At 35.6% G+C, this 57671-nt stretch carries 60 protein-coding genes (1 of these 60 only partly in view); 25 read left to right on the top strand and 35 right to left on the bottom strand.

All coding sequences use genetic code 11. The features are described from left to right. Positions 1 to 221: 221 nt before the first annotated feature. From DSM03_RS07465 to DSM03_RS07415, 11 genes are all read right to left on the bottom strand, one after another. Entirely contained in the window at positions 222 to 2657 is a 2436-nt protein-coding gene (locus DSM03_RS07465; RefSeq protein ID WP_128761053.1) for a DUF4114 domain-containing protein, read from the bottom strand. Between the two features lie 99 nt (positions 2658 to 2756). After that, positions 2757 to 3470, bottom strand: a complete 714-nt coding sequence (locus DSM03_RS07460) for a LytR/AlgR family response regulator transcription factor (protein WP_128761054.1) — start codon at positions 3468 to 3470, stop codon at positions 2757 to 2759. 7 nt (positions 3471 to 3477) lie between these two features. Next, the gene (locus DSM03_RS07455; RefSeq protein WP_128761055.1) at positions 3478 to 3795 is read right to left on the bottom strand and encodes an Hpt domain-containing protein; all 318 of its coding nucleotides are present in this window, start codon (positions 3793 to 3795) and stop codon (positions 3478 to 3480) included. Continuing rightward, complete coding sequence (locus tag DSM03_RS07450; protein ID WP_128761056.1) at positions 3788 to 4852, bottom strand: ATP-binding protein; 1065 nt, start codon at positions 4850 to 4852, stop codon at positions 3788 to 3790. Before DSM03_RS07450 ends, DSM03_RS07455 begins: the two co-directional genes overlap by 8 nt. Beyond that, the gene (locus tag DSM03_RS07445) at positions 4853 to 5986 is read right to left on the bottom strand and encodes an FIST signal transduction protein (protein ID WP_128761057.1); all 1134 of its coding nucleotides are present in this window, start codon (positions 5984 to 5986) and stop codon (positions 4853 to 4855) included. Beyond that, a complete protein-coding gene (locus DSM03_RS07440; protein WP_128761058.1) occupies positions 5967 to 8351 on the bottom strand; it encodes a PAS domain-containing sensor histidine kinase in 2385 nt (794 codons plus the stop codon). The genes DSM03_RS07445 and DSM03_RS07440 overlap by 20 nt, the downstream gene beginning before the upstream one ends. Then, the gene (locus DSM03_RS07435) at positions 8323 to 8889 is read right to left on the bottom strand and encodes a heme NO-binding domain-containing protein (protein WP_128761059.1); all 567 of its coding nucleotides are present in this window, start codon (positions 8887 to 8889) and stop codon (positions 8323 to 8325) included. The genes DSM03_RS07440 and DSM03_RS07435 overlap by 29 nt, the downstream gene beginning before the upstream one ends. Further along, a complete protein-coding gene (locus DSM03_RS07430; protein WP_128761060.1) occupies positions 8889 to 9305 on the bottom strand; it encodes a response regulator in 417 nt (138 codons plus the stop codon). Before DSM03_RS07430 ends, DSM03_RS07435 begins: the two co-directional genes overlap by 1 nt. Positions 9306 to 9450: 145 nt before the next feature. Beyond that, a complete protein-coding gene (locus DSM03_RS07425) occupies positions 9451 to 10821 on the bottom strand; it encodes an alanine/glycine:cation symporter family protein (RefSeq protein ID WP_128761061.1) in 1371 nt (456 codons plus the stop codon). 75 nt (positions 10822 to 10896) lie between these two features. Beyond that, the gene (locus DSM03_RS07420; RefSeq protein WP_128761062.1) at positions 10897 to 11850 is read right to left on the bottom strand and encodes a phosphoribosylaminoimidazolesuccinocarboxamide synthase; all 954 of its coding nucleotides are present in this window, start codon (positions 11848 to 11850) and stop codon (positions 10897 to 10899) included. Between the two features lie 14 nt (positions 11851 to 11864). Beyond that, positions 11865 to 12818, bottom strand: a complete 954-nt coding sequence (locus DSM03_RS07415; protein ID WP_128761063.1) for a PhoH family protein — start codon at positions 12816 to 12818, stop codon at positions 11865 to 11867. Between the two features lie 109 nt (positions 12819 to 12927). On the opposite strand from DSM03_RS07415, the gene DSM03_RS07410 reads away from it, so the two are divergent. From DSM03_RS07410 to miaA, 10 genes are all read left to right on the top strand, one after another. Next, positions 12928 to 13758 (top strand): SAM hydrolase/SAM-dependent halogenase family protein, encoded by an 831-nt coding sequence (locus DSM03_RS07410; protein WP_128761064.1) that lies wholly within the window; start codon positions 12928 to 12930, stop codon positions 13756 to 13758. Between the two features lie 17 nt (positions 13759 to 13775). Further along, positions 13776 to 14072, top strand: a complete 297-nt coding sequence (locus DSM03_RS07405) for a putative quinol monooxygenase (RefSeq protein WP_128761065.1) — start codon at positions 13776 to 13778, stop codon at positions 14070 to 14072. A 93-nt stretch (positions 14073 to 14165) separates the two neighbouring features. Further along, positions 14166 to 15053, top strand: coding sequence for a 3-hydroxybutyryl-CoA dehydrogenase (locus DSM03_RS07400; RefSeq protein ID WP_128761066.1), 888 nt, complete (start codon positions 14166 to 14168; stop codon positions 15051 to 15053). 105 nt (positions 15054 to 15158) lie between these two features. Beyond that, positions 15159 to 15524: a hypothetical protein gene (locus tag DSM03_RS07395; RefSeq protein ID WP_128761067.1), complete on the top strand. Its 366-nt coding sequence runs from the start codon at positions 15159 to 15161 to the stop codon at positions 15522 to 15524. Between the two features lie 38 nt (positions 15525 to 15562). Then, positions 15563 to 16795 carry a DUF1015 domain-containing protein gene (locus tag DSM03_RS07390; RefSeq protein ID WP_128761068.1) on the top strand — a complete coding sequence of 411 codons (1233 nt, stop codon included), beginning with the start codon at positions 15563 to 15565 and terminating at the stop codon, positions 16793 to 16795. 136 nt (positions 16796 to 16931) lie between these two features. Beyond that, positions 16932 to 17594, top strand: a complete 663-nt coding sequence (locus DSM03_RS07385) for a YggS family pyridoxal phosphate-dependent enzyme (RefSeq protein ID WP_128761069.1) — start codon at positions 16932 to 16934, stop codon at positions 17592 to 17594. A 31-nt stretch (positions 17595 to 17625) separates the two neighbouring features. Then, the gene (locus DSM03_RS07380; RefSeq protein ID WP_262707733.1) at positions 17626 to 19017 is read left to right on the top strand and encodes an exonuclease domain-containing protein; all 1392 of its coding nucleotides are present in this window, start codon (positions 17626 to 17628) and stop codon (positions 19015 to 19017) included. A 3-nt stretch (positions 19018 to 19020) separates the two neighbouring features. After that, positions 19021 to 19386, top strand: a complete 366-nt coding sequence (locus DSM03_RS07375; protein ID WP_128761071.1) for a hypothetical protein — start codon at positions 19021 to 19023, stop codon at positions 19384 to 19386. Beyond that, positions 19383 to 20228, top strand: coding sequence for an ion transporter (locus tag DSM03_RS07370; RefSeq protein WP_128761072.1), 846 nt, complete (start codon positions 19383 to 19385; stop codon positions 20226 to 20228). The genes DSM03_RS07375 and DSM03_RS07370 overlap by 4 nt, the downstream gene beginning before the upstream one ends. Further along, on the top strand, positions 20221 to 21129 hold the full coding sequence (gene miaA, locus DSM03_RS07365; RefSeq protein ID WP_128761073.1) for a tRNA (adenosine(37)-N6)-dimethylallyltransferase MiaA: 909 nt from the start codon (positions 20221 to 20223) through the stop codon (positions 21127 to 21129). Before DSM03_RS07370 ends, miaA begins: the two co-directional genes overlap by 8 nt. 23 nt (positions 21130 to 21152) lie before the next feature. Here the strand turns inward: miaA and DSM03_RS07360 are convergent, their stop codons facing one another. From DSM03_RS07360 to DSM03_RS07300, 13 genes are all read right to left on the bottom strand, one after another. After that, entirely contained in the window at positions 21153 to 21872 is a 720-nt protein-coding gene (locus DSM03_RS07360; RefSeq protein ID WP_128761074.1) for a response regulator transcription factor, read from the bottom strand. Positions 21873 to 21877: 5 nt separating this feature from the next. Beyond that, positions 21878 to 23449, bottom strand: a complete 1572-nt coding sequence (locus DSM03_RS07355) for a sensor histidine kinase (RefSeq protein WP_128761075.1) — start codon at positions 23447 to 23449, stop codon at positions 21878 to 21880. Between the two features lie 65 nt (positions 23450 to 23514). Beyond that, positions 23515 to 24108: a dephospho-CoA kinase gene (gene coaE, locus DSM03_RS07350; RefSeq protein ID WP_128761076.1), complete on the bottom strand. Its 594-nt coding sequence runs from the start codon at positions 24106 to 24108 to the stop codon at positions 23515 to 23517. Beyond that, positions 24105 to 25049, bottom strand: coding sequence for a CdaR family protein (locus DSM03_RS07345; protein ID WP_128761077.1), 945 nt, complete (start codon positions 25047 to 25049; stop codon positions 24105 to 24107). The genes coaE and DSM03_RS07345 overlap by 4 nt, the downstream gene beginning before the upstream one ends. Positions 25050 to 25072: 23 nt before the next feature. Next, on the bottom strand, positions 25073 to 26071 hold the full coding sequence (locus tag DSM03_RS07340) for a glycosyltransferase family 2 protein (RefSeq protein ID WP_201740418.1): 999 nt from the start codon (positions 26069 to 26071) through the stop codon (positions 25073 to 25075). A 164-nt stretch (positions 26072 to 26235) separates the two neighbouring features. After that, on the bottom strand, positions 26236 to 27060 hold the full coding sequence (locus DSM03_RS07335; RefSeq protein ID WP_128761078.1) for an enoyl-ACP reductase FabI: 825 nt from the start codon (positions 27058 to 27060) through the stop codon (positions 26236 to 26238). A gap of 39 nt (positions 27061 to 27099) precedes the next feature. Next, positions 27100 to 28752: a DNA repair protein RecN gene (gene recN, locus DSM03_RS07330; RefSeq protein ID WP_128761079.1), complete on the bottom strand. Its 1653-nt coding sequence runs from the start codon at positions 28750 to 28752 to the stop codon at positions 27100 to 27102. Between the two features lie 259 nt (positions 28753 to 29011). After that, a complete protein-coding gene (gene porD, locus DSM03_RS07325; RefSeq protein WP_128761080.1) occupies positions 29012 to 29896 on the bottom strand; it encodes a type IX secretion system protein PorD in 885 nt (294 codons plus the stop codon). Next, complete coding sequence (gene coaBC / locus DSM03_RS07320; protein ID WP_128761081.1) at positions 29889 to 31100, bottom strand: bifunctional phosphopantothenoylcysteine decarboxylase/phosphopantothenate--cysteine ligase CoaBC; 1212 nt, start codon at positions 31098 to 31100, stop codon at positions 29889 to 29891. The genes porD and coaBC overlap by 8 nt, the downstream gene beginning before the upstream one ends. A 2-nt stretch (positions 31101 to 31102) precedes the next feature. Then, positions 31103 to 31426 (bottom strand): DNA-directed RNA polymerase subunit omega, encoded by a 324-nt coding sequence (locus tag DSM03_RS07315; protein WP_009780002.1) that lies wholly within the window; start codon positions 31424 to 31426, stop codon positions 31103 to 31105. Positions 31427 to 31445: 19 nt separating this feature from the next. Next, a complete protein-coding gene (locus DSM03_RS07310; RefSeq protein WP_236638814.1) occupies positions 31446 to 32237 on the bottom strand; it encodes an outer membrane protein assembly factor BamD in 792 nt (263 codons plus the stop codon). 51 nt (positions 32238 to 32288) lie between these two features. Further along, on the bottom strand, positions 32289 to 33170 hold the full coding sequence (gene dapA, locus DSM03_RS07305) for a 4-hydroxy-tetrahydrodipicolinate synthase (protein ID WP_128761083.1): 882 nt from the start codon (positions 33168 to 33170) through the stop codon (positions 32289 to 32291). Between the two features lies 1 nt (position 33171). Then, positions 33172 to 33690, bottom strand: coding sequence for a DUF6913 domain-containing protein (locus tag DSM03_RS07300; RefSeq protein WP_128761084.1), 519 nt, complete (start codon positions 33688 to 33690; stop codon positions 33172 to 33174). 65 nt (positions 33691 to 33755) lie between these two features. Here DSM03_RS07300 and DSM03_RS07295 point away from each other — a divergent pair, with 65 nt between their 5' ends. Then, positions 33756 to 34505 (top strand): 5'-nucleotidase C-terminal domain-containing protein, encoded by a 750-nt coding sequence (locus DSM03_RS07295; protein ID WP_128761085.1) that lies wholly within the window; start codon positions 33756 to 33758, stop codon positions 34503 to 34505. Between the two features lie 2 nt (positions 34506 to 34507). Beyond that, positions 34508 to 35416, top strand: coding sequence for a metallophosphatase (locus tag DSM03_RS07290; RefSeq protein ID WP_128761086.1), 909 nt, complete (start codon positions 34508 to 34510; stop codon positions 35414 to 35416). Here DSM03_RS07290 and DSM03_RS07285 read toward each other — a convergent pair. From DSM03_RS07285 to DSM03_RS07260, 6 genes are all read right to left on the bottom strand, one after another. Continuing rightward, positions 35413 to 35865 (bottom strand): hypothetical protein, encoded by a 453-nt coding sequence (locus DSM03_RS07285; RefSeq protein ID WP_128761087.1) that lies wholly within the window; start codon positions 35863 to 35865, stop codon positions 35413 to 35415. The two genes, DSM03_RS07290 and DSM03_RS07285, sit on opposite strands and share 4 nt — an antisense overlap. 383 nt (positions 35866 to 36248) lie before the next feature. After that, positions 36249 to 36686: a hypothetical protein gene (locus DSM03_RS07280; protein ID WP_128761088.1), complete on the bottom strand. Its 438-nt coding sequence runs from the start codon at positions 36684 to 36686 to the stop codon at positions 36249 to 36251. Positions 36687 to 37130: 444 nt separating this feature from the next. After that, positions 37131 to 39122 (bottom strand): NAD-dependent DNA ligase LigA, encoded by a 1992-nt coding sequence (gene ligA / locus DSM03_RS07275; RefSeq protein ID WP_128763083.1) that lies wholly within the window; start codon positions 39120 to 39122, stop codon positions 37131 to 37133. Positions 39123 to 39171: 49 nt separating this feature from the next. Continuing rightward, a complete protein-coding gene (locus tag DSM03_RS07270) occupies positions 39172 to 39762 on the bottom strand; it encodes an LOG family protein (protein ID WP_128761090.1) in 591 nt (196 codons plus the stop codon). Then, positions 39759 to 40610 (bottom strand): peptide chain release factor N(5)-glutamine methyltransferase, encoded by an 852-nt coding sequence (prmC, locus tag DSM03_RS07265; RefSeq protein ID WP_128761091.1) that lies wholly within the window; start codon positions 40608 to 40610, stop codon positions 39759 to 39761. Before prmC ends, DSM03_RS07270 begins: the two co-directional genes overlap by 4 nt. After that, positions 40611 to 41093: a GNAT family N-acetyltransferase gene (locus DSM03_RS07260; protein WP_128761092.1), complete on the bottom strand. Its 483-nt coding sequence runs from the start codon at positions 41091 to 41093 to the stop codon at positions 40611 to 40613. Between the two features lie 35 nt (positions 41094 to 41128). On the opposite strand from DSM03_RS07260, the gene ribD reads away from it, so the two are divergent. From ribD to DSM03_RS07240, 4 genes are read left to right on the top strand one after another with little or no spacing between them, the layout of a single operon-like run. Further along, the gene (gene ribD / locus DSM03_RS07255) at positions 41129 to 42181 is read left to right on the top strand and encodes a bifunctional diaminohydroxyphosphoribosylaminopyrimidine deaminase/5-amino-6-(5-phosphoribosylamino)uracil reductase RibD (protein ID WP_262707729.1); all 1053 of its coding nucleotides are present in this window, start codon (positions 41129 to 41131) and stop codon (positions 42179 to 42181) included. After that, on the top strand, positions 42174 to 42788 hold the full coding sequence (locus tag DSM03_RS07250; protein WP_128761094.1) for an HAD family hydrolase: 615 nt from the start codon (positions 42174 to 42176) through the stop codon (positions 42786 to 42788). Before ribD ends, DSM03_RS07250 begins: the two co-directional genes overlap by 8 nt. Further along, on the top strand, positions 42785 to 43654 hold the full coding sequence (locus DSM03_RS07245; protein WP_128761095.1) for an EamA family transporter: 870 nt from the start codon (positions 42785 to 42787) through the stop codon (positions 43652 to 43654). The genes DSM03_RS07250 and DSM03_RS07245 overlap by 4 nt, the downstream gene beginning before the upstream one ends. Before the next feature lie 10 nt (positions 43655 to 43664). Beyond that, entirely contained in the window at positions 43665 to 44276 is a 612-nt protein-coding gene (locus tag DSM03_RS07240; protein ID WP_128761096.1) for an IMPACT family protein, read from the top strand. Between the two features lie 3 nt (positions 44277 to 44279). Here the strand turns inward: DSM03_RS07240 and DSM03_RS07235 are convergent, their stop codons facing one another. Next, positions 44280 to 44675 carry an acyl-CoA thioesterase gene (locus tag DSM03_RS07235; RefSeq protein ID WP_128761097.1) on the bottom strand — a complete coding sequence of 132 codons (396 nt, stop codon included), beginning with the start codon at positions 44673 to 44675 and terminating at the stop codon, positions 44280 to 44282. Between the two features lie 201 nt (positions 44676 to 44876). Here DSM03_RS07235 and dnaA point away from each other — a divergent pair, with 201 nt between their 5' ends. From dnaA to DSM03_RS07220, 3 genes are all read left to right on the top strand, one after another. Next, positions 44877 to 46307 (top strand): chromosomal replication initiator protein DnaA, encoded by a 1431-nt coding sequence (dnaA, locus tag DSM03_RS07230; protein ID WP_128761098.1) that lies wholly within the window; start codon positions 44877 to 44879, stop codon positions 46305 to 46307. Positions 46308 to 46382: 75 nt separating this feature from the next. After that, entirely contained in the window at positions 46383 to 46841 is a 459-nt protein-coding gene (locus DSM03_RS07225; protein WP_128761099.1) for a low molecular weight protein-tyrosine-phosphatase, read from the top strand. A 9-nt stretch (positions 46842 to 46850) separates the two neighbouring features. Further along, on the top strand, positions 46851 to 47570 hold the full coding sequence (locus DSM03_RS07220) for an SAM-dependent methyltransferase (protein WP_128761100.1): 720 nt from the start codon (positions 46851 to 46853) through the stop codon (positions 47568 to 47570). Positions 47571 to 47623: 53 nt separating this feature from the next. Here the strand turns inward: DSM03_RS07220 and DSM03_RS07215 are convergent, their stop codons facing one another. From DSM03_RS07215 to dapF, 4 genes are all read right to left on the bottom strand, one after another. After that, on the bottom strand, positions 47624 to 48283 hold the full coding sequence (locus DSM03_RS07215) for a peptidoglycan-binding protein LysM (protein WP_128761101.1): 660 nt from the start codon (positions 48281 to 48283) through the stop codon (positions 47624 to 47626). 232 nt (positions 48284 to 48515) lie between these two features. Beyond that, complete coding sequence (gene mltG / locus DSM03_RS07210; protein WP_128761102.1) at positions 48516 to 49559, bottom strand: endolytic transglycosylase MltG; 1044 nt, start codon at positions 49557 to 49559, stop codon at positions 48516 to 48518. Next, entirely contained in the window at positions 49549 to 50091 is a 543-nt protein-coding gene (locus tag DSM03_RS07205; RefSeq protein ID WP_128761103.1) for a GNAT family N-acetyltransferase, read from the bottom strand. Before DSM03_RS07205 ends, mltG begins: the two co-directional genes overlap by 11 nt. Further along, entirely contained in the window at positions 50079 to 50858 is a 780-nt protein-coding gene (gene dapF, locus DSM03_RS07200) for a diaminopimelate epimerase (RefSeq protein WP_128761104.1), read from the bottom strand. Before dapF ends, DSM03_RS07205 begins: the two co-directional genes overlap by 13 nt. 135 nt (positions 50859 to 50993) lie before the next feature. Here dapF and DSM03_RS07195 point away from each other — a divergent pair, with 135 nt between their 5' ends. From DSM03_RS07195 to DSM03_RS07170, 6 genes are all read left to right on the top strand, one after another. Further along, the gene (locus tag DSM03_RS07195) at positions 50994 to 52391 is read left to right on the top strand and encodes a Do family serine endopeptidase (RefSeq protein ID WP_128761105.1); all 1398 of its coding nucleotides are present in this window, start codon (positions 50994 to 50996) and stop codon (positions 52389 to 52391) included. A gap of 121 nt (positions 52392 to 52512) precedes the next feature. Further along, positions 52513 to 53961 (top strand): glyceraldehyde-3-phosphate dehydrogenase, encoded by a 1449-nt coding sequence (locus DSM03_RS07190; RefSeq protein WP_128761106.1) that lies wholly within the window; start codon positions 52513 to 52515, stop codon positions 53959 to 53961. A 180-nt stretch (positions 53962 to 54141) separates the two neighbouring features. Continuing rightward, complete coding sequence (locus tag DSM03_RS07185) at positions 54142 to 54750, top strand: coiled-coil domain-containing protein (RefSeq protein WP_128761107.1); 609 nt, start codon at positions 54142 to 54144, stop codon at positions 54748 to 54750. A 77-nt stretch (positions 54751 to 54827) separates the two neighbouring features. Further along, positions 54828 to 55505, top strand: a complete 678-nt coding sequence (trmD, locus tag DSM03_RS07180) for a tRNA (guanosine(37)-N1)-methyltransferase TrmD (protein ID WP_128761108.1) — start codon at positions 54828 to 54830, stop codon at positions 55503 to 55505. A 135-nt stretch (positions 55506 to 55640) separates the two neighbouring features. Next, positions 55641 to 55991, top strand: a complete 351-nt coding sequence (gene rplS / locus DSM03_RS07175; protein ID WP_128761109.1) for a 50S ribosomal protein L19 — start codon at positions 55641 to 55643, stop codon at positions 55989 to 55991. A gap of 619 nt (positions 55992 to 56610) precedes the next feature. Next, on the top strand, positions 56611 to 57671 hold the 5' end (the start) of the coding sequence (locus DSM03_RS07170) for an NADP-dependent isocitrate dehydrogenase (protein WP_128761110.1). The gene runs 1165 nt beyond the window's last position; only the first 1061 of its 2226 coding nucleotides appear in the window; it begins with the start codon at positions 56611 to 56613; the stop codon falls past the right edge of the window.

Below are 57671 nucleotides of genomic sequence, written 5' to 3'. Positions count from 1 at the left end.
AATGATTTGAAGAACATGTTTGTTCACTCGACAATCGAGATTAGCATAGTTTTGGGTTTGTGTAAAAAAAGAATCATAAAAGCCATATTAAATTAAAGTTCAACTATTTGAAAAAAAAAACTGTTAAGCAAAGAAATTTACTGTTTTTTTTATTTGATATATAAAAAAAGACAGCGCTCTGCCAAGCGCTGCCTTCTAACTAACAAAAAACAAACAACTAACTAATTTATCAAAAGCTTCCCCTTATACGTATTTCCTGAATCTGTGGTAACCATATAATTGTAATATCCCGAAGCTAAACCATCACGCTCTACACGAAAACGATCGCTTCTTCCTGAAGTCTTTTCTTTTTTCTCAGCTACTTTACGACCGTTCATATCAACCAGGGTCAGAACCACCTCTGAGGTGTTCTCCGGCACTTTGATTATCGTATAATCTGTAAATGGATTGGGATAACTCACAGCGGTTGCTATTTCAGACTGCTGAATAATCTCTTCTACTCTCAAGGTTTTATTAGTACTGAAGGCCAATTCTGAAGCTTCAACCTTCATTTTCTCAAACGAAACATAATCTCCGTGAATTGAAAATACAACACTACGTATCGCAGTAACGGGTTGAGAATTTCCGGAAGCATCTTTAAACTCTTCAAAAGGGATCGCATAAAATTTCTTATTGCTATTTGCAGGAATTGTATACCGCAAACGGTTTTCCCAGTTTTCTAAATCTGCCGGAACCAGAATCACTTCTACCGGTGTATTGCTTTGAATATTAAACTCAACAGCAGATAGGTCACTCACATTCAATGCAAGTGCGCCGGCGAGGATATGTCTAAAAATATTCAGTGTACCTTTTACTCCAGCTTCTAAAACCACGCCACGTTCAACAGGATAATTATCCTCAGAAGTTTGAATCTGTGGTGTTTTGATTTTAAAATCGGTAATCGAAACTTCATTAGCATTATAATCTATTCCCCACGGGCCATCAGCTAAATATAAGGCATCGTATGTGTTAGTCTCCGTATCATAAAGGGAAACACCTGCATCAAATAAATAGCCCGTTTCTAAAACCAATTGCTCTTCTAAAATACCACTCAAAGTGATGTTTTCTGAAGTTATTGAAAGACCATCTAATTCTGTTTTGTGGTATTCTGTATTTGCAACTATATTGCGTTTGCCGATTTTGTTCATGATATTGAGATATAGAGCTCCTCGGTCATAATAGCCGCTTTTCACAAAAACTGACGGAAGATTAACAGGCTCTGTATTCTTTTGGAGTTGGTTATCGTGATTTAGTGTTTCCAGAATATGATTGATTAAGGTACTCACCTGCCCTACTGATTTCCCCCAGATTTGAAAATTAAGATAATCACCGGTTGGATACTGATCTATATTCCAATAACTGAATAGTGTTTGAGATGACGCTTTTTGATTAACCGAAAAACTTACAGCATATTCTAAATCTCTGTTTACACGTTTGATCTTTGCTAAAATGAACTCGTGACCCGCAAGGCGGAAGGTTCGCACATCTTCAAGCGACGAACCGTTTAACCGATCACAAATTGTTTTAGAATGATCGTAAACGCGACCTTCAGTTTCTAATAGCAACCCTGCAGCAACACGGTCTGAACCGCTGTAATAATCCACTGCAAAAACCTCTGCTGCGTTTGTAATTCCCATTAAATCTTCAGGACTTGAAACCGAAGCGCTTTCTGTGCCAAACATTGCCGTTTCAGGGAAATAACTTCCCAAACTAGTCTTTCCATTTTTTTGTGAAGTTGCTTTAGAGCTGAATTTAGATTGAAAAGCTCTCTTATTCAGTTTTACCGGATTTTTGCTGCGTTGTAAATTCCGCTTTGCGATAAGACTTGCTAAATCTCCATTACTCTCCAGACCGCCATCGTAAGCAGAATTTACTTTTGTAGCAGAATCTACATCTGCATAATTTTTAGTTTCTAAAGCACTATACGGGTTCGCAGTCACATAAAAAAGTGCATCGTTAAAATCGTTATCACAAGAACCATAATCTCTTCTGATATCTTCAAAACCTAAAATTATACGTTGATTTTGAGGATCATTGAGTAGCACATTGTGATATTTTAAATCAGCAGCTGCTTCAGGATTAAAAGAATGATTTGAAAATAATTGCCACAATCCCCACGTCACTTCAGACTTCCAGGCATCTGCAAGCAACACCCAGCCAATGCCGGTACCTGCTTTAAAAGAACCCAATTTTACCTTATTACCAGCCTCAAGACTACCACCAGACCATTTTGCAGAAACATTGGGAAAAACAATTGTGATCTCGTGCTGATAAGGTTTGCGATTTAAAGGCTTATCAATATCATACGTATAAAACCCCAAGACATTCTTGTACCCTGCACCTTCAGCTACAAAGGTCACATATACCTCAGCATCGTCGTGCAAAATAATATCAGTATCATAACCGCTCGAAATATAATGCGGATTGTAAACCGGTACAGGAAACGACTCGGGTAACGAATTTGCAATTAACTGTAAAGTTTCTGTAGTAACCACATCGTTCTCTTTCTCCAGATAAAGTGGAGTTCCGTCTGCTGTATAATCACCTAGATAGTTAAAATTCTGCGCAAGGCTAACAGCTGTAATTAATAAAAAACTGATCCGTAGCAACTGACTCATAATCTCAAATTTGACTTCAAAATTAGAAGAGATTTACCCGGATTTATTTATTAATCGTTCGTTGGTAAAAAGGTGTAGCTGAATGGTAAGAAAGAAGCTTTAAAGCAAATTAAGTCTTTTCATTAAAATCGGTCTGTTAGAGCGACTTATGGGTATAACATCTTTTGCTATCAACACACTGTTGTCTTCTATATCGATAATCTTATGGAAATTAATCACATAAGACCGGTGAATTTTTAAGAATTTACTTTCCGGTAGTTTGTCTTCTATCTTTTTTAGAGTAGAATGTACCGTATAATTTTTACCTTCCGTTTTAATAAGAATGTAGTCGCCTTTTGCTTCTATGATTAAAATACTATCAAAGTTAATTTTGATCAACCTACGGTCGATATTCACATAGAGGTCATTTCCTTCAGCATCACTAGTTTTAGCAGTTGGTTCAGCCGTTTTAGCCGTTATCGGCTTAAATTGTTCTGCTTTTTGAACTGCTTTAAGAAAACGCGGTAACCCGACCGGTTTTACTAAATAATCTACAATACAATCATACTCAAAAGCTTCAATTGCAAAATTGCGGTCTGAAGTTGTTAAAACAATTTTTGGTGGATTCTTTAATGTCTGAATAAAATCAAAACCTGTAAAATCTGGCATGTGTATATCCAGAAAAATGAGATCTACTGTATTCTGATTTAAATATTTTATGGCAGCTATAGCATTTGAAAATTCTTCTAAGACCTCTAATTCATCAGCTTTTACACAATGGTTGCGAATTATGGCGCGTGCTAAAGCCTCATCATCAATAATAATACAATTCATAAGTAGGTTACAATTTTGCTACAAAATCAAGCATATTTTGAAGTGTTTCTTCAAATTGCCCGGCCAGTTCAGGGTTACCAGCTCGTAGTTCATTCTCATAGTTTATGGCAAGCTCGTAGCTATTTGCCATGTTCAAGATACTTATTTTATGTTTTAATTTATGAACATCTTCTGCAGATTTAAGAAAATACTTTGCATTCAGGTTTTTGCGATAAACTTCAACCTCAACAGGTAGTTCTTCTTTTATGATGGTTATCATTTCTTTCTGAAATTCAACCTGATCACCAGCTATCTCTCTTATTTTATTAAGATTAGGATTATCCATCACTATATTTTGGAATTGTAAAATAGAATGTGGTTCCTTCGCCGGTTTGAGATTCAAGCCAGATTTTTCCACCATAAAATTTGATGATTTTAGAGACTATAGACAGTCCTATTCCCTTCGATTTTGAAGCATCTTCCAGCGTTTGAAATACCTGAAAAATCTTATCATGATACTGTTTTTCTATCCCCTTACCATTATCTTTAATACTGAACTTAAAATAATCTACTTCATCTTCAAATCCTATTGCAATATGCCCCAGCTCCTTGTCATTATACTGAATAGCATTTTGTATTAAATTTTGAAATAACTGCTGAAATCTAAAAGAGTTACCCTCAACAAGTGGTAGTTCTTTTTGAATTTCTACTTCAAAATTTTCAGGGATGTGCATCGTAGCTAAAAGATTTTTGACCAGAATATCCAGATCTACGGTGTAACTGTCACCATCAGCTTTATCTACGGCAGAATACTCCAGAATTCCTTCAATAAGACTATGCATATGCTCTACGTGCTCTAAAATTAAATTGAGATTTTGCGAAGCATCTTCATCAATATTTCCGTCTTCTAGAATAAAATTAGTTAACGCATTGATATTGTTTAAAGGAGATTTTAAATCGTGTGAAACAACGTGAGCATAATCATTAAGCTCCTTATTCTGTTTTTCTAATTTTTCTAATAAGGCCTGACGCTGTTGATTAGAGTTGATAATTTCTCTAGTTTGACTTTCTATAACTCGCGCAAGCTCTAGCCCGTCTAGCTTTTTATTTTCGTTAATTTTAGGAAGTTCTTCTGCATTTCCGTATTTCTGAAGTTTAGCGATAGTCTGGGTGAGACTGTCTATGATCTCACGTTGCTGTGTACTTTCTTTCTTTAAATTCTTATTAGCCTCGACTAACTCGTCAGAACTTAAAGACATTGCCCGTTGCACCATTAACAACTGCTCTTCATAATTAGCATATGAACTACTCACTGCATTCAAAAAGACCGAAAACTTCTCATCTATTACGATACCTTCTTCCTGAAGGTGCTTGCGTATTTGTCTTTTTAAAAGTGGGTTCATTTACTCGCTTATTAAGGTCAATGTCATAGTCTGATTATGCAGTTCGCAGCTGCGCTCATTGGCAAAAGGTGACAACTCACCATAACTATAAAAGCCGGTAATTGCTGCCTGACTACCCACGATTTCTATAACTTCTTCTACTTCTTCTTCAGACCGTTGATCCATTACTAGTTTTCTACCCACACAACTCACTAAAATGGCAAGTTGGGCTGCACTTTCTCGCTTTGCAACTGCGGCTTTTGCCGCTTCAAGCGCACCATCTACAATACCGTCTACTGTAGCCATCATCAGTTTAACCCGCGAACCTTCGGGAACATCCCCTGCTAAAATCATCGCATTGTCGGTCTCATCAATATTTAAAATAGTGCGTACAACCGGATGTTCTTTTTCCGCAGAATGCACACTCAAGGGATAAAACAGAGCAGCTTGCGGTAACTCTGCTGCTTTATCTCCAAGATAAGTTTTGTATAAGTCTAAAGCCGGTTTATCATCTAACTCATAAAGAATGTTACCTGTAGATTTTGTAATTGTACGCTCCGGACCAAAAGCAAACCAACCGCCGTAGTTAGAAAAACTAATTTCAAGCGATTCTCCATACAATGCTATGGCAATCACCTCTCCCGCTTTTGCTTTAGAGTTATACCCGCACAAGGTTTTTTCAAACCGTGCATCATCACCACAAAGTCCGCCGGTGACGGCAACCTCATCAGGCAATACAGACTCCAGACCTTTTATGAGATCACTGCCATTTATATAACTACCCTCTGCAATTACAAAAAGGTGTTTGAGATTTGCTTTATCTATTTTTTGAGCAAGAATATTACCTGTTTCTATACTGTTTTTCTCGTGATTCAAAATATTTTCAGAAACTATTTTAAATGTAGAATTCTCAAACTCTATAGCCGTATAAGCGAGCCCGCCATCACTTACCTGATCGCCCAAAATTTCTCCTGATGTAGATGCATAAACTAGATGCCCATTAGGAAACAGATGCCGCATTGTGCTAAAAATATAATCTTCTTCCAGCAAGTGTCTGTTTGCAAAAATGAGAACAAGAGGTGCATCAAGTTTTACCTCTTCGTTGAGATGTTTCCATATTCTGGCTTCATTGAGACTACCTTGTCTGATCTTCATTATGCTCTTTTTTAAGACTGAAATAAAATGTACTACCCGATCCCGGAGTACTTTCTAACCAGGTATCGCCTTCATACAGATTCACGATTTTCTTTACGATTGATAGTCCGATACCGGTAGATTCTTTATGATCTGTAAGTGACTGAAAAATATTGAATATTTTATGATGATATGCCTTCTCTATCCCAATCCCATTATCTTCTACTGCAAAAACATGACATTCTTTTTCTTCGGTATAATGTATTTTGACGTAGCCTTTTTCTTTATCGCAATAGCGAATAGCATTACCTATTAAATTCTGTAAAACTTGTTGCAAACGGGTTTTATCTACTTGAATAACCGGCAGCTCGTTTGCGGTAATAAGTTCTATATGTTCTGGTATAAAAATAAGATCTTTAATATCGCTTAAAACCTCATTAACGTCTGTAGCCTCATCGTGTATGCTTTCAAGCTGAATACTACTGTAATTGAGAATGCCAGAAATTAAACTTTCCATCTTCTCTAAGGTCGTTTCTAAAATGCTGAAATTTTCAAGACTTTGTTCATCAAGTGTTTCTGCATTATCTTCTTTGATCCAGCTAGCTAATGCATTGATACTTCTCAATGGACTTTTTAAATCATGAGATACTACGTGTGCATATTCTTGCAATTCTATATTACTCTTTTCTAAAGTTTTGAGTAGTTTTTCCTTTTGAGCTTCTAGATTTTTCAATTCTGTAATATCAAGGTGAATCCCTATACTTCCAACTAACTTTCCATTGATATCAAAATTGGGAGCACCACTTATGAGCCAGTTTCTTTTTTCTCCATTTTTGCGATATACCTCAACTTCATAAGAATCAGAAACACCTTGTTTTCTAGATTTGAATTTATCTAGAATTATTTTTTTACTCTTAGGGGGCATAAATAATTCTGCAGCTTTTTGTCCAACCAGTTCAGTTTCTGAATATCCGCTCAGATCACAAAAACTTTGATTTACCATTAGAATATGATCTTCTGTATCTACTTCTAGTAAACCCAGATTCATATTAGCTATGATGTTGCTATACTTCTCTTTTTGTTGCTGCAGGTTATTTTTATAACGTCTTTTAAGTGTTACATCGGTATAACTCCAAAGGTGCCCTGTGTAGTTGCCGTTAGAATAAATAGGAATAAAATCACGTTCAAACACTCTTCCGTCAACAAGCTCTAGTTCTTCTGCTGTGACAATTTCTCTCTTATCCAGTATTTCTGAAATTCGTTTTATAAATTCTTCAGGTTTTTTAAAGAGGATTTTACTTTGTTCTGCAGCTGCATCACAATCTGCTCCAACCATATCTCCAGGTGAAGCCGGAATGCCAAATATGTCGCAAAACATAGGATTTGTAAGCACTACTTTCCGGTTTTCATCTTCTAATAAAACACCGCTTTGTAGTTTTAAAATTAAAGCCGAAAGTCTGTTTTCTGACTCAACCAACTTTTCTTTTGCTAACAGTTCATTAGTTACATCTTCAATAGTGATCACCTCCTGTTGATGCATTACAGAATCACTCTGTCGAATAGCACTTACATTAATTTTTGTACTGATGATCTGACCGCTATTTGTTATGTATTTTTGGGTAGTTACAAATGAATCTAACTTACCATTATGTAAGGCTTCTCGTTGAGATTCATAATCAGATTCTTCAGCAGCAATAGTAATAGACTTTAGATTTTTACCTAGAATTTCTGATTCAGGATACCCCAGAATTCGTGTAAAACTATCATTACATTTTTCTATGAGACCATTTGTAGTAAGTGCAATTCCTAATGGTGAACTATTAACGATAAACTCAAGTTGTCGTTTTTGCTCTTCAATAATCTTTGCCTTTTTTTCTTCAGAAGTAATGTCTCTTACAATGCCTTGTGCTGCAACAGCAACGTTATTTTCGTCAAGAATGGTGCTTGCATTTATGTGAACCAAGCGGGTTTCTCCACTTTTTGTAATAATATTTACTTTAAAATTGGTCATGCTACCGGTCTTAAGTAAACTTATAAATGCCTCAGAAACATGTTCTTGCTCGCCTTTAGCGACCATTTTAGGTAAAAAAACTAACTCTTTACTAGAATCATAGCCCATTAAAGAAACTGCGGCATCGTTCATTTTGAGAACGTGCCCCTCTAGATCAATAACAACATAAGCATCAGCAAGATTCTCAAATAAGCCTTCTAACTCAGAATTTTTCTGATAAATTAAAGATTGAAGTCGCTCGTTAAATTTTTTTAATTTGTTTGATAACGTGTAAAGTTCAGAAGATTTTTCTTCAAGAATAGATTCTGCGATTTTACGGGCTTTACGCTCTCTTTCAATAATTCTTTTATATAGATCCGGATTCGCTGTTTTCATCTGTATTGACTATAAAAAATCGTACATAAGTCCCATCTTCTTTTATCTTTTCAAAATCTATTTTAAAATTCTTATTAAAATAATTGAACGACTCGTGCATCAATCCTAATCCAAAACTATACATCGCTCTGCTAGAAAGATAATCTAAAATTAATGTATTTTCTGACCTTTTTACAATTTTAAAAATAGGAAGCTGCGCATCAGGGTAAATTTTACGCACTTCAACGTGTATATGATTCTCTATAGAAGCAATCAATTCTATAGGATCTGAGTAGGTATTTAATAGCCCCGGGTAGCTACGCTGAATAACCTTAAAAAAATGCAATGCATAGGTATACAATAAATCATCTACAGATAACTGGGTGCGCTCACTTAAATGCGTAAGCAGCTGTACCATTTCTGAAAATTTATAAGTGCCTACAGCGGTATATGCTCCGCCGGACTCTAACTCAGAAGCAGTGATGATATCGTCTACCATCTCTAATCCAAACTTCTCTTCTACTAACTCCAAAAACTCTGTAAATACAATTCCCTTCATTAAAAATGAATTAACTCATTAAGACTCCAATACTCCAACAAACCATTTATTTTATCTACGTAATCTTCATATTTTAAAGGTTTTAATATGTATCCTGCAATACCTATCTCATAGCACTGCTTTACATCATTATGATTACTAGAAGTTGTTAGAATTACTGTAGGAATATATTTTAGTACAGGATCGTTTTTTAAAATTTTTAAAAACTCTATCCCGTTAATCTTAGGCATATTGAGATCCAGAAGAATGATGTCTGGCAATTTGCTTTTGTCACGCAATACTTCTAAGGCTTCTTCACCATTCTTAGCTTCGTTCAGATGGTGTTTCAATTGATTTTTAGAAAGCACACGTTTGAGTTTCATAACCTCAATACGGTCATCTTCAATCAGCAAAATAGATAATACTCGTTTGCGCATTTTATAGGGTTTTTACTCGATAGTCGAGATTTAAGCTGGGTTTGTATACAAATTTCAATAAAATGGAATTTAATACTTTCAAAAGACGTTGAAAATGGCACTAAGTGTAGACGAGTTGCAATTAAGTGTAGACAAATGGTTTTTACTAACTTTTAATCATCTTAAAATACACTCTTGCCTTTGTCATTACTTTAGAAGCGAGAATAAGGGTTGCAAGCATTGTAGGGATTGCCATAAGTGCAAAAAAAGTGTCAATAAGATTGATCATTAAGCTTAGAGAAGTAGTTGCTCCGATTAGAATACTGCTTATATAAAAGTAATTGTAGAGGTGTTTGTAGCGTGTTCCTACTAAAAACGATAAACACTTTGTACCATAGTATGAATACGAAAATAAAGAGCTAATGCTGAATACCGCAATACAAATCAATAATACATAAGAACCAAAGCCCGGCATTGCATCTGAGAAAGCTTTTGCGGTAAGACTTACACCATTTGCGTTACTGCTTTGCCAAACTCCGGTAACCAGAATGCTCAAAGCCGTTAGCGTACATACAATGATAGTATCTATAAATGGGCCCAACATTGCTACTAATCCTTCTCGAATAGGTTCTTCGGTTTTTGCTGCACCGTGTGCCATAGGCGCCGTACCTATTCCAGCTTCGTTGGAGAAAGCTCCTCTACGAATACCTAAAATAATTAAAGCTCCTAAAATGCCCCCCAGCATTGGATCACCGGTATAATTATTTGCTGCAAAAGCATCGGTAAAAATTAGTTTGAAATATCTGGGCACTTCAGAAGCATTGATAAACAAAATAACAAGTACTGCTAAAAAATACAGTACAACCATCCCCGGTACAATCTTAGATGCCGTTTTACTGATTCGATTGAGGCCACCGAGAATTACAATTCCTGTTATCACAGCGAGCACAATACCTATGGTTAAATCTGTAGAAAAACCTTTTGGAATTCCATTAGGAATTAGCAAAATATCATTTATAGCTTGCGTGAGTTGATTTACATTAAAAACCGGTAAAGCTCCAACAAGACCGGCAATACTAAAAAAAGCAGCGAGAGGTTTCCACGCTTTTCCAAGACCTTCTGTAATAAAATACATAGGGCCACCTTGTATTGCACCAGAATCATCTTTACCCCTATACAAAATAGCAAGCGTACAGGTAAAAAATTTAGTACTCATCCCTACGATAGCACTCACCCACATCCAGAAAACTGCACCGGGACCTCCCACAGCGATAGCTACTGCAACACCAGCAATGTTACCCATACCCACAGTAGACGATAAGGCAGTCATTAATGCCTGAAAATGACTGATTTCGCCCGGATCATCAGGATTATCATATTTACCTCGAAGCACGTCTATAGCGTGACCAAAATATTTAAAAGGAAGAAATCGAGAATAAACCAAAAGATACAAGCCGCCACCAATAAGCAATATTAAAAGTGGTAACCCCCAAACAAATGAAGCAGCTTCTGCAATCCAATGATTTAATTGTTCCATATATTAAAAATAAAAAACCGAAAAGATAACTAGTTAACTTTTCGGTTAAGTGAAATTTTGAATCAATCCTGAAACTTATTTTTTTAGATAATTTAGAACATTATCTTCTATTCGTTTATCAATTGCATCAAGATCTGCTTTTACAAACTGCTCGCCGGTGATGTTCTCAAATAACTCAATGTAGCGTTCAGAAACCGTCTCGATATATTCATCTGTCATTTCTGGTAGTTGCTGTCCTTCTAATCCTTGAAATCCATTGCTTATCAACCACTGCCGCACAAACTCTTTAGAAAGTTGCTTCTGTGCTTCACCTTTTTGTTGACGTTCTTCATACCCATCTGCATAAAAATAGCGAGAAGAATCTGGCGTATGAATCTCATCGATCAATACGATCTTACCATCTGCAGTTTTTCCAAATTCATATTTAGTATCCACTAAAATGAGTCCGCGCTCAGCAGCAATTTCAGTTCCGCGCCGAAATAATTTATAGGTGTAATCTTCTAAAATAGCATAATCTTCAGCAGAAACGATTCCTTTTTTTAGAATATCTTCTTTAGAAATATCCTCATCATGGTCTCCCATTTCAGCTTTTGTTGCCGGTGTGATGATAGGTGTAGGAAATTCATCATTTTCCTGCATTCCCTCAGGCATAGCGACACCACAAAGTATACGCTTACCGGATTTATATTCCCGGGCAGCATGCCCACTCATATAACCTCTAATAACCATTTCAACTTTAAAAGGTTCGCATTTTTTACCCACCGCAACATTAGGATCTGGAGTAGCTTCAAGCCAGTTAGGTACCAGATCTTCGGTATCACGCATCATTTTTGTCGCAATCTGATTTAAGATTTGACCCTTATAAGGGATTCCTTTGGGCATCACAACATCAAACGCGCTCAGGCGATCTGTTGCGATCATCACCAGTAAATCATTCTGAAGACTATAAACTTCACGTACTTTGCCTTTGTATACATCTGTCTGCCCCGGAAAGTCGTAGTTTGTATCTGTGATGGTTTTATTTGACATTTATATTCTAATATTTAATCTCTGTTTTCTATCGCTTTATAGGCAGCGATAACTTCTTTAACCAGTTTATGACGTATAACATCTTTATCATCAAGATAAATCATACCCACACCTTTTACATCTTTTAGCACCAGAAGTGCTTCTTTAAGCCCACTTATCACACGACGAGGCAAATCTATCTGCCCGGGATCTCCGGTTATCAGGAATTTTGCGTGTTTCCCCATACGGGTTAAAAACATCTTCATCTGGGCGTGAGTAGTATTCTGCGCTTCATCAAGAATCACAAAGGCATTATCTAAGGTACGACCGCGCATAAAAGCCATAGGTGCAATTTGTATCACTCCCTTTTCTATAAAACTTTCTAGCTTTTCATGTGGAATCATATCACGCAATGCATCGTACAATGGCTGCATGTAAGGATCTAACTTTTCTTTTAAATCTCCCGGTAAAAAACCTAGGTTCTCCCCTGCTTCTACTGCCGGTCTGGTAAGAATAATACGTTTAACTTGTTTTTCTTTTAAAGCCTTAACCGCTAGTGCAACACCAGTATAGGTTTTACCCGTACCCGCAGGCCCAATAGCAAAGACCATATCATTTTTACGAGCAAGATCTACCATCTTACGCTGGTTTGCCGTTTGAGCTTTAATAAGCTTACCACCCACTCCATGCACTAAGATTTCCCCACTTTCGGGAGAAGTCTCATAATCTGCTCTGCTTTCGCTTGTTAAAACACGCTCAATTGTATTCTCATCAAGCTTATTATACTTTGCAAAATGCTCAAGCAGCATCGTGATGCGTTTATCAAACTCTTCCAAAAGATCCTCATCCCCGTAGGCTTTTATATGATTGCCCCGGGCAACCAATTTTAACTTGGGAAAGTACTTCTTAAGAAGTTCAATATTACTATTGTTTTGACCAAAGAATTCCCTTGGCGTGATCTCTGAAAGTTCGATGATAAGTTCGTTCAAAAGCGGAAGAATTTTATAAAAAAACTAGTTAATTATCTTTAGTTTTGTGCTTAACAAATGTAACTAAATTTACGAACTATCTCCCTTAAAAATATCAACAAAACCGCCTATGCCCATTATAACATTAACCACTGATTTCGGCTTAAAAGACCATTTTGCCGGTGCGGTTAAAGGCGCTATTTACAGCGAAATGGCTGATGCCAAAATTGTTGATATCTCGCACAATGTGTCTCCTTTTCACATAACCGAAGCCGCATATATAATACAGAATGCCTACCGTAATTTCCCCAAAGGAACCATACATGTTATTGGTATAGACTCTGAACAAAATGCTGAAAATAAACACATTGCAGTTAAAGTTGAAGGGCATTATTTTGTTTGTGCCAACAATGGGATTATGTCTATGATCACACGCACTATTGTTCCTGAAGAGCTTGTTGAGATCAATATTCACGACCGGATTAAAACCAATTTTACAGAACTTGATGTTTTTGTACAGGTTGCTTGTCATATCGCTCGTGGCGGGACTTTAGGAGTTATTGGCAAACCTATTAAAGAAATCAAGGCGATTACGGGAATTATGCCAGTTATTAACAGCGATCAAAAGCAAATTATAGGTAACGTAATCTATGTTGATAACTACGGAAATGTGATCACAAACATCACACGGCGTCTGTTTGATGATGTGGGAAAAGGCCGCAATTTTATCATACAGGCAAGACGTGCACATTTTAAAAAAATTCATGAGCGGTATAGCGATGCGATCAATTTTGATATTGAAAAAGCAAAGCGGGAAGAAGACGGTAAAAAAATAGCCCTTTTCAACTCCTCAAATTATCTGGAACTTGCTATTTATAAAAGTAACCCTAGTACAGTAGGTAGCGCCTCTACCCTTTTTGGTCTAGATTATCGCGATTCCGTAAGTATTACTTTTGAATAAACACAAAGCTTTGATTTATGATTGTACGCCTGGTTAAAATGGAATTTAAACTTGAAGATATAACTCATTTTTTAGCTCTTTTTGATCAGGTAAAAGAACAAATTCGGGATTTTGAGGGCTGTGAATTTTTAGAATTATTACATGGCGAAAAAGATACTGGAATTTTCTTCACGCACAGTTATTGGAAAGATACTCAAGCTTTAGAAAGCTATCGAAATAGTACCTTATTTAAGACCACCTGGGCGAAGACCAAAGTCCTTTTTAACGAAAAACCCGAAGCTTGGATCGTTGAAAAATTCGTAACTTTACATTAACCCTCTTTCTTTTTTCAAGAGAAAATTCAATTAAAACATTATAAAATACAGAATATTGTAAATTCTATTCAATATTCTTTTATAACTTCTTTTATGAAAAATATAGCTGTAATAGGTGCAGGAACAATGGGGAATGGTATTGCACATACCTTCGCTCAAAACGGATTCAATGTCAATCTTATAGACATAAGTGATGCTTCTTTGAAAAATGGGATTGCAACAATCACAAAAAACTTAGATCGCCAAGTAGCAAAAGAAGTCCTTACTGAAACCCAGAAAAATAACACACTTCTTAATATTAAGTTATTAACCGATTTAAAAGAAGGCGTTTCTCAAGCCAATCTTGTTGTTGAAGCCGCAAGTGAAAACCATAAAATTAAACTTGATATTTTCAAAAATCTTGAAGAGTTCTGCAAGCCTAATACTATATTAGCAAGTAATACTTCTTCTATTTCCATTACACAAATTGCTTCAGCTACAAAACGCGCAGACAAAGTTATTGGGATGCATTTTATGAATCCGGTGCCGGTTATGAAATTGGTTGAGATTATTAGCGGGTATAGCACATCAAAAGCAACTTTAAAAACCATCACAAAACTTGCTGAACAATTAGGAAAAACTCCTGTTCCGGTAAATGATTACCCTGGGTTTGTTGCTAACCGTATTCTGATGCCTATGATCAATGAAGCTGTTGAAACTTTATACAATGGTGTTGCCGGCGTTGCTGAGATAGACACCGTTATGAAACTAGGTATGGCACACCCAATGGGACCGTTGCAGCTTGCAGATTTTATTGGCCTTGACGTGTGCCTCGCAATTCTAGAAGTGATGTATGAAGGTTTTAAAAATCCTAAATATGCGCCTTGCCCTTTGCTTGTTAATATGGTACGCGCAGGTAAAATGGGTGTGAAATCTGGAGAAGGTTTTTACAATTATAGCGAAAGCAGAAAAGCAGAAACTGTCGCGGCTCAATTTGCTTAAACTGTGGTAAAATCTAAAGTTTCATTTTTCAGTTTATTTTGCTTTTTAGTAGTTATTTATCTGATAGCAATTTGTGTCTTAGTCTTAACTGAACAGTTTCAAAAATTGAGTATTTTCAGTTTGTGTGGAATGATAGGTTTATGTTTATTTTGCTTGATTTTTCTACTTACAGAGTTTAGAAAACGCGCAGATATATTGATTTTAAGCAGTGATCACTTAGAAAAATTCAGTTTTTTAGGTGTTGGATACGCGCAGCGATTCGATATTAATGAATTTGATGGATTTACCAAAATGTGGTATTATTCAAAATCCTATCTGCATTTAATTATAGACGGAAAACGCGTAGCTTGTTGTTGTAACTTTCATACGCGCAATTATGATACTGTGAAAATGGCTTTGGAGGACAAATTGGTCTTTCTTGGGGAAGAGAATTACAGTATTTCAAATGAGCTTAGCTATATCCTAAAATAATTCTCACATTTGAATTCAGTTGGAAAAATAAAGAGTTAATGCCCAAAATAATTCCCTTTAAAGCCATACGTCCTACTAGAGATAAAGTAAGTCTTATCGCGTCGCGCTCGTATGATACTTATACTAAGTCTGAACGTAAAGCACGGTTAGAAAATAACCCGTATTCGTTTTTACACATTGTGAATCCCGGTTATAAATACCATAAAGTTATCAGTGGTGAAGAGCGGTTCAACCTGGTACGCAACCGTTATCTGGAATTTAAAGAGGAAGGCATTTTTATTGAAGAACATCAACCATCATTTTACGTTTATAAAATCATAAACCGTGATGCTGAAGAATTTATAGGTATTATAGGTGCAGCGAGTGTTGCTGATTATCAAAACAACAACATCAAACGTCATGAAAATACAATAAAACAACGTGAAGAGGTTTTTAAAGAATATTTAAAAGCTACCGGATTTAATGCAGAACCGGTTTTACTCACACATCCTGACTCTGATGAATTGAGCGAGATTTGCAACCTAATAATGCACCAGCGCTCTGAATATGAGTTTACCACAACCTATCGTGACACGCACTATTTGTGGCCGGTGTGTGATTCAAAAGTGGTTGAAAGAATTCAACATTTATTCGCCAAAATGCCTGAGCTATACATTGCCGATGGGCATCACCGCTCCAGTTCATCTGCACTGCTTGCCGATGATTTAAATCAACAAAATATCGAAAGCTCTGCTCATAATTATTTTATGAGTTACATCATACCAGAATCTCATTTGCGCATTCATGCCTTCAGCAGAATGATCACAGACCTTTACGGTATGGACAGCGACGAATTTTTAATCAAATTAGATTCGATATTTAAAATTGAAAATCGCGGTGAAGAGTTTATTCAGCCTGCTGCTTTGCATAATTTTAGCATGTATCTCGCTGGTAATTTTTATATTCTTGAATTACGCAAACACCATCAGAACTTCAACAATGCTTTAGAAAGTTTAGATGCTCAAATTCTTTATGAATTGGTTTTAAAACCCTTGCTCAAAATTGAAGATCCCCGAGAGGATAAACGTCTCGCCTACGGGAAGGGTAAAAACGATATGTTGAGCGTAAAAGAAAAAGTAGATCAGCAAAAGTTTGCGGTTGCCTTTAGCTTGTTTCCGGCGAAATCACAGCAAATCAAAGACATATCTGATGAAGGCTTAACGATGCCACCAAAGTCGACATTCATTCAGCCTAAATTGCGCAGTGGTGTTACCATTTATGAGTTTCTCTAAATTATTGTAGCCCATTACAAATACTTAACTTTACAAAAAAGTGATACCCAATAACCAAGCATAAAGTTGCTAAGTTATAATTGGTGTTCATAATTATAAAGCACGATCATTTTTCGATTATTGATTAATACTATTTATGTCTGAAATAACTCAAAATATAAGTCAGTTTAAAGCATCTCTCTCTGAGAAGGTAACACTTGTAGCTGTCTCAAAAACAAAACCTAACGAGGATATTGAAGAAGCTTATGCTGCTGGTCAACGCGTTTTTGGCGAAAACAAAATTCAGGAAATGACCGATAAATGGGAGGCCCTTCCTAAAGACATTCAGTGGCATATGATAGGTCATGTACAAACAAATAAGGTCAAGTATATGGCTCCGTATGTAAGTTTAATACACAGTGCAGACCGCTTAAAGCTTTTTAAAGAAATCAATAAAGAGGCTAAAAAAAATGATCGAATTATAGATGTACTGCTTCAGGTTAAAATTGCTGAAGAGGATAGTAAATTTGGTATGTCTCCAGAAAACGCTAAAGAGTTTTTAGAACATAATACTGCGAATAATTATCCTAATGTTCGCGTAGTAGGCTTGATGGGGATGGCTTCATTTGTAGATGATGAGACACAAATTAGCCGCGAGTTTTCTCAACTTGAAAAAATTTACAATACCTTTAAAGATACGTATGGTTTTAAAGTGCTTTCTATGGGGATGAGCGGTGATTATCCTATTGCTTTGAAACACGGTAGCACAATGGTTCGCGTGGGAAGTGCTATTTTTGGTGCTCGTAATTACGACAATTAGACGCTCACTAAACCAATCTATAGAATATAAGATTTTAAAACATTTTATGTACGCAATACTCGATCTAGAAACTACAGGAGGAAAATACAATGATGAGGGAGTTACCGAGGTTGCTATCTACAAATACGACGGACATCAAATTGTAGATCAATTTATAAGTCTTGTTAATCCCGAGCGTCCCATACAAGCTTTTGTGGTAGGTCTTACCGGTATAAATAACGAGATGTTGCGCAATGCGCCTAAGTTTTATGAGGTTGCTAAACGTATTATTGAGATCACAACAGACTGCATTATTGTTGCTCATAACGCCCAGTTTGATTATCGTATTTTACAATTAGAATTTGACAGACTTGGTTATGATTATCAGCGTAAAAGTCTGTGTACCGTAGAACTTGCTCAGGAGTTACTTCCCGGTCAAAACAGCTACAGTCTGGGTAAGTTAGTAAGAAACTTAGGAATCCCTATTACAGACCGGCACAGAGCCAATGGTGATGCTTTAGCCACAGTAAAACTCTTTAAATTATTGTTGACCAAAGACACAAAAAAAAGCATCATACAAGAGTCTATAAAACTCAATCCCAAAAAACAAATAGATACTAAACTACGTGATCTCATTACCGAAACACCTAGTGTCACGGGAGTCTACTATATGCATAATGCTAACGGAAGCGTTATTTATATTGGCAAAAGCCGAAATATAAAAAAAAGGCTCAATCAGCATTTTACAAGCGATAATAGAAAATCAAAACAAATACAAAAAGAAGTTGAAGCGGTAAGCTATGACGAGACCGGAAGCGAACTCGTTGCACTTCTTAAAGAGAATGAAGAAATAAAAAAAATCAGGCCTAAACACAACCGGGCGTTGAGACGGGTTAAGTTTAAAGCTCAGCTGGTGAGTTTTATTGATGACAAGGGGTATTTAAACCTAAGGGTAGAAAAAGCAGACAGCACTAAGTCCAGCATCATTACTTTTGCAACAATTCCTTCAGGAAAAGCTTATTTGGCTAGAATGCTTGAAGAGTATAATTTGTGTCAAAGTAAAACCGGTTTACATCAGACTGAGGGCAATTGTTTTAACTACACCATAAAAACCTGTGACGGAGCTTGTATTGGAGAGGAAATACCTGAGACTTATAATAAACGTGTTGAAGCTTTCATTAAAAAACATACGTTTGAAAATAAGAACTTCATTATCATAGATCGCGGTCCAACTAAAGAACAACGCAGTGCTATTTTAATTGAAGAAGGAATTTTTAAAGGTTTTGGTTATTATAACCTGAATCATCAGTTGAATAATTTGGATATTTTAGAACGCATCATTACACCAATGGAAGATAATCGCGATGCCAGGCATATTATTCAAAGCTACCTGCGCTCTCGTAAAGTGATCAAAATAATGGAGCTAACCGAATTAGAAAACTAAACTATGATCAAAAAGCTACTTATTATTCTCTTGCTTGCTTTCTGTTGCAATTGTTCTGTGCAAGACAATGAGCACGATGATCTAACAGATACAAAACAAATACGGCTCATTTGTCAATCTTCAACTTCAGCTGAAGAAAATAAACCATTGTATGTGCTGCTTATTGACAGTAAATTCTATAAAATAGATAATTTTCTAGAGACTATTCCTCCTTCAGAACTATCAAAAATTTCAGTTTTAAAGGGGCAAAAAGCTTTAGCTAAACACGGTTCTAAAGCTTCAAAAGGAGTTATTGAACTTGAATTCAAACCAGCATTCAAAAAACAACTCTTGGCTAAAAATCTTGAAGAATTAACATTAACTCTTTGACACAACCACAAAAACATACTTGGAAAACAAAACTTCATGAAATAATTTATGAAGCAGATACTCCCGCCGGAAAAGCTTTTGATGTTGTTCTACTTATTTTAATTTTTCTGAGCGTAGTATTAGTCATGCTTGAAAGTGTTTCATCTTTTCAAGCTGAATACGGTAAGTATTTTTATATAGGAGAATGGTTTATAACCATTTTCTTCACTATAGAATATATTTTGAGAGTAATTTCAATCAGAAAACCTACGGCATATATTTTTAGCTTTTATGGCTTAATTGATTTCATATCTACCATTCCGTTGTATCTATCTTTTTTTATTGTGGGTACAAATGCGCTACTAACTATAAGAGCTTTAAGGCTTTTGCGCGTTTTCAGGATTTTAAAAGTGACTCGGTATATTGGTGAGGGAAACAAACTGGCAAAAGCTTTAAAAGATAGCAGACCAAAAATTTTGGTTTTCTTATTTGCCGTAATGATTCTGTCGGTCATCGCTGGTACTTTGATGTACATTGTAGAAGGCCCAGAACACGGGTTTAAAAGTATTCCGGTAAGTATTTACTGGTGCATTGTTACGTTAACCACTGTAGGTTTTGGTGATATCGCACCAGTTACAGCATTAGGTCAGTTTATAGCCACCGTGATCATGATAATGGGTTACGGAATTATCGCAGTACCCACAGGTATTGTAAGTGCAGAAATGGCTAAAGGTAATAAACCACAACCTGATCCTCAAAAACTACATTTAAATACACAGGTTTGCCACAATTGCGGTTCTAAAAAGCACCAGGATTCTGCAAAATATTGTCACCAATGCGGATACAGTCTTCATTATGAATAAAACTTTAATCGCTGTTGTAGGCCCCACAGCTATAGGTAAAACAGTTCTGGGGATAAAACTTGCCAAGCAGTTTAATACCGAAATCATTTCTGCAGATTCCAGGCAGTTTTTTAAAGAAATGAAAATAGGAACTGCTGTGCCAAACAATGAAGAGTTGGCAGCTGCCAAACATCATTTTATTCAGCATATATCTATCGAAAAAGAGTATAATGTAGGACTTTTTGAAAAAGAAGCTATTTCAAAACTCGACGACCTTTTTAAGGTTCACGATGTTGTTATTATGGTAGGTGGCTCTGGGCTATATGTAGATGCAGTGCTTAACGGATTAGATCGTTTTCCAGATGTGAATTCTCAAATACGTGAAGACTTAATTCTACAGGTAGAAAACAATGGTATTGAAAGTTTACAGAACCTCTTAAAAGACCTTGATCCTATTCACTATAATAAAATAGATCTGGATAATAAACAACGTTTAATTAGAGCTCTGGAAATCTGTATAGGTACCGGAAATCCTTATTCTTCCTATTTAGCAAAAAATACGGTAAAGAGAAATTTTAATTTTATAAAAATAGGCCTTACTGCAGAACGGCAACTTATTTATGACCGAATTAATTTGCGTGTAGACCTCATGATGCAAAACGGGCTTTTGGAGGAAGTACGCTACTTACAACATAAAAAGCATCTCAATGCATTACAAACGGTAGGCTACCGGGAACTATTTAGTTATTTTGATGGCGTTTATGACTTAAAAACTGCTATTGAAGAAATTAAGAAAAATACCAGACGCTTTGCAAAACGCCAATTGACCTGGTATCGTAAAGATGAGTCAATTATCTGGTTTGATCATGAGATTCCTTCCCAAGAAATTATAACAACGATAAAAGAAAGAGTGTCTTTTTAAAAAAGACACTCTTATCTATACCACTATTTTTTTTCTTCTTCACTCTTAACTACAAGGCGGAAACCTTCACCGTGAATATTGAGTATTTCTACTGTATCATCACGCTTTAAATATTTACGTAATTTTGCGATATAGACATCCATACTACGAGATGTAAAGTAGTTATCGTCTCTCCATATCTTTGTAAGAGCCAATTCGCGAGGCATTAAATCATTTTCATGCAAAGCTAACAGACGTAATAATTCGTTTTCTTTAGGAGAAAGTTTGTTAGGCTCTTCGTCTTTATATGTTAAGAAACGTAGCTTAGAATTTAAGAAGAAGTTACCTATATTGAATTCAAACTGCTTGCTGTCTGCAACAGAATCTGTAGCCTTACGCATCATAATTGCTTTGATCTTCATAAGCAATACTTCACTATCAAAAGGCTTGTTCAGGTAATCATCTGCCCCTACTTTGTATCCTTTCAATACATCTTCTTTCATCGCTTTAGCGGTTAAGAAAATAATAGGCACATCTTCGTTTTTCTCGCGTATTTCTTTAGCCAATGTAAAACCATCTTTATAAGGCATCATCACATCTAAGATACACAGATCAAAGTCGTCTTTTTTAAATTTCTCAAAGCCTTCCATACCATTTTTGGCGTGGGTAACGTCATAGTCGTTCATTGAAAGGTAATCTTTAAGAACCGTTCCGAAATTTGGATCGTCCTCTACGAGTAAGATTTTTTTGTTTTCTGTTTCCATTATGTTTAAGATATTAGTGGTAATTTAATTATGAACGTGCTGCCTTTGCCCTTCTCACTTTGTACCCAGATCTCACCTGCGTGATCTTCTACCATACGCTTTGCATAAGCTAAGCCAAGGCCATGTCCTTTTACGTTATGTATATCGCCGGTATGCTCGCGATAAAATTTATCAAATATTTTTTTCTGAACTTGTTTAGTCATTCCATCACCTTGGTCTTTAATTTTTACCAATATGAAATTCTTTAGGTTTTCTGTATAGATATCAATCTTAGGTTCATCTGTAGAATACTTTACCGCATTGTCTAGAATATTAACCAATACATTTGTAAAATGTGACTCATTGGCTAAAACCGAACTCTTTACTGCTCCAAAATGTGTATTTACATACCCTTGCTTATCTTCTACAATAAGCTCTATATGAGAGATTGCATCTTCAATGATATCGTGAAGTTTTAGACGTTCTTTACGGATATCAAGTTCATTCTTTTCAAGTTTAGAAATACGTAATACATTTTCAACCTGAGCATGCATACGCTTATTTTCTTCCCGGATCATCCCCATATAACGTTTTAGCGCTTCGGGGTTACCATTTATTTTTGGATTTTTAATCGCATCTAAAGCTAAGTTTATAGTCGCTATAGGGGTCTTAAACTCGTGCGTCATATTATTTATAAAATCAGTCTTTATTTCTGAAATCTGACGCTGTTTAACCAACTGCTGTAAAGCACTACTGTAAGCAATAACAATGATCAGGGTAAACAAAATACTCAACCCTCCCATTCCTATCACTGAAGAAACAACAAACTTCTTCTCACCCGGAAAATTAGCTACTAACTCATAATCATTGTTCCCCTCGTTATCAGTAAATAGAGGAACACTGAAGTTCTGATCTGGAGACTGTAAGTCAAAATCTTCTGAACGAACGTTAGTAACCAAATTGTTACTATATATAGCATACTCAAAATTGGTATCCATATCACGCTCTGCTAACTCCATAGTTAGTAAACGCTCCAACTCCTCTTCTTCAACACGCTTATGAATAGGTATTTTACGTGTTATATACATTACAGCCTGCTCAATATTATAGCGCTCTATCTCGCTTAAATCAGACATTCTTGTCAAAACTTTAGTACGGTCTACTTCAGAATTGTCAATATCATTTTTATCTATTATTTGAGTGTATTGTCGCTGTAAGTATCTTTTAAATTTTATACTGTCAACTTCATAATCTAGAATTGGTGCACTTAACTTATAGTCTTGCTCTACAATACTGTTTCTAAAAATGAAAGACTCATTAGTCAATGAATCATCTTGTTTGTAAATCAAATCATAGAGGCTAACATCATCAGGAACTCCAAGACTGTCTCGCATACGCAAAACAGGATTATACCAGTCATTTACCTCTTTCATTTGAATATCACGAGAAACTTCTTTTAAGACCTGTTTAGCATTAAATGCAAACTGACCGCGTTTCGCCTCAATACTATTTGATATCCAATAGCCCTGAACAAAAATGATGCCTATGAGAGATAGGCTCATCAGCACGACAAGGAGTACAAATAGATTTTTATTCATAGCCCAAATGTATGATTTTAACATTTAGCGCTTTGGTGGTTTAACCAAATGTTAACAAGAATGAACTATGTATTTACGCGGTCTCGCAAGATTTGATGATGAATATTTTTAGCCTGTAGTTTGCTACTATCCAATTCAATGTTCTCGATTATAAAGTCTGCTAACGGAATCTTTTTTGCATCATCCCATTGCTTATTCATCCGGTTTTCTATGTCTTCAACCGTAGAATCGTCACGTTCTAAAACACGATAAATTCGCATTTTTTTTGGTGCCGTAATGAGAATCGTATAATCTAGTCCAGAAGCTGTATCGTTCTCAAAAAGTATTGCAGCTTCCTTTAAAACATATGGAGCATCTTGTTGAGCACACCAGTTTTTAAAATGTTTACCTACTGCCGGATGAACAATTTGATTGAGTTTTTCTAATAAATCTTTATCCTTAAAAACTTTATCTGCGACATATTTACGATCAAGTTCACCTTCTTTATAAGAAGCTTTTCCCAGAAGTCTTATAACTTGCTTTCGCAACGCTTCTGTATTCATCAATGCTTTAGCTTCAGTATCTGCATAGTAAACCGGGATACCAAATTCTGAAGAAAAATACTTCGCGATTGTAGTTTTACCACTTCCTATTCCTCCGGTTATACCTACTATGATCATTTTACTAATAAATATTGTACAGTGCTTTCGCTTAAACGAATGTCACGCACATACTCCGGAGCTTCCAGAACCTGAGGCGTTAAAGATGTAGAAAGACTGTCTATTTCGTTAAAATCAACAACCACTTTAAAATCTGAAGATTTTACTTGCTCGTAGTTACTCAGATTCACATTAAATATCACATTAACCCGCTTTGGAAATACCTTAGCTGTAACATTAGATGGCACATTAATAAGTTGAAGCGGGACTGACACGTTGCCTTCGGTAAACTTATCAACAGCTAAAGTATAAGCGACTCGACCGGGAGCCAAATTCACTAAAGGAATATCTTTTCCAAAAGTAAGATTGATACTATCTGCTTTAGAATTCCGTACGTCCTGAAACTTTAATTCTTCAGTGAAAATTTGTGAAATGGTATCAACTTCAGTCTGCGGACCACGTATGGTAATTGAATCTGGTTTAATTTTAAATCCCGCTAAACTACCATAACCTGGTGCAAACGTAATGCTATACTTAGGAACAACAGGTATTTTCTTATCAAAATTTCTATCCAGATCAAAAAATACAGTATCTGGTTCAAAAGAAGTTATTTCACTACCACTTAGACTTCCTTTTAATGCGTCATTCTCGTCATTAAAAACATAATATGATCGATTTTTATTTCTGGAAAGTTGAGATAAATCAATTGGAAAATCCTGCGAAAAGAATCTGTATTTAAAATAATCGTAACCACTCGCCTTCCCGGTAACTTCAACTGTATTGGTAGATGCGGATTTTAAAATCTGATCTTCAGATAAATTTTGAAACTTCAACGGAACTTTAACTGTAAAGCTGAAATTTCGATTCAACTTGATCATAACAGATATTGTAGCCACAACCACCAGAATGGTCATAAAAACCCGAAGATTTGCATTTTTACTACGTTTTTTTCGATCTGCCATATTCAGATTTTATTCAATTAAAATTATTTAAAAAATAAGTGTGGGTATTCTTTTAAAGGATCCTTTTTGAGTAATCCTATTTTGATTTTGGATTCTAAAAAAGCAAAGCCATACCCTACAAACTGAACCAATACTGCCCATACAGATAGTAAACCTATACTCAGACTTTTATTTTTTAATGTGGAATCTAAAGCAATTAAAATAAGATAACCTAAAACAAACAACACCGGTAAATAAACCTCAAACATTGCAAGAATAAATGCCAAAATCAAACCTAGTGTAAAGCATGTAGGGAACCAATACGTAAGTTTTGCAGTTTGTGGATGCCAGCTGGTAAGAACAGGCCTAACAGTACCAAATTTTTTAACCTGAATATAAAATTTAGACCATGAAATTCGACGTTTATGATATACAAACGCTTCTGGAATCAATTTGGAGTCAAAGCCTAGACCCCAAAGTCTTATACTCAAATCTGGATCTTCACCGGGATGAATTTTACCAAATCCTCCTGAAGCTTCAAATGCTTCTTTTGAAATCCCCATATTAAAACTACGCGGCTCAAATTTGCTTTTACCCTCTTTTCTTCCACGTATTCCCCCTGTAGTAAACAAAGAGGTCATCGCGTAATTAATTGACTTTTGTAATGATGTGAAATCTTTATGAGCAGCATCAGGCCCACCAAAAAAATCTATAAACTCACGATTTAGAGAGTCTGAAACAAGCTTCAAATAATTTTCTGGCAACACACAATCACTATCCAGTATTATAAAATAATTTCCTAAAGCGCGTTGCATTCCGTAATTGCGGGATGCCCCGGGTCCAGAATTATCTTTAAACAAATAAGTGATATTTAAATCCTTAAAAGCTTTACAAACTTTCTCTGAACTTTTAGTAGAACCATCTTCTACAATAACAATCTCATAAGGTTGAGCATAATTCTGTTTCTTAAAACTTTCTAACAGTTCTTGCACCTCTTGAGGTCTGTTATAAACGGGGATTATGATGGAAAGTTTTATCAACATATTTTACACGTAGTATTTTGGCTAAATTACGCTTTATGCTATAATTGAGGTTAGCTAGTTTTTAAACTTAAACAAAAGCTTATTTATTATTCAACGACAAGTTATATCATAAAAAATGCCCGATAGTCACCGGACTTCGGGCATTTTAAAATTATAGCCTGAGCTTATTTTTCTTCTGCTTCTACAAAAGCTTCCATCACGGCATCGCTAACTCCCATATTACTGAAGCCGCCATCGTGAAATAAATTCTGAAGCGTAACTTTTTTCGTTAAATCTGAAAATAGAGAAACGGTGTAGTCTGCACAATCTTGGGCAGTAGCGTTTCCTAACGGACTCATTTTATCTGCATAAGCAATAAAGCCATCAAATCCTTTTACTCCTTGACCAGCTGTAGTAGGTGTTGGAGATTGAGAAATTGTATTCACCCGCACTTTTTTATCTCTTCCGAAGAAATAACCAAAACTACGCGCAATACTTTCTAAATAGGCTTTATTATCTGCCATATCATTATAATCAGGAAAAACACGCTGTGCAGCCATATAAGTCAAAGCAACGATGCTTCCCCACTCATTCATCGCATCTTGCTTATAAAGCACCTGCATTGTCTTGTGAAAAGACATCGCACTCACGTCTGTTCCCTTCTGAGTCCAATCGTATTTTTGATCGGTATAGTGACGACCTTTACGCACATTAATAGACATACCAATACTATGAAGAACAAAGTCTATTTTACCACCTAACTCTTCAACTGCACCGGCAACAAGAGTCTCTAAATCTTCAACTGAAGTTGCATCAGCAGGAATAATTTTTGATCCTGTTTTTTCTGCAAGTTTATTGATGCTTCCCATACGCATTGCAATAGGAGCATTTGTCAATACAAAGGTTCCGCCTTCTTCGTGAACACGCTCTGCGGTTTTCCATGCGATAGAATTTTCGTCAAGCGCGCCAAAGATTATACCTCGTTTTCCTTTTAATAAATTATAGGACATAATAGTTGTTTAATTTAAGTGGTCAAATATAGTATTTTATTAGTTGAGAAGCTGTCTTGCGTGGTCAAAAGCTGCGTCAGAAGATGCTTTACCGCCTAACATTTCTGCGATTTCTGCTACCCGCTCATCCGTACTTAAAACACGGATTCCTGTAGTGGTTTTTTTAGCTAAATCTTCTTTGTACACTTTTAAATGATTAGCTCCCTGACCAGCGATTTGTGGTAAATGTGTAATACTTATAAGCTGCATACGGGATCCCATATCTTTCATAATATGTCCCATTTTTAAAGCGACCTCACCACTCACACCCGTGTCAATTTCATCAAAAATAAGTGTAGGTAATTTTGCATAATCACTCAATACAGATTTTATTGCCAGCATAATACGTGATAATTCACCACCTGAAGCTGCTTTTTTTAATTCTTGCGCTCGCATTCCTTTATTAGCTGTAAACAGAAAATAAAGTTGATCTTTTCCGTTTTCTAAAAAAGTAGTGCTATCTGTTAAACTGACTTCAAAACGAGCATTAGGCATCCCGAGATTTAAAAGAATATGCTGAAGCTTTTCGGTTAAAGGTTTTATGGTTTTTGTACGTCTTTTAGTAAGCGATACAGCTTGTTTTTCAAGTTCATTTCTTGCCTGAGCAATTTCTCGCTCCAAGTTATTTATTTCAGAATCCAGATTACTTAAAGATTGTACTTCGTCATCTAGCGTATCTCTAATTTCAATAAGCCCTTCAACGCTGTCAACCTGATGCTTTTTCTGAAGATCAAAAAACATTTTTAATCTACTTTCTAAATGTGCCAACTCGGTTGGATCACTCTCTGTATCAGCGGCAAGATCATTTATACTTTCTGAAATATCATCAAGCTCAATAGTTACCGCCTCAAGCCGATCACTCAATTCTTTCAATTGAGTACTAAAGCTAGAAAGTTTAGCTAAGCGAACCTTTGCGGTAAGCAACATCTCATTAACTCCTACCTCTTCCCTACTCAGAATTTGGTAGGCTTCAGCAAGGCCTTCAGTAATTTGCTCCACATTATTTAATGCTTCGTGTGATGCTTCTATATTTTCTTGTTCACCCGCTTTTAAATTTGCAGCAAGCAATTCTTCGAGCAAAAAGGTTTTATATTCTTCTTCCTTCTGAGCTTCCTCTTTTTGAGATCGCTTCTTTTTAAGTTGACTTTGTTTAGATCTGAATTCTTGATAAAGTTCCTGATAGTTAGACAGAATCGATTCATTTTCTGCAAAAGCATCCAAAACCTGAAACTGAAAATCTACATCGGTGACCTCAAGTGTTTGATGCTGACTGTGAATATCGACCAGTCGCGCTCCCAATGCCGAAAGTTGACTAAGCGTAACCGGAGTATCGTTAACAAAAGCACGACTTTTTCCACTAGAAAGAATCTCACGCCTAATGATTGTTAGCGACTCGTAATCCAAATCTTCTTCTTCAAATAGAACTTTTAAATCATACGCCGAAACATTAAAATGTGCTTCAATAACACATTTCTCATCAGTATTACCTATACTACTAATATCTGCGCGCTTCCCTAATATAAGCCCTAGAGCCCCCAGAAGAATAGATTTACCTGCACCGGTCTCACCGGTAATCACAGTGAACCCTTCATTAAACTGAAGGTTGACCTCTTCTATTAATGCGTAATTTTTTATGTGTAGTGAACTGAGCAATTAAAATTTTTGTTTAAGTTCTTAAAAATGAAATTTTACCGGTAATAGCAAATATTAATCCGGCTCCACAAAGTATTCCGCCTATAAAGCCCATCAAATCTCCATAAAACACATTTAATATTAGTATTCCCAGAGCAAATATAATTAGACCAATCAAGCGATTTTTATACATATTTGTTTTGAAGCAAACGATTAAAAGCGTTTGCTCGCGTAAATATACTAGAGAAATTTGCTACGCTCAAAGAAAAGAGAAAGTCTCTTACAATTTGATCTGTTGCCAGTAAGCAGACTTGGTAGGTGCAACTTTATTAAGCATATCTACCAGATTACTTATAGAAACCTGCGGCCCTTCTGAGAACATATTTTTAACTTCTTCAGCTTTTGTATCAAAAAACACACGTGTTAAAAAATTGTTAGGTCTGCTGGCATACATCTGGTTAAACAACTCTAATGTTATAGCAATTGATTGCTTTGCATCTTTTGGGTTATCTGCCATATAATCTAAGCCATTGCGATGATAAGCATACATCACATCATGAAATTCCCTGAAATTAGGAGACAATAAATCTTGATTCAGTCTAAAACGCGTTTGCGTCCCACTTTGAGGAGACCAGCCATCTGTTACTTGTTGTTGTGCTGTATTTACAATACGTTTAGCCTCTTCAAAATAGGGTTCGCCACCACCCAATTCATACGAATCCGCATCAAGGCCAATTATGGTATAAGCATAGAAAGCCAATACCGAAATTAGATTAGAATCAAAACTATTAGGGTTATAATTTAACGGCTGAAATTCTGTATATCTAAAATTGAATTGTTTATCGTTAAAATTTAAAAGCGTTGAGTTGTACGTACTGTTGTAGACAGGTCTTGAAGATTGAACCTGTATAGAAGCTGTAAAATAATCAGAATCTATATTCGAAATTATAATAACAAAACTACAATCTATACGCTCCTGTTGCTTGACATTAAGATCTGTCCAGGTTGTTTTATTCATAAACTCGGTAAGTTCTGTTTTCAGCGTTCTAAAAACCTGAAGATTACTCAACCCGGTTTGTTCTGTATTTATCGTCAAAGAGCAATTGAGCTCCTGCGCCTGAAGCCCAAAACATATAAAAAACAAAACAAGTACAAGCTTATACATCTAACGCCTTTTGAATAAATTCTAATAAATCTTGAGCAACAAGTTCTTTTTCTTTCAATTCCTGCGGAAAAACAGCTCCATCCTTAGTGATGAAAGTTACTTTATTAGTATCGGTTTTAAAACCAGCACCTTTATCATTTAAAGAATTTAAGACGATTAAATCCAGATTCTTTCGATCGATTTTTCCTTTTGCATTTTTAAGTTCATTTTCAGTTTCTAATGCAAACCCAACTAAATACTGATTCTTCTTATATTTACCTAAATGTGCTAAAATATCCTGAGTTGGCTCTAACTGAATAGCTAATGCATCTACTTTCTTTTTAATTTTTTGAGTTGCAACATCAGCAGGTCTGTAATCTGCTACAGCAGCAGCAGCTATTACTACATCAGCAGAACTATAATATTGCTGAACAGCTTCAAACATTTCCGCTGCAGATGTAACGTGAATAAGATTAACTAAATTGTGTTTCAGTTTTAAATGCGTAGGCCCCGAAACCAGAACAACTTCTGCTCCTAGATTTGCAGATTCAGCAGCAATCGCATAACCCATTTTGCCACTACTGTGATTCCCTATAAATCGCACTGGATCTATAGCTTCATAAGTAGGACCAGCAGTAATAAGAATCTTTTTCCCTTTTAACGGAAGCCTTTTTAATATATCTGCCTCAATAAAAGTTATAATATCTTCGGGCTCTGCCATACGACCTTCACCCTCTAAGCCACTGGCGAGTTCACCACTAGTAGCCGGTATCATTACATTACCATAACTAATGAGTTGCTCAAACGAATTTGCAGTACTGGGGTGTTTGTGCATATCCAAGTCCATAGCAGGAGCAAAATAAACCGGACATTTAGCCGAAAGATAAGTTGCCAGTAACAAATTATCTGACGTACCATTTGCCATTTTAGATAAGGTATTTGCTGTTGCCGGGGCTATAACCAAGAAATCGGCCCAAAGACCGAGTTCTACGTGGTTATTCCACAATGCATTTTCACTTTCTTTATTAGTAAAAGTAGAAAGCACTTCGTTTTTAGATAGTGTAGAAAGGGTCAACGGAGTCACAAACTCTTTGGCATCTTGAGTCATAATAACCCGTACTTCTGCACCAGCTTTGACAAAACCTCTAACCAAAAAAGCCGCTTTATAAGCAGCTATCCCGGCGGTTACTCCAAGTAAAACCTTTTTACCGCGTAAAACAGACATGACTACTCTGTTGCAGTCGTATCTCGGAAGTATATTTTATCTTCTAACCATTCTTGAACGGCCATAGCATGTGGCTTAGGCAAACGCTCGTAAAACTTAGAAACTTCAATCTGTTCTTTGTTCTCAAAAATCTCTTCTAAACTATCACTATACGTAGCAAACTCATCTAACTTCTCTAGTAATTCTCTCTTGATTTCTGTATTAATCTGAGTAGCACGCTTAGCGATAATTGAGATCGCTTCATATATGTTTCCCGTAGGAGCATCAATCTCGCTTCTGTTATGAGTAACCGTATTTACTGGTGCATCTAAATTTTTCACATCCATAATATTCGCATTAATTTAATTAGGAATAATTTTCTAATATTGAGTCAATATCTGCTTTTATCTCATCTGCCTGAGCACGATAATCTCCCTCAGGGAAATAATTTATTAGCGTCTCATACATTTCTATTGCTTCTTCTAATCGTGGTTTAACCAATACATTAATACTTTTTGAACCGTATTGATACTGCGAATCTAATTTATAGAAAAATGCAGCTTCACGAAATGGTGAACCAGGGTAATCTGATAAAAAATCATCTAAAGAAGAAATCGCAGCCGGATACTGCATAATCTTATGCCATCCCTTTGCTATTTCAAAAGATTTCTTCTGCATTTTAATGCTAAGCTCTTTAATTCGCTCATTAGCATCTTCAGCATATGATGATTCTGGATAAGAAGTAATGAATTGTTGTAATTGAGTTAAACCTTTTTCAGTTTCAGACTGATCTAACTGATAATTAGGAGAAAGCTCTGCATAACTGACAGCAGCTTTATATTCTGCCTCCTCTGCTTTATCAGAATCAGGATACGCCGAAACAAAACGATCAAACTGATAACCTGCTAAATAGTAATTTTCTTCTTGATACTGAGCATCTGCATATAAAAACATGATACGCTCTGCTTGAGGCTTACCTCTATATGCAGGAACAATTTGCTCCCACAACTTTAAAGATTTACGGTATTTACCGGCATTATAAAGCGAGTCTGCCATAGAATATTTTACTCCTGTATCTTCAGATTTGAGAGCTTTTTGATATTCACTACAAGACGCCAAAGTTACTACGGCTAATACAACTACAATTGTTTTCTTCATTAAGCTTAAAAACATCGGGCAAAAATAAGGTTTTTCTAGGTATTACAAAACTTAAAGACCAGTCTCGCTCAAGTATGTTGCAATATTTTGTTTTAAAGTTTCTGTTGCCGGCACTAAAGGCAGTCTGACACTGTCATTACAAATATTCTTACTTGCCAGTAAAGCTTTAATACCGGCAGGATTACCTTCAGCAAAAATAAGATCTACCGCAGGCATTAACATATAATGCTTCTTATATGCTTCATTAAAATTACTTTGCAAGCCTTGCTTCATCATTTCTGAAAAAATACCGGGTAAACCTTGCGCAAGTACCGAAATCACACCATCACCACCAGCAGAAACTGTGGGTAAAGCCAGTAGATCATCTCCAGAAAGTACTAAGAACTCATCTGGACGTTCTTTTATAAGACGCATCATTTGAGCGAGATCACCTGCAGCTTCTTTAACTCCAATAATATTTTCTGAATCATTAGCGAGTTTAATTACTGTTTCTGGCAAAACATTGCTACCGGTACGACCAGGAACATTATACAAAATTACAGGAAGCGGTGAAGCCTCTGCAATCGCTAAATAATGTGCATAGATACCAGCTTGCGTAGGTCTGTTGTAATAAGGTGAAACAGATAAAATAGCTTTGAAACCAGTAAAATCTCTGGTTTTAAGTTCATCTACAAGAGCTGTGGTATTATTTCCCCCCACTCCAAGAACTAGTGGTAATCTGCCAGCATTGACCTCAGTAACCTTAGCGATAATCTTGTCTTTCTCTGCAGATGTGAGCGTAGCATTTTCTGCTGTAGTACCCATTACCACAAGATAATCTACACCTCCAGATATGTTATATTCAACTAGCTGACCTAAACCGTTTAGGTCTAAACTTAAGTCTTCATTAAATGGAGTTGCCAGTGCAACACCAGTCCCTTTCAATTCTTGCATCTTAATCTATGCGATTTAATAATTTCAAATATTTCAATAATTCGGTTTCAAACACTTGTACCTCTTCTGCCTTAGAGTTAATGGTTAAATCATTAAAATCTGCTAATTCCGAAGAAATACCAACCTTGAATAAAGCTTTAGATTGCGCCGAAACGAAATCCAAAAATACATTTTCTGTACGGTAATAACTTATTAAGACCTTAAAAGGTTTATCTATAAATTGCTGTATTTTGGGATTTTTTAAACTTCCGGAGATTGAAAAATCACTTTTACTCAATTCCAGATAAGACTCTTTTTCGGTATGAGTTTTATCATGTGTAAAAGCAATCAGCATATTATCGTCTGATTCTGTTAGAAGTAAAAGCAACTCATTCAATCTTTTCAGGTTTTCAAACTCACGCAAATCAACGAGTAATCCTACACCTTCTCCAATTGAATTTTTAAAACTTTGCTTAGAATTCTTGTGAAAATTCTTAACCTTAGATTTAAGCAAATCCTGTTTCCATCCGTCTAAAAACATCTAAATTTGTTTTGCGCAAATGTAATTAATTATCGCTCAAAGCAACTCTTTTATTTAATCAGTCAATGATTCGGATTTTTCTCTCTCTAGTTCTCATTATTAGCCTGCTGGGTTGCAAAGACTCTCAAGCTACCCTAACACATATTGAAGGCCACCAACTTCCTGTTACAGACAGTATTCAAGCAAACCAAGATGTTCTAGATTACATTGCTCCTTACCGAAAACGCATAGATGAAGAAATGGGTGCTGTACTTGCATACGCTCCACAAAGCCTTTCAAAAAAGGAAGGTCTATACAACACTGCTCTAGGTAATATGATGGCAGATGCTGTTTTTGAATTGAGTAACCCTGTATTTAAGAAAAGAACAGGGAAAAATATTGATGCGGTACTCCTTAATCATGGAGGAATCAGATCTACTTTAAATGCCGGAGATGTGACCATGCGATCTGCTTTTGACATTATGCCTTTTGAAAACAGCGTTGTGGTTGTAGAACTCACAAGCGATCAAGTAAATAAGATGTTTGATTATTTAAAATCAGGCACTGCTCACCCTATCTCTAATATGCAGCTTGTAATTGATAAAAAAAATGAGATTAAAACCGCCACTATAAATGGAAAACCAGTCGAAAATGGAAAAACCTATTTCATAGCAACTAACGATTATCTGCAACAAGGTGGCGACCACATGACATTTTTAAGTGAACCTTTAAGTATGGACGTTTTAGATTATAAAATCCGTAACATTTTAGTTGACTATTTCAAAGAACAAGACACCATAGCACCTGTAAGAGACAATCGTTTTATCAAAGAATAAATATGGAAAGAAGAAAGTTTATAAAGCAAACCAGTATTGCAACTGCAGTTGTTGCCGGCGCACCAAGTTTTAATCTTTTTGCAGAAACGAAAAAGTCAAAGAAAATCACAATTCTGCACACAAACGATGTGCACAGCCATATTGATCCGTTTTCACCCGAAGACGCGTCTTTTCCCAATAAAGGTGGTGTTGCAAGACGCTTAACCCTAATTGAAGCAATACGCAAAGAAAACCCCAACACCCTATTATTGGACGCGGGAGATATCTTTCAGGGCACACCTTATTTTAATTTTTATGGAGGCGAACTTGAGTTTAAATTAATGAGTATGATGCAGTATGATGCTGCAACGATAGGTAATCACGATTTTGATAATGGCGTGAATGGTCTAGCTGTACAAATGCCAAATGCCAGTTTTAAAATGCTGAGTTCAAACTATAATTTTACAAACACTGCTATGGACGGTTTAACAAAACCGTATGAGATCTTTATAAAAGATGGAATCAAAATAGGCGTATTTGGAATAGGAATACAATTAGAAGGCTTAGTAACTCCTGCACTATCTAAAGAAACTCAATATCTAGACCCCATTGAAACTTCTCATGATATGACCCGCATTTTAAAAGAAGAACAAAATTGTGATTTAATTATTTGTCTCTCTCATTTAGGATACAGCTATAAATATGATAAAATATCAGATCTTAAACTAGCAAAAAAAACTAAAAACATCGATCTTATCATAGGTGGCCACACACACACATTTTTAGAAAAACCTACAATAGTCAAAAATGCCTCAGACAATGATGTTATAGTGAATCAAGTAGGTTGGGCCGGAGTTAACCTGGGTAGAATAGACTTTGAGTTTGATCTTACTGGTAAAGCAACTGCAACCTCAAAAACAATTACTATTTAATAACCTTCATAACCTATATCTGTACGTACTTTTTCTATTCGTACATAATAGATCGCTACACAAGTCTTGTGCACACATATTGCAATTTTGACACCGGAGGCTATGATTGGTATGGCCATACTGTAGGTATACACAAAAGCTAAAATAGCTTCAATAAGCAAGCAGCCTCCTATCAGATACAAGTAAACATTACTTGGGTGACTGTTTCTCAATGGAATCAAAAAGCAGATCAGCGTAAATATTAGTAGAAATATGGCACCAATAACAAATAAAAATTTATTTGGGACACTACTATAATACATACTCATCAAATATATTACAGTATAGGTGCAGAATATAACTCCTATTATCGGCTGTAATACCATTTCTCTAGTGATTTTTCGTGGTCTTATTCTAAGAATAGGCATAAATGTATATAACATAGCAGCCGCAGCAATAAAAAATGTCATAAGTATTATTGTAAAATATTTATGTATATCGGTAAGTACGCATACCTCCCCTACATAAGCTGAAGCCAAAAAAGCAGCTAATACGAGGTTATGCTTTTTTAAAGACTTACAATAAAACCAATAATAAATTAAATAAAAAGAAGGCTGTAATATATAACCTAAAGTTTGATTGATTGATGAAGCGAAAATAAATACTATACAGCAAAAAATACCTAGATATAAAATTTGTGAAGGTCTGTCTATATAAAAATTAGTATTTAGTTCTCTCATCTATTTTTAAATATGCTCAAAGGCACTAATAAATAAGTTAGTAAATAACTAAAAAAAATTAACAATCAACAACAAATCTTATATTAAAGTGTTGAGTTAACACGTCTTTTCTTTCAGAAGTATTCCTCTTTAGAACATAATATTTTATCAAGGTTAATCAAATACCAAACTAAAAAAATCTTTAGCAAAAACATTGAGATCAGAGAAAGATATAGAATTATAGAATTTGACCATAAAAACTCATATATAAACATTGTAGGAGCCATCACAGCCATAGAACCTCCTATAAAATACAAAGCAAAATTATCTGGATGCTTGTCTTTAGCTGGCATAATTGAGCAAAAGAAAATCCAAACTAACAATGCCACTAAAGCCGGAAAAAAAATATAAAAATTTGGCAAATTCTTAAACACCATTAAAATCAATTCCCAAAAAATAAAAAGTATTCCTAATAAACCGAGAAATGGCCTTATCAAATCACTCCAATTAGTTTTAAAACTTGTGCGCTTAACAAGTGGCCAAATATGATAAAGCATAGAAAAAGTAGCCAAACAATAACAAGTTAGGACCAAGACAAAATATTTGCTGAAATCAATTAAGAAAAACACCTCATTAATCAACTCACAAGTCAGGTAAAAAAGCAAGAAGTAATTATGCTTTTTTACATTGGCAACATAAAAACTATAGATTAAAAAAACACAAACAGGCCTTAAATATATTGAAAGATTAAAATGAAAACCTATCAATAGGATTTCAATAACTCCAGCAAATATATATAAGTACACTAAGTATTTAAACTTCATATAATCGGAGCTTATTCTAATCTAAATAATTTGATTGAATAGAGGTTCTTGTAATTTAAAAGAATTATTATTTAAGATTATTTATTTAAAATAAAACTGCAAAATAAAATACTCAACTACAGTTGATTCCCGTAATTTCAAACACTTTAAAAAGGTTTTTACAAGTATTATATATTTATTTTGATTTTTGACTTATAACATTCTGAGAAATTCATCTTCAGAAATAATAGGCACATTCAATTTTTCGGCTTTTTCTAATTTACTAGGTCCCATATTTTCACCAGCAACTAGGAAATTTGTTTTTGAAGAAATACTTCCGGAAGCCTTTCCACCGTTATCTTCAATCATTTTTTTAAGTTCTGTTCTGGAAACTTTGGTAAAAACACCCGAAATAACAAAAGTCTTTCCTTTAAGTTTTTCTGTTTGATTCTCAAGTACTGAAGCATCTAGTTCTAATTGCAAACCCTTCTCCTTTAAACGGTTTACAAGGTTTTTGTTTTCATTTTCAGCAAAAAAGGAAACAACACTCTGTGCAATACGCTCACCTATCTCATCAACAGCAACTAATTCCTCTTCAGAAGCAGCTTCTAAAGCTTCTATATTTTTAAAATGCTTAGCCAGTTTTCGAGCTACGGTTTCACCAACGTATCTAATACCCAGACCAAAAAGAACGCGCTCAAATGGGACTTTCTTTGAAGTTACAATACCCTTTATCAAGTTATCTGCAGATTTCTCTGCCATGCGCTCTAATGGTAGAATTTGCTCTTTTTTCAAATCGTAAAGATCTGCGTAACTTTGAATCAGCCCTTGGTTTACAAGCAAAGCAACAGTTTCTCCACCAAGTCCTTCTATATCCATTGCTTTTCGAGAGATAAAATGTTGAATACGACCGATAATCTGCGGTGGACATCCCATATCGTTGGGACAATAGTGTTGCGCCTCACCTTCCTGACGGATCAATTCTGTATCACATTCAGGACAATTGGTTATATAAACTGTAGGCTCAGAATCTGGATTTCGCTTTTCAAAATCGACACCCACTATTTTTGGTATAATCTCCCCTCCTTTTTCAACATAAACGTGATCGCCTACACGTATGTCTAATTTTTCAATCTGATCTGCATTATGCAAAGAAGCTCGCTTTACAATGGTTCCGGCAAGTTGAACCGGCTCTAGGTTTGCTACCGGTGTAATTGCACCAGTACGCCCAACTTGATAAGTAATTTTCTCCAGAACAGTTTCTGCTTGCTCAGTTTTAAACTTATAAGCCATCGCCCATCTGGGAGCTTTTGCAGTAAAACCCAATTCTTCTTGTTGCTGAAAACTATTCACTTTAATCACAACACCATCAGTCTCATAAGGCAAGTCGTGACGATGCTCGTCCCAATAATTTAAAAACTCAAAAGTCTCTGCAGTTGAAGCCGTTTTTTTAGCTACATCCGGAACTTTAAATCCCCAAGAGCGGGCTTTCTCTAAACTTTCAAACTGACTTTTCATATTCAGATTTTCTCCTACAATACTATACAATAAGCAATCTAAAGGTCTCTTAGAAACCTCTGCACTATCCTGAAGCTTCAAACTCCCGGAAGCTGTATTTCTGGGATTACAATAAGGTTCCTCACCAGCTTCTACGCGTTCTGCATTCATCTGCGCAAAACCAGCTAATGGCAAAACAATTTCTCCTCTAATATCAAATTTAGCCGGGAATTCTCCTTTAAGTTTTAAGGGTACGCTTCGTATGGTTTTTACATTATTAGTAACATCATCACCCTGCACTCCATCACCACGCGTGACCGCACGTACGAGTTCTCCATTCTCATAAGTAAGACTTATAGAAGCCCCGTCATACTTTAATTCGCATACATATTCTACCTCACCATCAACTAATTTTTTAAGGCGCGTTTCCCAATCTTCTAAGTCTTCCTGAGAATAACTATTAGCTAAAGAATACATGCGTGACTCATGTTTTACCGTCGCAAAGTTCTTAGTGATCTGACCTCCCACTCGAAGCGTTGGCGAATTAGCATCATAAAACTCCGGATGTTTTTCTTCTAACGCTTGTAATTCTTTTAATTTTTGATCAAATGTATAATCGTCAATCTCAGGCTTATCCAAAACGTAATAATTATAATTATGGCGTCTGAGTTCTTCGCGTAAAACCTGTATCTTTTCTTGGGTAGTCATAAACTGAAAATCTGTATTTAATCTTGGGAAGTTGATATTAAATTGAAAACTAAGTATTCTCCGGTTTCAAAAACTTTGAATTCAAATTGGGTTCAAAATTTTTCATTTTCTCTAATAGCTTTTCCACATTGGTATCTTCAATCAAGAGTTCGCGGTTTTCTTGTTTGAGAAACCCACGGGTAACCATCTCATCAAGCATTGCAATTAAATGATCATAAAAACCATTTGTATTAAGCAAACCTATAGGTTTATGATGCAAGCCCAACTGGCTCCACGTAATGATTTCAAAAAGCTCTTCAAACGTACCAAAACCTCCCGGAAGCGTTATAAAGCCATCGCTCATCTCTTGCATTTTTAGTTTGCGCTCGTGCATATTATCAGTAGTTACGAGCTGATCAAGACCAGGATGTACAATTTCCCTGGTTTTCAAGAATCCGGGAATAATCCCGACTGCTTTTCCGTTATTTGATAAACATGATTGCGCAACACGCCCCATGATTCCCAATTGAGAACCTCCGTAAATAAGGGTGATTTCGTGTTTCGCAAGCTCAACACCCAATATCTCTGATTGATTTATAATTTCTGGATCATTACCTTCACTGCTTCCGCAGAAAACACAAATAGAATTTAAAATTTTCATGTACGTTTTGCTTTTAGCATTCTGGGTTTTCCCGCAAAATCATTTCGTAATTCTACGTTTTCAAACCCACTATTTTTAACAAGCTCTAGCGTTTCATCTCCTAAATACTCATTGATTTCAAAATACAAAATTCCATTTTGTTTTAAGCTCTGAAATGCCAGCGTTGCTATTTTTTTATAGAAAATTAACGCATTGTCATCTGCGACAAAAAGAGCCTCGTGAGGCTCATATTTAAGCACATTAGATTGCATTTCTACCTTTTCCAGGTTTCTCACATATGGCGGATTTGAAACAATAACATCATAGCTTTGACCTAGACCACCTGTTGAAAGTATATCTTGCTCTATCCAATTAATTTTAACTGAGTTGAGCTCTGCATTATCCTTTGCTATCGCTAAGGCCTTAGTCGAAAAATCAATCGCACTAACCGATGCCTGAGTTATTAATTTAGCCAGGCTCAAAGCAATTGCTCCACTACCTGTACCAATATCTAGAATTGAAATAGAAGCATTATTCTTTTTAAAATCCTGATAAACCCAGTCTACTAACTCTTCAGTTTCCGGTCTGGGAATAAGCACTCCGGAAGCAACTTTAAAAGGAAAACCATAAAATTCAGTCTCCCCTATTATGTATTGTAAAGGTTCGTGATTTTTCAGTTTTAAAAGCGCTTCATTTAATAATTCTAATTCCGCTTTCGTCAATTCCTTATTTAAACTTATTGGAATTTGAACAGGTTGCATCTCGAGAAATTTTTCGGCAAAAGCCTTAAAAAATGTCACGCGTTCCTCCTGAGGGTATAAAGCAATTAATTGCTCATAAAAATAAGATCGGTATTCGCTTAATTTCATTTACTTTAAATCTTTAAGCATATGAACAGGACAAGCATTATGACCTGTGCACCCCATTGGTCCGTCGATGTAATAAAAACCGGTTTTCTTATAGAGTTTCTGGGCAGCTTCCATATACGGCATTGTCTCTATATAAACTTGTTCAAAACCCGATTTTGATGCGAATTCGAGACACGTATTCATGAGCTGTTTACCTAAACCCCGCCCCCTCAATTCTGAAGAAACATACATTTTCTGCAGCTCACAAACAGGCCCATCATAATTGGCTAGTGCGGCAATACCTGCACCTCCTAAAATCACACCATCTTGTTCTACAACAAAATACTGCGCATTTGCTTCAGCATAAGTTTCATACATGCAATCTAAAGCTTTGTCCTCATATGCGGTACCTACTTTAGGCACGCCCATTTCAATTAAAATAGCTCTTAGAACAGTTGCTAAATTCACATTATCAGCGTGTTCTACCGGTCTAATTTGAAGCATCGGTTTTCTTACTTTTTAATGGTACTTTTGAGTTTGTGAAGATACACGAAAAATACATGTCTCGCTGTTTACAACTGGCTAAAAACGGACTGGGAAATACCTATCCCAACCCAATGGTAGGTAGTGTTATCGTTTGCGACGACATAATTATAGGAGAAGGCTGGCACCAGAAAGCCGGGCAACCGCATGCCGAAGTTAATGCGGTGAATAGCGTAAAAAAAACAGAACTACTTAAGAAATCTACAATTTATGTAAGTCTGGAGCCTTGTAGTCATTATGGGAAAACGCCTCCGTGCAGTGACCTGATCATTGCCAAAGGAATCAAAAAGGTTATTATAGGAACCGTTGATCCCTTTGCTGAAGTTGCAGGTAGAGGAATAAAAAAATTACTTGATGCAGGCTGCGAGGTTTTGGTAGGTGTATTAGAAAAAGAATGTCAAAATCTGAACAAGCGCTTTTTTACATTTCATCAAAAAAAGCGCCCGTATGTTATTCTTAAATGGGCTGAAAGTTTAGATGGCTTTATTGCTCCAGAAACTGAAAGCAGAAATAAAAAGAAGCCCGTATGGATCACAAACAAAACAAGCCAACAACTTGTACATAAATGGCGTGCTGAAGAACAAAGCATTTTAGTAGGGACAAATACCGTCAAAGCTGATAATCCCAGCTTAACAACTCGTGACTGGGCAGGCGATTCTCCTACCAGAATAATTATTGATAGAAATTTGAGTTTATCTAAAGAAGCTACTGTTTTTGATCAAAAGGCACCAACGCTAATACTAACAGCTTTAGAGGTTGAAAACAAAAACAATTTGAAGTTTAGTAAAGTAGATTTTAATCAAAACCTTCCTTCTCAGATTTGTGAAATACTGTATAGCGAAGGCTTACAGTCGGTGATTATAGAAGGTGGCGCTCAAACACTACAAAGCTTTATAAACGAAAAGCTCTGGGATGAAGCCCGGGTTTTTAAAGGAAATCTTATTTTTAACTCTGGTATTAAAGCTCCTGTACTTACAGCTATTCAAAATTCAGAGAGTACAACGATTAACGGTGATACATTAACCCTTTATAGCTCTATTAATGATTAAAAATTTACTCTTTGATTTTGGTGATGTTTTCATCAATCTCGACAAAAAAGCCCCTGAGCAAGCATTAGCCAAAATGGGAATCAGAACAATAGATGAAGAGATGACAACGTGGCACAACACCTATGAAAAGGGGTTAATCACCAGTGACCAATTAATTGAAAATTACCTAAAAAAATTCCCACAGCTTACAGCTTTATCCTTTCAACAAGCCTGGAACAGCATTATTCTCGATTTCCCTCAAGAACGCCTTGATTGGATCATAGAGTTAGCCAAGTCAAAAAAATACAGATTGCTTTTGTTGAGCAATACCAATGACCTTCACATTGAGCAGGTTATAAAAAATATGGGAGCGGTACGCTATTCTCAATTCCAAAATTGTTTTGAACGTTTTTATCTTTCACAGCAAATCAATTTACGTAAACCAGATCTTGAGATTTACGATTTTGTTTTACGTAAAGACGATCTCTTAGCAAATGAAACACTATTTATAGACGATACAATTTTAAATACTGCAGCGGCCTCATCAATGGGAATTCATACCTGGCATTTAGAACCCGGTTTTGAAGACGTCACACAATTGTTTGAAGTCAAAAAAGCCTTGTTTTGATCTATTTGTTTTTAAGCATACTTGCTTCAAGCATTATCTTTTTAGTATTTAAGCTTTTTAATAGGTTTCAAGTCAACACTTTTCAGGCTATAGTCGTTAACTATATAATTGCGTGTGCTTCAGGCTTTACAGCATATTCACAGCCTGTGAACTGGACCGGACTTGCAACGTATTCTTGGTTAACCGGCACAGTTTTTTTAGGAGTTTTATTCATTGTTATTTTCAACCTAATGGCTATAACCACACAACGCAGCGGACTTTCTGTTGTTTCTGTGGCAACAAAAATGAGCATGGTCATACCAATTGCTTTTGGGCTCATTTATTATAGAGAAAATGCCGCTACTCTTAAAATAGTCGGGATTCTTGCTGCTTTAATCGCCGTTTATTTGGTTTCGGTAAAGAAGCAGGATTCTAGCAAACCAACTAAAAAAAATCTGGTATTTCCGATTTTAGTATTCCTAGGTAGTGGTATAATTGACACGAGCATCAAATTCCTCGAAGATAGTTTTGTGGCAGAAAAAGACGTGCCGCTTTTTTCTGCAATGATATTTGCAACAGCATTTATACTTGGTGTTGCGGTATTGATTTTCCAGTTAATAAAAGGCAGTCAGAAGATACAACTTAAAAACATTCTTGGAGGAATAGCTTTAGGAGTTCCTAACTATTTTTCGATCTACTTTCTGGTACGTGCACTGAGACACCCCTCTCTAGAAAGTTCAACTGTTTTTACATTAAACAATGTAGGTATCGTAATGGTTGCAACGTTAATAGGAATCCTATTTTTTAAGGAAAAACTTTCCGCAAAAAACTGGATTGGGATAGGATTTGCTATTTTAAGCATCATACTAATCGCAACTATCCAGTAAAAATTGAATAATGCAGGAAATAGACTGTTATAAAACCCTTTCTAAAACCGGAGAAGAAATATTCTTTAAAGACCGCGGAAGTAAATTCATCGGCCAGGCACATCCCGTTACCAATGAAAGTGAAATTGATACTATTGTTTCTGATTTAAAAAACAAACACAATAAAGCATCACACGTTTGTTATGCTTGGCAACTAGGAAAGAATTACGAGAATTATAGAGCAAATGATGATGGGGAACCCAGTAATTCTGCGGGATTACCTATTTATGGTCAACTACAATCTTTTGAGGTTACACAAACATTGGTAACGGTAATTAGATATTATGGTGGCACGAATCTAGGCGTTGGTGGATTGATACAAGCTTACAAAACTGCTGCTCAATTCGCTTTAGAAGAGTCTAACATTATAACAAAAACGATTACAGAAGAACTTCAATTAAAATTTGAATATCACCTACTTCATACGGTAATGAGAATTATCAAAGAAGAGCAATTAGAAATTGCAAAACAAAAAATGGAATTGAGTTGCTTAATCACAATAGGTGTTCGTAAAACTGCATTGAATCGTATTCAACAACGCTTCAATGCAGTTTTTGGAATCGAGAGCTCAGTCATTGAATAACTATTACTTTAACTTCTCTAAGATATATTCTGGGCATCTTGTAGGTCTGTTTGTTGACATATCTACAAAAACCAAAGTTGTTTCTGCTTTAGTAAGCAATTCTTGATTCTGATTATAAATTTCATAGTCAAAAACTATACTCGCACGCGGTGTTTTTGTAAGCATCGTTTTTATAGTTAAAATATCATCAAATAGCGCAGGTTTCAAAAAAGAAAACTGCATGCCGTAAACAGGTAACATAATCCCTTTCTCTTCCATTTTTTTATAGGAAATCCCTATAGCTTCTAACCAATCTATACGAGCAAGTTCCAGATATACAGCATAGTTAGCATGATGCACTACACCCATTTGATCTGTTTCTGCATATCTAACTTTAACAGAAGTTGTGTGTGATTTCATAGAGTTATTAACAAATATATTCTTAGATTAAACCTCGGAAAGAGTATGCGCAAAAAATTCTAAAAAAGCAATCTAATTTTCTTTTTTTATTACATTTTTTGTTCACATATTTGCCTCGCGCTGAACGAAACGAAGATCTCTTTATTTTCTCACTTTTCAGACGTCCGAAAAACAAAAATAACTTAAAATTTAACCAAAAGAATGAGTATGACTGCGCAAACAGTATGGGATAATTGTCTCTCATTTATTCAGGACAATATAACCCCGCAGGCTTACAAAACCTGGTTCGAACCCATTCGAGCAGTTAAACTTACAGATAATGCTCTCAGCATACAGGTTCCTAGTAAATTCTTTTATGAGTGGCTAGAAGAACATTATGTAAAACTATTAAAAGTCTCTCTAACTAAAGAGCTGGGAGAACACGCAAAATTGGTTTACGTAATTCGTATGGAAAATACCTACGGAAACCGCCAACCATTCACTGAAAAAATACCGAGCACCAACCGTCCCAACACGATGAAATCGCAAGAAGTTGACGCTCCTTTAAAAAATAAAAATCCTGAACTAAAAAATCCATTTGTAATTCCGGGAATTCGTAATCTTCAGATAGAATCTCAATTGAATCCTAATTACAATTTCGATAACTTTCTTGAAGGTGACTCTAACCGTCTTGCTCGTTCTGCAGGTATGGCTGTTGCAAATAAACCGGGAGGAACTTCTTTTAACCCATTACTTATTTTTGGAGGTGTTGGTTTAGGTAAGACACATTTAGCTCATGCTATTGGTGTACAAATTAAAGACTGTTACCCAGATAAAACAGTTCTTTATATTTCTGCAGAAAAATTCACTCAGCAATATATAGAATCGGTTAAAAAGAATAACCGAAATGATTTTATTCATTTCTATCAGGTAATTGATGTACTTATAGTAGATGACATTCAATTGTTATCAGGTAAGGCTGGTACTCAAGATGTATTTTTCCACATATTTAACCATTTACATCAAAACGGAAAACAGGTAGTTTTAACTAGTGATAAAGCTCCTGTTGATATGCAGGATATAGAACAACGTCTGCTTTCTCGCTTTAAATGGGGTCTTTCTGCAGAACTGCAACAGCCCGGTTTTGAAACACGTGTCTCAATTATTAAAAATAAACTTTATCAAGATGGTGTAGAAATGCCAGAAGATATTGTTGAGTTTTTAGCAAATAATATTAAGACTAACATTCGTGAATTAGAGGGTGCTATTATCTCATTAATCGCTCACTCCTCCTTCAATAAAAAAGAAATCAATCTCGAGCTTGCTAAGAAGATTGTTGACAATTATGTTAAGCACACCAAGCGCGAGGTTTCTATAGATTACATTCAGAAAGTAGTAAGTGACTATTTTCAGATGGATGTAGATACACTACAGTCTAAAACCCGCAAACGACACATTGTACAAGCAAGACAACTCGCTATGTTTTTTGCAAAAAAACTAACCAAAGCTTCTCTTGCAAGTATTGGTTCACAGATAGGTAAACGTGATCATGCTACCGTTCTACACGCCTGCAAAACCGTAGACAACCTATCAGCTACAGACAAACAGTTTAAAAAATACGTAGAAGATTTAAACAAAAAACTCACTATGTAATCAACTTTTGAGTTGCGTTTTATTACTTTTCTGTATCAATTAAAAAAATAAGCTTTCGCGAAAAATTTACCTGAAATGAAAACACGTATTTTAATGGTTTGCTTAGGTAATATTTGCAGATCTCCATTAGCAGAAGGATTATTAAAATCGAAATTAGACGCTGATAAATTTGAAGTCGATTCTGCAGGAACGGGTCATTGGCACGTAGGGAGTCTTCCAGACTCGAGAAGTATTGCGGTTGCTCAAAAAAATGGCTTAGACATTTCAGATCAACGTGGAATGCAGTTTAAACCAGCTTTTTTTGGTCACTATGATCATATTTTTGTGATGGACAATTACAACTATGAAGACGTAATTGAGCAAGTGCGCAATGATGGTGATAAAGAAAAAGTTAGTCTTATTTTAGACGAAATATTTCCCGGTGAACGCGTAGATGTACCAGATCCTTATAATGACAGCTTACGTGGTTTTGACAAAGTTTACGAAATGCTAGACGAAGCCACTACCAAATTAGCTGAACGCCTGACTAAATAATTCAATTTTATGCATATAAAACCTGAGTACGGCAAATTGTATTTGATTCCTGTAACACTTGGTGATACAGATCCTCTTGAAGTAATGCCGGGTTTGGTTCAGAAAATCATTAGTACTATTGATGAATATGTGGTTGAAAACGAGAAAACAGCTCGAAGATTCATCAAACAAATTTGCAAAGAAAAACCACAACCTTCTTTAATTCTAAATCCACTCAATAAACACACAGAAATTACCGAAGTCCCTGCATACTTAGACTCTTGTTTAAAAGGAAAATCAATAGGTCTAATGTCTGAGGCCGGTGTTCCCGGTATTGCAGATCCCGGCGCCGAAGTAGTGCGACTCGCTCACGAAAAAGGGATACAAGTAGTTCCTTTAGTAGGACCTTCTTCTATTTTAATGGCGATGATGAGCAGTGGGATGAATGGTCAAAACTTTGCTTTTAACGGCTATTTACCTATTGATTCTAAAGAACGACGCAGCGAACTGAAGCGTTTAGAGCGCATTTCTAAAGATAATAATCAATCTCAACTCTTTATTGAAACACCTTATCGAAACAATAAAATGATTGATGAATTGTGCAACACTTTACAGGCTAACACGCGACTTTGTATTGCCTGTGACATCACACTTCCTACCGAATTTATTATAACAAAGCCCATCTCTATCTGGCAGACCAAAAAACCAGATTTACACAAGAGGCCTGCATTATTTATAATACAAAACTAAAAAAGCGACCGTACGGTCGCTTTTTTAGTTTTTAAATCATTCAAAAACAGATTTTAACTATCTAAATCAACTTTTGCATTTCTATCAGGCTCAATAAACGAAACATCATAACCTGCAAATTTTTTTATATAACTATAAACTGAAGTTCCAAAAGCATCTCTAAAACCTTCTACTCCACCTGAGCGTAAATAACTTTTTACACTCCCGGGACCAGCAAGATGAGCTGCTGCTAAAATACCAGATTCCGTTACTTTTACTCCGTTAATAACTTTCCCTGTAAAACGCTTGATATCTTTTCTAAGAACCCATTTATTACGAGAAGCATTTGCAACAAAAGCCTTTTCCTGTAATCTGGGGTTATTTATAAATTCATCTGTATCTGTTATTCCTAATAGCAATAAAGTACTTCTACCAAACTGGTATTTCCCTAAATAACCTAACTGATTGATACGTTTGTAATCATTTTGAGACTCTTTAAAGCCTAAGGCTTCCTTGAAACCGGTAAATGATTTTCCGGTGGTGGCAAGATTTAAATTTGAAGTGTTATCCAATACAGCAGTATCGGTCTCATCAAATTGGGGTACTGTGTAGAATAACTCTAAACCTTCAGTAGAATTTTCACGTGGTTTATCTGTATCTTTAACTGACATACTTAATGCCACCAAACCAAACACAGAAGGCAACGCTGCTAATTTTACAATGTTTTTCGTCATAAAATAAATTTCAGACCGGTTGATGAACGCTACTAAATTACCCGTCTATATTACTGCGTAAATATACAAATAGAATATAAGCGATTGACAATGAATTGGTTAAGCTTTTATTAAAGTCAGTGTTTTCGTAAAAATGTGTTGTATTTTATGTGATATGACTCTTTTTCTTAGATATTTTAACATTTATCTAACCTCCGACTGAGGAAAAGACAAACATTTAACATTTATTGGCTTAACGATTAATTCCTTGTTTATTTATCCAGTTAATATACTGCTTCCTATTTGCATTGTGCTGAGCCATAGTCTTTGCGAAAAGATGATAGCCAGGATTAGAAACGTCTGCAACGAAGAAATAGTATTGGTGGGATTCAGGATTTAACACAGCATTAATAGCTGAAAGATCGGGCATAAAGATTGGCCCTGGAGGTAAACCTCCATACGTATAAGTATTATAAGGAGAATCTGTTTCCAGATCTTTATAAAGAACACGCTTAATAACGCGGTCAAAATCATTAGCTTCTTTTTTTACAGCATAAATTACTGTTGGGTCTGCGTCTAGCTTCCAGCCATTATGTAAGCGGTTGAGATAAACACCTGCAACTCGAGGACGCTCATCTGCTTTTGCAGTTTCTTTTTGAACAATAGAAGCTAAAGCATAAACTTCATTAGGTGTTAAACCTTGTTCTTTGGCTTTAGCCTTTCGTTCTTCAGTCCAGAAGCGCTTGTATTCGGCAAGCATTCTGTTCCTGTAGGATTCTGCATCAGTATTCCAGTAAAACTCATAGGTATTGGGCAAATACATACTTAGTGCTGTAGCTTCTTCAAACCCATTATTCTTTAAAAATTCAGCATCTTTAAAAGCCGAAATCAATTCTGTGCTATCAGCCTCAAGCTGTTGACCTATTCTGCCAGCTAAATCCTCTAAACGCTCCTGATTGTTAAATGAAATCTTAATAGGAATGTTTCCGCTGCGAATAGAATTTACAATATCATTATTACTACTTCCCTTTTTTATAATGAAATGACCAGCTTTGATATTGCTTATGTAACCTTTTCGCTCTGCAACCTGATCAAATGATTCTTCATCTTTTAATAAAGGAGCTAACTCTGCTTTAACATCTTGATATGTCGCATCTGAAGGTATATAAACATGAGCTTCATCATTATTAAATGATGTATTAGGAGATAAAAATTTACCATAAATGGTATATGCAAAAATCCCAGCTACGACCAAGCCTATTAAAGCGGTAGCCGCAATTATTTTTTTAATGTACATTTTTATGTATTAATTGATATAAATATTCGTTTTTAAAAGTTCCCCCTATGAGAGTCCATTCTTTCTTTAATCCTACAGCTTCAAAACCTTGTTTTTCAAAAAGCTTGATGCTCGGCTTATTTTCCTCTAAAATATTAGCATAAAGTTGATGCACATTTAAATGCTTAAAACTATAACGCGTTATTAAATCTAATGCTTCTGCACCATAACCTTTTCCTCGATCTGATGTGCTAAAAATCAAAATGCCTAAACCGGCACGCTGGTTTCTGGGATCAAAATCAAATAGATCTATCATCCCTAAAGCCTCATCATCACTAGCTCTACAAATAACCAAACGCAATTGTTTAGCTTCATAAATGTCCTTGTGCGAGTTTTTAATGTATTGTTTAAGTAAAAATTTTGAAAAAGGAGTAAGCGTTGTAGTTAGCTCCCAGAGATCCTCGTCGTTTTCAATTTTGAAAACCAGATCGAGATCTTCGGGCTCTAACGCTCTTAAATATACGAGTTGTCCTTTTAAGGTTAAACTTTCCATACGCCTTCAAAAACTTTTTCTGCAGGGCCGATTAAAAATATATTTTTATATCCACCTCTCTGCTGCGGTTCAAATGTTACTTGAAGTTGACCACCTTCAACCTGCAAAGGAATACTGTTTTTAGAAACCTTTTTCTGTTTATGAATAGCAAGAGCAACAGCGGTAGCTCCTGTACCACAACTTAATGTCTCATCTTCTACCCCTCGCTCATAGGTTCGCATTCTGTAACCTTCACCTATAGCCTCAACAAAATTAATATTGCTTCCGGCTTTTCCATAAAGTGAGCCATAACGTATGGCTGCACCTTCCTTTTTAACATCAAAAACATCTATATCAGAAACCCATTGTACGTGATGTGGTGAACCGGTATCTAGAAAAAGATGATCTTCAAACTCTTTAATTTCTGGAACATCCTGCATTTTGAGATGCACCAGACCGTCTTCTATAAAAGCTTCGTGAAAACCATCAACAGCCTCAAATATAGTTCTGTCTGTGATTACTCCCAACTCTTTTGCAAAAGCTACAATACAGCGACCTCCATTACCACACATTGAACTTTGATTTCCATCTGCGTTATAATATACCATTGTAAAATCTAAGGTTGCGTGATTCTCTAACAAGATCAAGCCATCTGCTCCTATGCCAAATTTTCGGTCACAAATAGCTTTAACGAGTTTGGTATCATTTTTGGAAAATATAAGCTGACGGTTATCGATCATTACAAAATCGTTGCCGGTGCCTTGGTATTTATAAAAAGGTATTGACATTTCTGGTTTTTTTAAAAGCCTCGCAAAAATACATAAAGCGAAAATTCTACGCCTTGTTAAGACCAAGTTAAATACTGCAACGTGATATACTGTCACTCGTATTTATAATGTTATACTAAAAAACAGAAACGTATTATGAAAAAATTTGCAAGCCTACTGTTTGTTGCCATCTTGGGTGGTGGTATTACTCTGGGAGCATATAAGCTTCTAGAAAATGAAACCCAAACTGAAGTTTCTAATCTAACTGCAACTTCATCTTATACTCCGGTAAAATATAACGGAACTCCAATTAGCAGTACTAATGCTGACTTTACCGAAGCGGCTGACCGGACTGTACATGCGGTAGTGCATGTTAAAAATGTACAAACCTCTCGACAGCCCCGCAGTTTACAAGAGTTTTTCTACGGTGGTGGTGAGATGCGCAAAGGTCTCGTAGGAGCCGGTAGTGGTGTGATCATTTCGCCAGACGGTTATATCGTAACGAATAATCACGTGATTGATGGTGCTACAGAACTTGATGTTTCTTTAAACGATAACCGCACATATAAAGCAGAAGTTATAGGTACTGACCCTAAAGCAGACATTGCGCTTATAAAAATTGATGCTGATAATGAACTACCATATCTTCCTTTTGGAGATTCTGATAGTGTAAAACTCGGAGAATGGGTATTAGCGGTAGGTAACCCGTTTAACTTAACAAGTACAGTCACTGCAGGTATTATTTCAGCTAAAGCCAGAGATATCAGCGAGTATGATTCTAATCCGCAATCTTTTATTCAAACTGATGCGGCAATAAACCCTGGTAATAGTGGCGGTGCATTGGTGAATATAAATGGTGAATTAATTGGTATTAACACTGCGATTACTTCACAAACCGGTAGCTATGTTGGTTATGCTTTTGCTGTACCTTCTAATAATGCCCGTAAGATTGTTGAAGACATTATGGAGTATGGTGATGTACAACGCGGAATTCTTGGTGTGAGCGGTACGAGCTTAAATCCTAGTATTGCAAGCGAATTAGATATAGACGCTGTAGAAGGTGTTTATATAGCTAATGTTGAATTTGAAAGTGGTGCAAAAAAAGCCGGACTTCAAAAAGGAGATATAATTACCAACATTGACAATATTAAGATCACTAAATTCCCTGATCTAGCAGGATATTTAGGTACTAAACGTCCTAATGATGTTGTTCAAGTTACGTATAGCAGAGATGGAGAAAGCAAAACTGTACCAGTTACTTTACTTAAATATTCATCTTATGTAATTGAGAAACCGGGATTAGAAGTTCGTGAAGCTTCACCTAAGCTTCTTAAAGAATATGGCGTAAAAAATGGTGTTGTAATTGCACAAGCAACTAATGATAAACTAAAACGCTATAACTTAAAAGGAATTATAATTACAGAAGTTGATGATGAAGCAGTAAATTCTGTGGAAGATATTAAACGCATAATGAGTACTAAAAATCCTAACGAGCCGGTAAGCTTAAGTTTTGTAAGTAAAGGCGGTGAGAAAAAGCAAATTATTTTTCAATAGAAATCTTCTGGATAATTGAATTTAAAGCCCTTCATAATGAAGGGTTTTTTTATTTAAAATTATGTTTACGAAAACGATATAGTTAAGTATCTTTATCGAAATTTAAACCAATTTATACTCTATGAGTACTTCAAATACATATGAGAAAGAATTATCCTTTCAGGCAGACCGCCGTAGAGCAACTGTTGAATTTATAAAAATTATAAGCGACCTCTGGTATGATAAAAATATTGAACTGGTTTTATTCCGAAATCAATTAATAGATAGAAACGTAAGTGAAATACTCAATCTGCATGCTTATGCAGGTGCTTTTGTACAAAAACCTATTTCGATTTTTGATAGTGTTGAGATTGCAAAAGCGATTTTACAAGCAAACTTCCCTCCTGCCAAATTAGATATTGGCAAACTTACGTATGAGTATCATTTAGAAAATAACGATTATACTGATGCTTCTGCATTTATCCATTATAAATTGAAAGACGCCGAAGCTTCAAATACTATTGTTCCTAAAGATGTGGTTCTGTATGGTTTTGGGCGAATAGGCAGATTGCTAGCTCGCGAACTTATGACGCGAACCGGAAGCGGAAACCAATTAAGATTAAGAGCAATTGTAGTTCGTGGTGAGATTACAGAGTCTGTTTTGAAAAAGAGAGCTTCTTTACTAAAAAGCGACAGTATACACGGGGACTTTCCGGGAACTATAGATATTAATATAGAGAAGAAAGCGCTCATTATTAATGGGACCAGCGTTACTATAATAAGCTCTAATGCTCCCGAAGATATAGATTACACCTCCTACGGAATCGATGATGCTTTGATCATTGACAATACCGGGGCTTTTAGAGATAAAGAGCAACTAAGCAGACATTTAATTGCTAAAGGTGCCTCAAAAGTTCTACTTACAGCACCGGGAAAAGGCATTCCTAATATCGTTCATGGTGTAAATCAAAATGCGTTTAACCCAGATGAAGTTTCAATTTTTTCAGCTGCATCATGCACCACAAATGCAATAACTCCTGTTTTAAAAGCCGTTGAAGAAAGTTTTGGCATTGCTACGGGTCATTTAGAAACCATTCATGCCTACACAAACGACCAGAATTTAGTAGATAATATGCATTCTAAATATAGAAGGGGTCGTGCTGCTGCTTTAAATATGGTAATTACCGAAACCGGTGCTGGTAAAGCAGTTGCTAAAGCTTTACCTCATTTAGAGGGAAAATTGACTTCTAATGCAATACGAGTCCCGGTTCCTAATGGTTCACTAGCTATTTTAAATTTAAAACTAAAACAAAAAACTACCGTCGAAAGCGTTAATGCTACACTGAAAAAATACGCTTTAGAGGGGGATCTAGTAGAGCAAATAAAATATTCTATTAATAATGAACTAGTCTCCAGTGACATTGTGGGGTCATCTGCACCATCAATATATGATAGCCAGGCAACATTAATTTCTTCAGATTCTCAAAATGTAGTTTTATATGTTTGGTATGATAATGAATATGGTTATAGCCATCAGGTCATTCGTCTTGCAAAATATATTGCAAAAGTTAGAAGGTTCACTTATTATTAGAAAAAAGTCTGCGCTTATTCTTAAGAGTTTTATATTCAGCAAACTAAACGTTTCTGTAAAATCAATCTATTTATTCTGAATAAAGAGTAAGAACTAGATGATTTGATTATTTTTGCACTTTTAATATACTAAGATGGGATGCATTCCGTTTTCCCAAAAACAGAAAAACGACTAGCCTAAATGAATACTATAAAGACCAGCTTCATATTATTACTATTTGTCATTGCAGGTGCCAATGCGCAAGATGATCAAAATCAAACAACCGAGCCTAAGGTAAATACCATTTCTCAACAATTTGAAAATTTATTAGAAAACTCTAATAACTATCAGGATTATAAAGTTGTTAAACAGAATTCTCTTCTGAAATTAAAGAGTAATGCTGCAGATAGTATTTCTGGATTAAAAGAACAGATTAATACTCTACAAGAACAAATCAATTCGCAGCAAGCAAAAGTAAGTGAACTCAACAATTCTTTAGAGGAAACTGAAAATACACTTGAAAACACCCGTGCAGAAAAAGACTCTATTTTTTTCTTAGGAATACCAATGAGTAAAGGTGGTTATATGGGCATGATGTGGGGAATTGTAGCTGTTCTCGCACTGGCATTGATTTTTTTTATTTTTAGATTTAAAGGAAGTAATGCCCATACACAAGAAGCTCGCAAAAAGCTTGCAGATGTGGAAACAGAGTATGAAGAATATCGCAAGAAAGCTCTTGAAAAAGAGCAAAAAATGGGTAGGTTACTTCAGGATGAGCGTAACAAGGCTGTAAAAAATAACAATAAATAAATTTTTAAGGTCGAAGCTTTAACGTTAAAGATTGCGACTTCAGTTCTTTAGTTTTAACAAATTATATAGCGTGCTTTATGCGCATAGACATCATTACCGTAGTACCCGATCTTCTAAAAAGCCCTTTTGAAGCTTCTATTATGCAGCGCTCAATTGCAAAAGGTCTTGTAGAAGTTCATTTTCATAATCTTAGAGATTACACCACAAATGCCTATAAACAAGTTGATGATTATCAATTTGGTGGGGGCGCGGGTATGGTTATGATGATTGAACCTATTGACAAATGCATTAGTGAATTAAAAGCAGAACGGGATTATGATGAGATTATTTACTTGACTCCAGATGGTGAAACATTGAATCAAGGTATCGCTAATCAAATTTCATTACAAAAAAACATCATTCTCTTATGCGGTCATTACAAAGGTGTTGATCAGCGGGTACGTGATCAATTTATCACACGAGAGATTTCAATAGGAGATTATGTACTTAGCGGTGGTGAACTGGGTGCTCTTATACTTTGTGATACTGTGATTAGATTAATTCCCGGAGTTTTAGGTAATGAAACCTCCGCATTAACAGATTCTTTTCAAGATGATATGTTAGCTCCTCCCGTTTATACGAGACCTGCTGAGTACAAAGGTTGGAAAGTTCCTGAAATACTCACATCTGGAAACACACCTAAGATTGAAACTTGGCGCGAGGAACAAGCTTATAAACACACACTTAAGCGTAGACCAGATCTTTTAAAAGACTAATTTTTATAAAGATTGAAAAAATTATAGTTTTCAATTGCTTAACTTATTTTTTATAGTAAATTTGCAGCCTCATAGAACCAACCTCTGGCGAAGTACGTGTATGTTGCTTTTATACAATTTTAAAAAATCTTAAAAATGGAAGATTTAATCAGTTTTGTACAAAACGAATTTGTAGAGAAAAAAGAATTCCCAGAATTTAGCGCAGGTGATACTATCACTGTGTATTATGAAATTCGTGAAGGTGAAAAAGTACGTACACAGTTCTTTAGAGGAGTTGTTATCCAAGTACGTGGTACAGGAGTTACTAAAACATTTACAATCAGAAAAATGTCTGGTACAGTAGGTGTTGAGCGTATTTTCCCAATCAATATGCCAGCTCTTCAAAAAGTTGAAATTAACAAAAGAGGTAAAGTTCGTAGATCTCGTATTTACTATTTCAGAGGTCTTACTGGTAAGAAAGCAAGAATCAAAGAAATTAGAAAATAATCTTTCTTTAAGAATATATTTTAAAAGCTCCTCATTGAGGGGCTTTTTTAGTTGAATCCATAAGTAATTAACAATTGTTAACAGCGCTGGTTCACAAGGAGTTAATAAAATATTTAATTTAACTACAACGTTTTAAATTTTTTAATTAACTTAGTATCACTAAACGTTTCAAGAGTGCTACTTTATAAATGCATTCTTTTTGCCAATATCGTTATCACTGTTTAGCAGTAATTTTAAATAAAGGTATTGGACCGGGATTAGCTTAAACTAATCCCCATGTATTGATCTACGGTACAAGTACTAATATTCTTGTCTTAGGAACTTCAAGGGTTCACCGGTAAAAAATCAAAACATCAGAAGCTCTGTTAAGATATTTAAATATCTTAACAGAGCTTTTTTATTTCAGCAAATAAACCTTATTAAAGACCTAATTCTTCCAATCGCTTTCGGTTTGCCGCATTCTTAGGGCTTTAAGAAGAATTTAGCTGTTAAAATCTGCCATAAAATTCTATATTTGCAAACCACTAATTATTCTTAAAATAAAATTTTTAAATATGCTTAGGTTAATCGATTTCGCAAATTCAGGTATAGCTTAAAAATTATTAAACGAACACATTATATGTCAACCAAAACATCTAAAATAGCTTACACCAAGACTGATGAAGCCCCTGCTTTAGCTACACATTCATTACTTCCTATAATCAGTAAATTTGCTAAACCGGCAGGTATTGAATTTGAAGTTAAAGATATATCTCTTGCTGCAAGACTTTTAGCCAACTTTCCTGATTATTTAAATGATGAGCAAAAGGTAAATGATGCTTTAGCAGAATTAGGAGCTTTAGCTAAAAGTCCTGATGCTAACATTATCAAATTGCCTAACATTAGTGCTTCAATACCGCAACTCACTGCTGTAATTAAAGAATTACAGTCTAAAGGTTTTGCTGTACCTGACTATCCTGAAAATGCTAACACTGATGAAGAAAAAACATTAAAACAACGCTATGCTAGGGTTTTAGGTAGTGCTGTAAATCCTGTTCTTAGAGAAGGTAATTCAGACAGACGCGCACCTAAACCGGTTAAAGAATATGCTAAGAAAAACCCACACAGTATGGGCGAATGGTCTAAAGAAAGTAAATCTCATGTAGCAACTATGGCTTCCGGAGACTTTAGATCTAATGAAAAATCTGTTACAGTACCTCAAGCTACTTCTATTTCTATTGTACACCTTGACGAGTCAGGTACTAAAACAACATTGAAAGAAAATTTAGCTCTTAAGAAAGAAGAGGTGATTGATGCTACTTTAATGAGCAAAAATGCACTTCTCACCTTTTTAAGTGAGCAAGTAGAAGATGCAAAAGCTAAAGGTGTTTTGTTTTCTATACATATGAAAGCAACAATGATGAAGGTTTCTGATCCTATCATCTTTGGTCACGCTGTTCGCGTTTATTTTAAAGACGTATTTGAAAAATATGGCGAAGATTTAAAAGCAATTGGTGTTGATGCTAAAAATGGTCTTGCAGATCTTCTAAATGATGTAAACAAGTTGCCAGAAGGTAAACGTGCTGAAGTAGAAAAAGCAATTTTAGACACCTTAGACAACCGTGCAGATCTTGCAATGGTAAATTCTGATAAGGGAATCACCAACCTACACGTACCGAGTGATGTAATTATTGACGCTTC

The organism is Leeuwenhoekiella aestuarii (genome assembly GCF_004104055.1).
GTDB lineage: Bacteria > Bacteroidota > Bacteroidia > Flavobacteriales > Flavobacteriaceae > Leeuwenhoekiella > Leeuwenhoekiella aestuarii.
Note: the sequence above shows the minus strand (reverse complement) of the source record. Positions and strands in the feature narration are given on the sequence as shown.

What these genes read in the sequence shown, in the direction of transcription:
- DSM03_RS07345 (WP_128761077.1), bottom strand. Translation starts at nt 25,049, where the DNA reads ATGGCAGATCGAAAAAAACGTAGTAAAAATGCAAATCTTCGGGTTTTT.
- porD (WP_128761080.1), bottom strand. Translation starts at nt 29,896, where the DNA reads ATGTATAAGCTTGTACTTGTTTTGTTTTTTATATGTTTTGGGCTTCAG.
- coaE (WP_128761076.1), bottom strand. Translation starts at nt 24,108, where the DNA reads ATGATCATAGTAGGTATAACCGGAGGAATAGGAAGTGGTAAAACTACA.
- DSM03_RS07310 (WP_236638814.1), bottom strand. Translation starts at nt 32,237, where the DNA reads ATGAAGAAAACAATTGTAGTTGTATTAGCCGTAGTAACTTTGGCGTCT.
- coaBC (WP_128761081.1), bottom strand. Translation starts at nt 31,100, where the DNA reads ATGTCTGTTTTACGCGGTAAAAAGGTTTTACTTGGAGTAACCGCCGGG.
- DSM03_RS07400 (WP_128761066.1), top strand. Translation starts at nt 14,166, where the DNA reads ATGAAAAATATAGCTGTAATAGGTGCAGGAACAATGGGGAATGGTATT.
- trmD (WP_128761108.1), top strand. Translation starts at nt 54,828, where the DNA reads ATGCGCATAGACATCATTACCGTAGTACCCGATCTTCTAAAAAGCCCT.
- DSM03_RS07195 (WP_128761105.1), top strand. Translation starts at nt 50,994, where the DNA reads ATGAAAAAATTTGCAAGCCTACTGTTTGTTGCCATCTTGGGTGGTGGT.
- DSM03_RS07235 (WP_128761097.1), bottom strand. Translation starts at nt 44,675, where the DNA reads ATGAAATCACACACAACTTCTGTTAAAGTTAGATATGCAGAAACAGAT.
- DSM03_RS07250 (WP_128761094.1), top strand. Translation starts at nt 42,174, where the DNA reads ATGATTAAAAATTTACTCTTTGATTTTGGTGATGTTTTCATCAATCTC.
- DSM03_RS07220 (WP_128761100.1), top strand. Translation starts at nt 46,851, where the DNA reads ATGCATATAAAACCTGAGTACGGCAAATTGTATTTGATTCCTGTAACA.
- DSM03_RS07355 (WP_128761075.1), bottom strand. Translation starts at nt 23,449, where the DNA reads ATGAATAAAAATCTATTTGTACTCCTTGTCGTGCTGATGAGCCTATCT.
- DSM03_RS07420 (WP_128761062.1), bottom strand. Translation starts at nt 11,850, where the DNA reads ATGTCAAATAAAACCATCACAGATACAAACTACGACTTTCCGGGGCAG.
- ligA (WP_128763083.1), bottom strand. Translation starts at nt 39,122, where the DNA reads ATGACTACCCAAGAAAAGATACAGGTTTTACGCGAAGAACTCAGACGC.
- DSM03_RS07360 (WP_128761074.1), bottom strand. Translation starts at nt 21,872, where the DNA reads ATGGAAACAGAAAACAAAAAAATCTTACTCGTAGAGGACGATCCAAAT.
- DSM03_RS07205 (WP_128761103.1), bottom strand. Translation starts at nt 50,091, where the DNA reads ATGGAAAGTTTAACCTTAAAAGGACAACTCGTATATTTAAGAGCGTTA.
- DSM03_RS07375 (WP_128761071.1), top strand. Translation starts at nt 19,021, where the DNA reads ATGATCAAAAAGCTACTTATTATTCTCTTGCTTGCTTTCTGTTGCAAT.
- dapF (WP_128761104.1), bottom strand. Translation starts at nt 50,858, where the DNA reads ATGTCAATACCTTTTTATAAATACCAAGGCACCGGCAACGATTTTGTA.
- rplS (WP_128761109.1), top strand. Translation starts at nt 55,641, where the DNA reads ATGGAAGATTTAATCAGTTTTGTACAAAACGAATTTGTAGAGAAAAAA.
- DSM03_RS07385 (WP_128761069.1), top strand. Translation starts at nt 16,932, where the DNA reads ATGTCTGAAATAACTCAAAATATAAGTCAGTTTAAAGCATCTCTCTCT.
- DSM03_RS07445 (WP_128761057.1), bottom strand. Translation starts at nt 5,986, where the DNA reads ATGAAGATCAGACAAGGTAGTCTCAATGAAGCCAGAATATGGAAACAT.
- DSM03_RS07465 (WP_128761053.1), bottom strand. Translation starts at nt 2,657, where the DNA reads ATGAGTCAGTTGCTACGGATCAGTTTTTTATTAATTACAGCTGTTAGC.
- DSM03_RS07315 (WP_009780002.1), bottom strand. Translation starts at nt 31,426, where the DNA reads ATGGATGTGAAAAATTTAGATGCACCAGTAAATACGGTTACTCATAAC.
- DSM03_RS07215 (WP_128761101.1), bottom strand. Translation starts at nt 48,283, where the DNA reads ATGACGAAAAACATTGTAAAATTAGCAGCGTTGCCTTCTGTGTTTGGT.
- miaA (WP_128761073.1), top strand. Translation starts at nt 20,221, where the DNA reads ATGAATAAAACTTTAATCGCTGTTGTAGGCCCCACAGCTATAGGTAAA.
- DSM03_RS07300 (WP_128761084.1), bottom strand. Translation starts at nt 33,690, where the DNA reads ATGTTTTTAGACGGATGGAAACAGGATTTGCTTAAATCTAAGGTTAAG.
- DSM03_RS07425 (WP_128761061.1), bottom strand. Translation starts at nt 10,821, where the DNA reads ATGGAACAATTAAATCATTGGATTGCAGAAGCTGCTTCATTTGTTTGG.
- DSM03_RS07410 (WP_128761064.1), top strand. Translation starts at nt 12,928, where the DNA reads ATGCCCATTATAACATTAACCACTGATTTCGGCTTAAAAGACCATTTT.
- mltG (WP_128761102.1), bottom strand. Translation starts at nt 49,559, where the DNA reads ATGTACATTAAAAAAATAATTGCGGCTACCGCTTTAATAGGCTTGGTC.
- dnaA (WP_128761098.1), top strand. Translation starts at nt 44,877, where the DNA reads ATGAGTATGACTGCGCAAACAGTATGGGATAATTGTCTCTCATTTATT.
- DSM03_RS07240 (WP_128761096.1), top strand. Translation starts at nt 43,665, where the DNA reads ATGCAGGAAATAGACTGTTATAAAACCCTTTCTAAAACCGGAGAAGAA.
- DSM03_RS07390 (WP_128761068.1), top strand. Translation starts at nt 15,563, where the DNA reads ATGCCCAAAATAATTCCCTTTAAAGCCATACGTCCTACTAGAGATAAA.
- DSM03_RS07225 (WP_128761099.1), top strand. Translation starts at nt 46,383, where the DNA reads ATGAAAACACGTATTTTAATGGTTTGCTTAGGTAATATTTGCAGATCT.
- DSM03_RS07460 (WP_128761054.1), bottom strand. Translation starts at nt 3,470, where the DNA reads ATGAATTGTATTATTATTGATGATGAGGCTTTAGCACGCGCCATAATT.
- DSM03_RS07285 (WP_128761087.1), bottom strand. Translation starts at nt 35,865, where the DNA reads ATGACATTTTTTATTGCTGCGGCTGCTATGTTATATACATTTATGCCT.
- DSM03_RS07405 (WP_128761065.1), top strand. Translation starts at nt 13,776, where the DNA reads ATGATTGTACGCCTGGTTAAAATGGAATTTAAACTTGAAGATATAACT.
- DSM03_RS07290 (WP_128761086.1), top strand. Translation starts at nt 34,508, where the DNA reads ATGGAAAGAAGAAAGTTTATAAAGCAAACCAGTATTGCAACTGCAGTT.
- DSM03_RS07270 (WP_128761090.1), bottom strand. Translation starts at nt 39,762, where the DNA reads ATGAAAATTTTAAATTCTATTTGTGTTTTCTGCGGAAGCAGTGAAGGT.
- DSM03_RS07295 (WP_128761085.1), top strand. Translation starts at nt 33,756, where the DNA reads ATGATTCGGATTTTTCTCTCTCTAGTTCTCATTATTAGCCTGCTGGGT.
- dapA (WP_128761083.1), bottom strand. Translation starts at nt 33,170, where the DNA reads ATGCAAGAATTGAAAGGGACTGGTGTTGCACTGGCAACTCCATTTAAT.
- DSM03_RS07260 (WP_128761092.1), bottom strand. Translation starts at nt 41,093, where the DNA reads ATGCTTCAAATTAGACCGGTAGAACACGCTGATAATGTGAATTTAGCA.
- DSM03_RS07335 (WP_128761078.1), bottom strand. Translation starts at nt 27,060, where the DNA reads ATGTCCTATAATTTATTAAAAGGAAAACGAGGTATAATCTTTGGCGCG.
- DSM03_RS07190 (WP_128761106.1), top strand. Translation starts at nt 52,513, where the DNA reads ATGAGTACTTCAAATACATATGAGAAAGAATTATCCTTTCAGGCAGAC.
- DSM03_RS07435 (WP_128761059.1), bottom strand. Translation starts at nt 8,889, where the DNA reads ATGAAGGGAATTGTATTTACAGAGTTTTTGGAGTTAGTAGAAGAGAAG.
- DSM03_RS07450 (WP_128761056.1), bottom strand. Translation starts at nt 4,852, where the DNA reads ATGAACCCACTTTTAAAAAGACAAATACGCAAGCACCTTCAGGAAGAA.
- DSM03_RS07455 (WP_128761055.1), bottom strand. Translation starts at nt 3,795, where the DNA reads ATGGATAATCCTAATCTTAATAAAATAAGAGAGATAGCTGGTGATCAG.
- DSM03_RS07340 (WP_201740418.1), bottom strand. Translation starts at nt 26,071, where the DNA reads ATGTTGATAAAACTTTCCATCATAATCCCCGTTTATAACAGACCTCAA.
- DSM03_RS07185 (WP_128761107.1), top strand. Translation starts at nt 54,142, where the DNA reads ATGAATACTATAAAGACCAGCTTCATATTATTACTATTTGTCATTGCA.
- prmC (WP_128761091.1), bottom strand. Translation starts at nt 40,610, where the DNA reads ATGAAATTAAGCGAATACCGATCTTATTTTTATGAGCAATTAATTGCT.
- DSM03_RS07430 (WP_128761060.1), bottom strand. Translation starts at nt 9,305, where the DNA reads ATGCGCAAACGAGTATTATCTATTTTGCTGATTGAAGATGACCGTATT.
- DSM03_RS07440 (WP_128761058.1), bottom strand. Translation starts at nt 8,351, where the DNA reads ATGAAAACAGCGAATCCGGATCTATATAAAAGAATTATTGAAAGAGAG.